General features: G+C 39.7%; 70 protein-coding genes and 1 other annotated feature (2 of these 71 running past the window's edge). Of the genes, 62 read left to right on the top strand and 8 right to left on the bottom strand.

The window, feature by feature from the left end; translation table 11 throughout:
• From rplK to rpsI, 49 genes are all read left to right on the top strand, one after another.
• Window positions 1–173, top strand: partial view of a 50S ribosomal protein L11 gene (rplK, locus tag KFQ09_RS09025; RefSeq protein ID WP_003216956.1) — the end only. The gene continues 253 nt to the left of window position 1, outside the view; only the last 173 of its 426 coding nucleotides appear in the window; its start codon lies off the left edge, out of view; it ends in the stop codon at window positions 171–173.
• A 99-nt stretch (window positions 174–272) separates the two neighbouring features.
• The gene (gene rplA / locus KFQ09_RS09020; protein WP_007496292.1) at window positions 273–971 is read left to right on the top strand and encodes a 50S ribosomal protein L1; all 699 of its coding nucleotides are present in this window, start codon (window positions 273–275) and stop codon (window positions 969–971) included.
• 46 nt (window positions 972–1,017) lie between these two features.
• Window positions 1,018–1,158 (top strand) — a sequence feature (ribosomal protein L10 leader region).
• Window positions 1,159–1,227: 69 nt separating this feature from the next.
• The gene (gene rplJ / locus KFQ09_RS09015) at window positions 1,228–1,728 is read left to right on the top strand and encodes a 50S ribosomal protein L10 (protein WP_003217048.1); all 501 of its coding nucleotides are present in this window, start codon (window positions 1,228–1,230) and stop codon (window positions 1,726–1,728) included.
• 42 nt (window positions 1,729–1,770) lie between these two features.
• Window positions 1,771–2,136, top strand: coding sequence for a 50S ribosomal protein L7/L12 (gene rplL / locus KFQ09_RS09010; protein WP_008345418.1), 366 nt, complete (start codon window positions 1,771–1,773; stop codon window positions 2,134–2,136).
• Between the two features lie 96 nt (window positions 2,137–2,232).
• A complete protein-coding gene (locus tag KFQ09_RS09005) occupies window positions 2,233–2,838 on the top strand; it encodes a class I SAM-dependent methyltransferase (RefSeq protein ID WP_007496296.1) in 606 nt (201 codons plus the stop codon).
• A 255-nt stretch (window positions 2,839–3,093) separates the two neighbouring features.
• Window positions 3,094–6,675: a DNA-directed RNA polymerase subunit beta gene (gene rpoB / locus KFQ09_RS09000; protein WP_024425866.1), complete on the top strand. Its 3,582-nt coding sequence runs from the start codon at window positions 3,094–3,096 to the stop codon at window positions 6,673–6,675.
• A 61-nt stretch (window positions 6,676–6,736) separates the two neighbouring features.
• Window positions 6,737–10,336, top strand: a complete 3,600-nt coding sequence (gene rpoC, locus KFQ09_RS08995) for a DNA-directed RNA polymerase subunit beta' (RefSeq protein ID WP_007496298.1) — start codon at window positions 6,737–6,739, stop codon at window positions 10,334–10,336.
• A 146-nt stretch (window positions 10,337–10,482) separates the two neighbouring features.
• The gene (locus KFQ09_RS08990; RefSeq protein ID WP_008345416.1) at window positions 10,483–10,731 is read left to right on the top strand and encodes a 50S ribosomal protein L7ae-like protein; all 249 of its coding nucleotides are present in this window, start codon (window positions 10,483–10,485) and stop codon (window positions 10,729–10,731) included.
• Window positions 10,732–10,844: 113 nt separating this feature from the next.
• Window positions 10,845–11,264 (top strand): 30S ribosomal protein S12, encoded by a 420-nt coding sequence (rpsL, locus tag KFQ09_RS08985; RefSeq protein WP_003216962.1) that lies wholly within the window; start codon window positions 10,845–10,847, stop codon window positions 11,262–11,264.
• A gap of 121 nt (window positions 11,265–11,385) precedes the next feature.
• On the top strand, window positions 11,386–11,856 hold the full coding sequence (rpsG, locus tag KFQ09_RS08980) for a 30S ribosomal protein S7 (protein WP_003216884.1): 471 nt from the start codon (window positions 11,386–11,388) through the stop codon (window positions 11,854–11,856).
• A gap of 54 nt (window positions 11,857–11,910) precedes the next feature.
• A complete protein-coding gene (fusA, locus tag KFQ09_RS08975) occupies window positions 11,911–13,989 on the top strand; it encodes an elongation factor G (RefSeq protein WP_007496301.1) in 2,079 nt (692 codons plus the stop codon).
• A gap of 117 nt (window positions 13,990–14,106) precedes the next feature.
• Window positions 14,107–15,297, top strand: coding sequence for an elongation factor Tu (tuf, locus tag KFQ09_RS08970; protein ID WP_007496302.1), 1,191 nt, complete (start codon window positions 14,107–14,109; stop codon window positions 15,295–15,297).
• A gap of 108 nt (window positions 15,298–15,405) precedes the next feature.
• The gene (locus KFQ09_RS08965; protein WP_008345410.1) at window positions 15,406–16,365 is read left to right on the top strand and encodes an alpha/beta fold hydrolase; all 960 of its coding nucleotides are present in this window, start codon (window positions 15,406–15,408) and stop codon (window positions 16,363–16,365) included.
• 218 nt (window positions 16,366–16,583) lie between these two features.
• The gene (gene rpsJ / locus KFQ09_RS08960) at window positions 16,584–16,892 is read left to right on the top strand and encodes a 30S ribosomal protein S10 (RefSeq protein ID WP_003156464.1); all 309 of its coding nucleotides are present in this window, start codon (window positions 16,584–16,586) and stop codon (window positions 16,890–16,892) included.
• Window positions 16,893–16,929: 37 nt separating this feature from the next.
• Complete coding sequence (gene rplC / locus KFQ09_RS08955) at window positions 16,930–17,559, top strand: 50S ribosomal protein L3 (RefSeq protein WP_007496311.1); 630 nt, start codon at window positions 16,930–16,932, stop codon at window positions 17,557–17,559.
• Window positions 17,560–17,586: 27 nt separating this feature from the next.
• Window positions 17,587–18,210 (top strand): 50S ribosomal protein L4, encoded by a 624-nt coding sequence (gene rplD, locus KFQ09_RS08950; protein ID WP_007496312.1) that lies wholly within the window; start codon window positions 17,587–17,589, stop codon window positions 18,208–18,210.
• Window positions 18,210–18,497: a 50S ribosomal protein L23 gene (gene rplW, locus KFQ09_RS08945; RefSeq protein ID WP_003217016.1), complete on the top strand. Its 288-nt coding sequence runs from the start codon at window positions 18,210–18,212 to the stop codon at window positions 18,495–18,497. The genes rplD and rplW overlap by 1 nt, the downstream gene beginning before the upstream one ends.
• Before the next feature lie 28 nt (window positions 18,498–18,525).
• Window positions 18,526–19,359: a 50S ribosomal protein L2 gene (rplB, locus tag KFQ09_RS08940; RefSeq protein ID WP_007496314.1), complete on the top strand. Its 834-nt coding sequence runs from the start codon at window positions 18,526–18,528 to the stop codon at window positions 19,357–19,359.
• A 57-nt stretch (window positions 19,360–19,416) separates the two neighbouring features.
• Window positions 19,417–19,695: a 30S ribosomal protein S19 gene (rpsS, locus tag KFQ09_RS08935; protein WP_003216920.1), complete on the top strand. Its 279-nt coding sequence runs from the start codon at window positions 19,417–19,419 to the stop codon at window positions 19,693–19,695.
• 17 nt (window positions 19,696–19,712) lie between these two features.
• Window positions 19,713–20,054, top strand: a complete 342-nt coding sequence (gene rplV, locus KFQ09_RS08930; RefSeq protein WP_007496316.1) for a 50S ribosomal protein L22 — start codon at window positions 19,713–19,715, stop codon at window positions 20,052–20,054.
• 3 nt (window positions 20,055–20,057) lie between these two features.
• Window positions 20,058–20,714: a 30S ribosomal protein S3 gene (gene rpsC / locus KFQ09_RS08925; protein WP_003217241.1), complete on the top strand. Its 657-nt coding sequence runs from the start codon at window positions 20,058–20,060 to the stop codon at window positions 20,712–20,714.
• Between the two features lies 1 nt (window position 20,715).
• Window positions 20,716–21,150: a 50S ribosomal protein L16 gene (gene rplP / locus KFQ09_RS08920; RefSeq protein WP_003225801.1), complete on the top strand. Its 435-nt coding sequence runs from the start codon at window positions 20,716–20,718 to the stop codon at window positions 21,148–21,150.
• Window positions 21,140–21,340 (top strand): 50S ribosomal protein L29, encoded by a 201-nt coding sequence (rpmC, locus tag KFQ09_RS08915; RefSeq protein ID WP_003217155.1) that lies wholly within the window; start codon window positions 21,140–21,142, stop codon window positions 21,338–21,340. The genes rplP and rpmC overlap by 11 nt, the downstream gene beginning before the upstream one ends.
• A gap of 25 nt (window positions 21,341–21,365) precedes the next feature.
• The gene (rpsQ, locus tag KFQ09_RS08910; RefSeq protein WP_003216906.1) at window positions 21,366–21,629 is read left to right on the top strand and encodes a 30S ribosomal protein S17; all 264 of its coding nucleotides are present in this window, start codon (window positions 21,366–21,368) and stop codon (window positions 21,627–21,629) included.
• A 39-nt stretch (window positions 21,630–21,668) separates the two neighbouring features.
• Window positions 21,669–22,037 (top strand): 50S ribosomal protein L14, encoded by a 369-nt coding sequence (gene rplN / locus KFQ09_RS08905; protein ID WP_003216882.1) that lies wholly within the window; start codon window positions 21,669–21,671, stop codon window positions 22,035–22,037.
• Between the two features lie 35 nt (window positions 22,038–22,072).
• Window positions 22,073–22,384 (top strand): 50S ribosomal protein L24, encoded by a 312-nt coding sequence (gene rplX / locus KFQ09_RS08900; RefSeq protein ID WP_007496325.1) that lies wholly within the window; start codon window positions 22,073–22,075, stop codon window positions 22,382–22,384.
• A gap of 25 nt (window positions 22,385–22,409) precedes the next feature.
• Window positions 22,410–22,949, top strand: coding sequence for a 50S ribosomal protein L5 (rplE, locus tag KFQ09_RS08895; RefSeq protein WP_003217159.1), 540 nt, complete (start codon window positions 22,410–22,412; stop codon window positions 22,947–22,949).
• A gap of 22 nt (window positions 22,950–22,971) precedes the next feature.
• On the top strand, window positions 22,972–23,157 hold the full coding sequence (rpsN, locus tag KFQ09_RS08890; RefSeq protein ID WP_008356542.1) for a 30S ribosomal protein S14: 186 nt from the start codon (window positions 22,972–22,974) through the stop codon (window positions 23,155–23,157).
• 31 nt (window positions 23,158–23,188) lie between these two features.
• Complete coding sequence (gene rpsH, locus KFQ09_RS08885; protein ID WP_007496327.1) at window positions 23,189–23,587, top strand: 30S ribosomal protein S8; 399 nt, start codon at window positions 23,189–23,191, stop codon at window positions 23,585–23,587.
• A gap of 31 nt (window positions 23,588–23,618) precedes the next feature.
• A complete protein-coding gene (rplF, locus tag KFQ09_RS08880; RefSeq protein WP_008345395.1) occupies window positions 23,619–24,155 on the top strand; it encodes a 50S ribosomal protein L6 in 537 nt (178 codons plus the stop codon).
• A 32-nt stretch (window positions 24,156–24,187) separates the two neighbouring features.
• Window positions 24,188–24,550 carry a 50S ribosomal protein L18 gene (gene rplR / locus KFQ09_RS08875; RefSeq protein ID WP_003216951.1) on the top strand — a complete coding sequence of 121 codons (363 nt, stop codon included), beginning with the start codon at window positions 24,188–24,190 and terminating at the stop codon, window positions 24,548–24,550.
• Window positions 24,551–24,574: 24 nt separating this feature from the next.
• Window positions 24,575–25,075: a 30S ribosomal protein S5 gene (gene rpsE / locus KFQ09_RS08870; protein ID WP_007496332.1), complete on the top strand. Its 501-nt coding sequence runs from the start codon at window positions 24,575–24,577 to the stop codon at window positions 25,073–25,075.
• Between the two features lie 13 nt (window positions 25,076–25,088).
• Window positions 25,089–25,271, top strand: coding sequence for a 50S ribosomal protein L30 (gene rpmD / locus KFQ09_RS08865; protein WP_003217067.1), 183 nt, complete (start codon window positions 25,089–25,091; stop codon window positions 25,269–25,271).
• A 30-nt stretch (window positions 25,272–25,301) separates the two neighbouring features.
• Window positions 25,302–25,742, top strand: a complete 441-nt coding sequence (gene rplO, locus KFQ09_RS08860) for a 50S ribosomal protein L15 (RefSeq protein WP_003216888.1) — start codon at window positions 25,302–25,304, stop codon at window positions 25,740–25,742.
• Window position 25,743: 1 nt separating this feature from the next.
• Window positions 25,744–27,036, top strand: a complete 1,293-nt coding sequence (gene secY / locus KFQ09_RS08855) for a preprotein translocase subunit SecY (RefSeq protein WP_007496334.1) — start codon at window positions 25,744–25,746, stop codon at window positions 27,034–27,036.
• 55 nt (window positions 27,037–27,091) lie between these two features.
• On the top strand, window positions 27,092–27,745 hold the full coding sequence (locus KFQ09_RS08850) for an adenylate kinase (RefSeq protein WP_007496336.1): 654 nt from the start codon (window positions 27,092–27,094) through the stop codon (window positions 27,743–27,745).
• Window positions 27,742–28,488: a type I methionyl aminopeptidase gene (gene map, locus KFQ09_RS08845; RefSeq protein WP_007496338.1), complete on the top strand. Its 747-nt coding sequence runs from the start codon at window positions 27,742–27,744 to the stop codon at window positions 28,486–28,488. Before KFQ09_RS08850 ends, map begins: the two co-directional genes overlap by 4 nt.
• Window positions 28,489–28,798: 310 nt before the next feature.
• Window positions 28,799–29,017 (top strand): translation initiation factor IF-1, encoded by a 219-nt coding sequence (gene infA / locus KFQ09_RS08835; protein ID WP_003217190.1) that lies wholly within the window; start codon window positions 28,799–28,801, stop codon window positions 29,015–29,017.
• 31 nt (window positions 29,018–29,048) lie between these two features.
• Window positions 29,049–29,162, top strand: a complete 114-nt coding sequence (gene rpmJ / locus KFQ09_RS08830; RefSeq protein WP_003156543.1) for a 50S ribosomal protein L36 — start codon at window positions 29,049–29,051, stop codon at window positions 29,160–29,162.
• A gap of 21 nt (window positions 29,163–29,183) precedes the next feature.
• Window positions 29,184–29,549: a 30S ribosomal protein S13 gene (gene rpsM, locus KFQ09_RS08825; protein ID WP_003217023.1), complete on the top strand. Its 366-nt coding sequence runs from the start codon at window positions 29,184–29,186 to the stop codon at window positions 29,547–29,549.
• 20 nt (window positions 29,550–29,569) lie between these two features.
• On the top strand, window positions 29,570–29,965 hold the full coding sequence (gene rpsK / locus KFQ09_RS08820; RefSeq protein WP_003217231.1) for a 30S ribosomal protein S11: 396 nt from the start codon (window positions 29,570–29,572) through the stop codon (window positions 29,963–29,965).
• Window positions 29,966–30,140: 175 nt separating this feature from the next.
• Window positions 30,141–31,085, top strand: a complete 945-nt coding sequence (locus tag KFQ09_RS08815) for a DNA-directed RNA polymerase subunit alpha (RefSeq protein ID WP_003217009.1) — start codon at window positions 30,141–30,143, stop codon at window positions 31,083–31,085.
• A 75-nt stretch (window positions 31,086–31,160) separates the two neighbouring features.
• Complete coding sequence (gene rplQ / locus KFQ09_RS08810; RefSeq protein ID WP_003216944.1) at window positions 31,161–31,523, top strand: 50S ribosomal protein L17; 363 nt, start codon at window positions 31,161–31,163, stop codon at window positions 31,521–31,523.
• 124 nt (window positions 31,524–31,647) lie between these two features.
• Window positions 31,648–32,490 (top strand): energy-coupling factor ABC transporter ATP-binding protein, encoded by an 843-nt coding sequence (locus tag KFQ09_RS08805; protein WP_008345218.1) that lies wholly within the window; start codon window positions 31,648–31,650, stop codon window positions 32,488–32,490.
• Entirely contained in the window at window positions 32,466–33,341 is an 876-nt protein-coding gene (locus tag KFQ09_RS08800; RefSeq protein ID WP_079919457.1) for an energy-coupling factor ABC transporter ATP-binding protein, read from the top strand. The genes KFQ09_RS08805 and KFQ09_RS08800 overlap by 25 nt, the downstream gene beginning before the upstream one ends.
• On the top strand, window positions 33,331–34,128 hold the full coding sequence (locus tag KFQ09_RS08795) for an energy-coupling factor transporter transmembrane component T family protein (protein ID WP_008345215.1): 798 nt from the start codon (window positions 33,331–33,333) through the stop codon (window positions 34,126–34,128). Before KFQ09_RS08800 ends, KFQ09_RS08795 begins: the two co-directional genes overlap by 11 nt.
• Before the next feature lie 11 nt (window positions 34,129–34,139).
• Entirely contained in the window at window positions 34,140–34,883 is a 744-nt protein-coding gene (gene truA, locus KFQ09_RS08790) for a tRNA pseudouridine(38-40) synthase TruA (protein ID WP_255836225.1), read from the top strand.
• 164 nt (window positions 34,884–35,047) lie between these two features.
• Window positions 35,048–35,485, top strand: a complete 438-nt coding sequence (gene rplM / locus KFQ09_RS08785) for a 50S ribosomal protein L13 (RefSeq protein ID WP_003217042.1) — start codon at window positions 35,048–35,050, stop codon at window positions 35,483–35,485.
• A 20-nt stretch (window positions 35,486–35,505) separates the two neighbouring features.
• Window positions 35,506–35,898 (top strand): 30S ribosomal protein S9, encoded by a 393-nt coding sequence (gene rpsI, locus KFQ09_RS08780; RefSeq protein WP_007496354.1) that lies wholly within the window; start codon window positions 35,506–35,508, stop codon window positions 35,896–35,898.
• Between the two features lie 70 nt (window positions 35,899–35,968).
• On the opposite strand, the gene KFQ09_RS08775 is transcribed toward rpsI, so the two are convergent.
• From KFQ09_RS08775 to KFQ09_RS08745, 7 genes are all read right to left on the bottom strand, one after another.
• Window positions 35,969–37,009, bottom strand: a complete 1,041-nt coding sequence (locus tag KFQ09_RS08775) for a tyrosine-type recombinase/integrase (protein ID WP_255836224.1) — start codon at window positions 37,007–37,009, stop codon at window positions 35,969–35,971.
• A gap of 318 nt (window positions 37,010–37,327) precedes the next feature.
• A complete protein-coding gene (locus KFQ09_RS08770) occupies window positions 37,328–37,810 on the bottom strand; it encodes a hypothetical protein (RefSeq protein ID WP_255836223.1) in 483 nt (160 codons plus the stop codon).
• 3 nt (window positions 37,811–37,813) lie between these two features.
• Window positions 37,814–38,434, bottom strand: coding sequence for a replication initiation factor domain-containing protein (locus tag KFQ09_RS08765; RefSeq protein WP_255836222.1), 621 nt, complete (start codon window positions 38,432–38,434; stop codon window positions 37,814–37,816).
• Between the two features lie 79 nt (window positions 38,435–38,513).
• Complete coding sequence (locus KFQ09_RS08760; protein ID WP_255836221.1) at window positions 38,514–38,867, bottom strand: hypothetical protein; 354 nt, start codon at window positions 38,865–38,867, stop codon at window positions 38,514–38,516.
• The gene (locus KFQ09_RS08755) at window positions 38,837–39,838 is read right to left on the bottom strand and encodes an FtsK/SpoIIIE domain-containing protein (RefSeq protein ID WP_255836220.1); all 1,002 of its coding nucleotides are present in this window, start codon (window positions 39,836–39,838) and stop codon (window positions 38,837–38,839) included. The genes KFQ09_RS08760 and KFQ09_RS08755 overlap by 31 nt, the downstream gene beginning before the upstream one ends.
• Entirely contained in the window at window positions 39,822–40,208 is a 387-nt protein-coding gene (locus tag KFQ09_RS08750; RefSeq protein WP_255836219.1) for a hypothetical protein, read from the bottom strand. The genes KFQ09_RS08755 and KFQ09_RS08750 overlap by 17 nt, the downstream gene beginning before the upstream one ends.
• A gap of 60 nt (window positions 40,209–40,268) precedes the next feature.
• Window positions 40,269–40,535: a hypothetical protein gene (locus KFQ09_RS08745; protein WP_255836218.1), complete on the bottom strand. Its 267-nt coding sequence runs from the start codon at window positions 40,533–40,535 to the stop codon at window positions 40,269–40,271.
• A 118-nt stretch (window positions 40,536–40,653) separates the two neighbouring features.
• On the opposite strand from KFQ09_RS08745, the gene KFQ09_RS08740 reads away from it, so the two are divergent.
• The 10 genes from KFQ09_RS08740 (at window position 40,654) to KFQ09_RS08695 (ending at window position 52,275) form a co-directional block, all read left to right on the top strand.
• The gene (locus tag KFQ09_RS08740; protein ID WP_255836217.1) at window positions 40,654–40,875 is read left to right on the top strand and encodes a hypothetical protein; all 222 of its coding nucleotides are present in this window, start codon (window positions 40,654–40,656) and stop codon (window positions 40,873–40,875) included.
• 24 nt (window positions 40,876–40,899) lie between these two features.
• Window positions 40,900–41,892 carry a hypothetical protein gene (locus KFQ09_RS08735; protein WP_255836216.1) on the top strand — a complete coding sequence of 331 codons (993 nt, stop codon included), beginning with the start codon at window positions 40,900–40,902 and terminating at the stop codon, window positions 41,890–41,892.
• Window positions 41,893–42,231: 339 nt separating this feature from the next.
• Window positions 42,232–42,480 carry a JAB domain-containing protein gene (locus KFQ09_RS08730; RefSeq protein WP_255836215.1) on the top strand — a complete coding sequence of 83 codons (249 nt, stop codon included), beginning with the start codon at window positions 42,232–42,234 and terminating at the stop codon, window positions 42,478–42,480.
• 289 nt (window positions 42,481–42,769) lie between these two features.
• A complete protein-coding gene (locus KFQ09_RS08725) occupies window positions 42,770–44,461 on the top strand; it encodes a type I restriction-modification system subunit M (RefSeq protein ID WP_255836214.1) in 1,692 nt (563 codons plus the stop codon).
• The gene (locus KFQ09_RS08720) at window positions 44,454–45,659 is read left to right on the top strand and encodes a restriction endonuclease subunit S (RefSeq protein WP_255836213.1); all 1,206 of its coding nucleotides are present in this window, start codon (window positions 44,454–44,456) and stop codon (window positions 45,657–45,659) included. Before KFQ09_RS08725 ends, KFQ09_RS08720 begins: the two co-directional genes overlap by 8 nt.
• Window positions 45,660–45,671: 12 nt before the next feature.
• Window positions 45,672–48,890, top strand: coding sequence for a type I restriction endonuclease subunit R (locus tag KFQ09_RS08715; protein ID WP_255836211.1), 3,219 nt, complete (start codon window positions 45,672–45,674; stop codon window positions 48,888–48,890).
• Window positions 48,891–49,287: 397 nt separating this feature from the next.
• Window positions 49,288–49,812, top strand: coding sequence for a GNAT family N-acetyltransferase (locus KFQ09_RS08710; RefSeq protein ID WP_255836210.1), 525 nt, complete (start codon window positions 49,288–49,290; stop codon window positions 49,810–49,812).
• 97 nt (window positions 49,813–49,909) lie between these two features.
• Window positions 49,910–50,656, top strand: coding sequence for an amidohydrolase family protein (locus KFQ09_RS08705; RefSeq protein WP_255836208.1), 747 nt, complete (start codon window positions 49,910–49,912; stop codon window positions 50,654–50,656).
• Between the two features lie 36 nt (window positions 50,657–50,692).
• Entirely contained in the window at window positions 50,693–51,166 is a 474-nt protein-coding gene (locus KFQ09_RS08700; RefSeq protein ID WP_255836207.1) for a GNAT family N-acetyltransferase, read from the top strand.
• A gap of 110 nt (window positions 51,167–51,276) precedes the next feature.
• Window positions 51,277–52,275: a class A beta-lactamase-related serine hydrolase gene (locus KFQ09_RS08695; protein WP_255836206.1), complete on the top strand. Its 999-nt coding sequence runs from the start codon at window positions 51,277–51,279 to the stop codon at window positions 52,273–52,275.
• 36 nt (window positions 52,276–52,311) lie between these two features.
• On the opposite strand, the gene KFQ09_RS08690 is transcribed toward KFQ09_RS08695, so the two are convergent.
• Window positions 52,312–52,881 (bottom strand): DUF4825 domain-containing protein, encoded by a 570-nt coding sequence (locus KFQ09_RS08690; protein ID WP_255836205.1) that lies wholly within the window; start codon window positions 52,879–52,881, stop codon window positions 52,312–52,314.
• Between the two features lie 147 nt (window positions 52,882–53,028).
• On the opposite strand from KFQ09_RS08690, the gene KFQ09_RS08685 reads away from it, so the two are divergent.
• The 3 genes from KFQ09_RS08685 to KFQ09_RS08675 form a co-directional block, all read left to right on the top strand.
• Window positions 53,029–53,472: a YbaK family protein gene (locus KFQ09_RS08685; RefSeq protein WP_255836204.1), complete on the top strand. Its 444-nt coding sequence runs from the start codon at window positions 53,029–53,031 to the stop codon at window positions 53,470–53,472.
• Window positions 53,473–53,530: 58 nt separating this feature from the next.
• On the top strand, window positions 53,531–54,244 hold the full coding sequence (cwlD, locus tag KFQ09_RS08680) for an N-acetylmuramoyl-L-alanine amidase CwlD (RefSeq protein ID WP_017359175.1): 714 nt from the start codon (window positions 53,531–53,533) through the stop codon (window positions 54,242–54,244).
• Between the two features lie 103 nt (window positions 54,245–54,347).
• On the top strand, window positions 54,348–55,204 hold the 5' portion of the coding sequence (locus tag KFQ09_RS08675) for an Mrp/NBP35 family ATP-binding protein (protein WP_017366467.1). 202 nt of this gene lie beyond the right edge of the window; the window shows 857 of its 1,059 coding nt (coding positions 1–857); the start codon lies at window positions 54,348–54,350; its stop codon lies off the right edge, out of view.

The following is a 55,204-nucleotide window of genomic DNA, read 5'->3' as shown; positions in this document are numbered from 1 at the left end:
TTGAGTCTGGTTCTGGTGAACCTAACCGTAATAAAGTGGCAACTGTTAAGCGTGATAAAGTACGCGAAATCGCGGAAACAAAAATGCCTGACTTAAACGCTGCTAGCGTTGAATCAGCTATGCGCATGGTTGAAGGTACTGCACGCAGTATGGGTATTGTCATCGAAGATTAATTTTTTGTCTTGTTGGGTTGCGAGTTTGGTTTTGACAAGTTCGCAACCCTTATTCGTGGGAGGTTATTCCGCTAAAACCACATAAGGAGGATTTTTATAATGGCTAAAAAAGGTAAAAAGTATGTAGAAGCTGCTAAGCTAATCGAACGTACTAAAGCGTATGATGTAGCTGAAGCTGTTTCTCTTACAAAAAAAGCAAATACAGCGAAATTTGATGCGACTGTAGAAGTTGCTTTTCGTTTGGGCGTAGACCCTCGTAAAAACGATCAACAAATCCGCGGTGCAGTTGTACTTCCTAACGGAACTGGTAAAACTCAACGCGTTCTTGTGTTCGCTAAAGGCGAAAAAGCAAAAGAAGCAGAAGCTGCTGGAGCAGACTACGTTGGAGATTCTGATTACATCACTAAAATCCAACAAGGCTGGTTCGAATTCGATGTAATCGTTGCGACACCTGACATGATGGGTGAAGTTGGTAAGATCGGTCGTGTACTTGGACCAAAAGGTCTTATGCCAAACCCTAAAACAGGAACTGTAACTTTCGAAGTAGAAAAAGCAATCAATGAAATCAAAGCTGGTAAAGTAGAATACCGCGTTGATAAAGCTGGTAACATCCACGCGCCAATCGGAAAGGTTTCTTTCGAGGACGAAAAGCTTGTTGAGAACTTTGCAACAATCTATGACACAATCCTTAAAGCAAAACCTGCAGCGGCTAAAGGTGTATACGTGAAAAACGTTTCTGTTACATCTACTATGGGCCCTGGCGTGAAAGTGGACCCATCTTCTTTCTCTGCAAAATAATTCTTGACTTGTCACAACCGTTTTGATAATATCAAAATGTTGTAAAATAGAATAATCATTTATACCGTAGACAGCAGGGGCCTTATGGCTTAATTAACCCGCCGAGGTGTATATGTCACAGTCTTACGTTAACGTATGCTTGTATATACAGCCTCCATGTCTTAATGGAGGCTTTTTATATGGAGAACCGTTCGTTAGGAACGTGATGGCCTGATCGGTATAAGTGTTACACAAAGAATGTACAGGAGGTGTAACCATGAGCAATGCAATCGATACTAAAAAAGTTGTCGTTGATGAAATTACTTCTAAATTTAAAGACAGTATGTCTACTGTAATCGTAGATTACCGCGGTCTTTCAGTTTCTGAAGTGACTGAACTTCGTAAACAGCTTCGTGATGCTGGCGTAGAATTCAAAGTTTACAAAAATACTTTGACTCGCCGTGCAGTTGAACAAGTTGAACTAACGGGTTTAAACGATTTCTTAACAGGTCCAAACGCTATCGCATTCAGTAACGAAGATGTAATCGCACCTGCGAAAATCATCAACGAATTTGCGAAAAGCCACGAAGCTTTAGAAATCAAAGCTGGTGTTATCGAAGGAAACGTAGCGACTGTAGAAGAAGTGAAGGCTCTTGCGGAACTTCCGTCTCGCGAAGGCTTACTTTCTATGTTGCTTAGCGTTCTTCAAGCTCCAGTTCGTAACCTTGCTCTTGCTACTAAAGCAGTTGCAGATCAAAAAGAAGAACAAGGCGCTTAATGCGTACTTGACGTAAAAAAACTTAAAATGGAGGAATTACAAATGGCTTTAAATATCGAAGAAATCATTGCTTCAGTTAAAGAAGCAACTGTACTTGAGTTAAACGACTTAGTAAAAGCAATCGAAGAAGAATTTGGCGTAACTGCTGCTGCTCCTGTAGCTGTAGCTGCTGGTGGCGGTGCTGCTGCTGAAGAAAAAACTGATTTTGATCTAGTACTTGCTGGTGCTGGAGACCAAAAAATCAAAGTTATCAAAGTGGTTCGTGAAATCACTGGTCTTGGCTTGAAAGAAGCTAAAGAACTTGTTGACAACACTCCAAAACCACTTAAAGAAGGTATTGCTAAAGAAGAAGCTGAAGAACTTAAAGCTAAGCTTGAAGAAGTTGGCGCTTCTGTAGAAGTTAAGTAATCTTCGCCTAATCTTTTGGGAAAGCTCGCTTTTACTGGCGGGCTTTTTCTTTTCTTATCTCCTGAAACGATTGAATCCAGAGGAGGTCCATTCACCATGAGTGACCACTATTATACGGAAAAGCCATCAGTGAAAAGCAATAAACAGACATGGGACTTCACCTTGAGAAACCGTAGCTTTACTTTTACAAGTGACAGTGGAGTGTTTTCTAAGAAAGAAGTCGACTATGGTTCGAGGCTTTTAATTGAAGCTTTTGAAGAACCTGACTTGGATGGCGACGTCTTAGATGTCGGTTGCGGTTATGGACCGATCGGCTTATCGTTAGCAAACGAAATGACAGGCCGCACCATTCATATGATTGATGTGAACGAAAGAGCAGTCGAACTTTCAAAGGAAAACGCTAAGCATAATCGCATTGATAATGTCCGCATCTATCAAAGTGATTTGTTCTCGAATGTTCATTCATCAGCTGCTTTTGCCTCTATACTGACCAATCCCCCAATACGGGCAGGGAAGAAAGTAGTACATGCGATCTTTGAAAAAAGTGCTGATCATTTATTGCCGGAAGGTGAGTTGTGGGTGGTTATTCAGAAAAAACAAGGTGGACCATCTGCGATTGAGAAATTAGAGCAGCTTTTTGGAGAAGTGACGGTCGTTATGAAAAAAAAGGGCTACTATATTATCAAAGCTAAAAAAGTTTGACGCAGTTTCCTAGCTGTGTTAACATTATAAAATGCCAATGTGTATATTTTGCTTGATAGGCTTAAAAAACAACTATTTTGTATAAATTATGCATACTTGGGAAAACTAATAAAATCGGTATTTGTTTTTGGATGTGGTTTTCTTATTTTAGAAACCCTTTTTTCTTTTGTCTTGTAAAAGTATTTCTTTACTGACATTTGAAAGACAGAAATACTTTTTACACATATAATACGCATGATTTGAGGGGTGAATCAGTTGACAGGTCAACTAGTTCAGTATGGACGACACCGCCAGCGCAGAAGCTACGCACGCATAAGCGAAGTGTTAGAATTACCAAATCTCATTGAAATTCAAACCTCTTCTTATCAGTGGTTTCTTGATGAGGGTCTTAGAGAGATGTTTCAAGATATATCCCCAATTGAGGATTTTACTGGTAACCTTTCTCTTGAATTCATTGATTACAGCCTAGGGGATCCTAAGTATCCTGTAGCAGAATCAAAAGAACGTGATGTAACTTACTCTGCTCCACTAAGAGTAAAAGTTCGTTTAATTAACAAAGAAACTGGAGAAGTAAAAGACCAAGATGTGTTTATGGGTGATTTCCCAATCATGACAGACACAGGTACTTTTATCATTAATGGTGCGGAACGTGTAATCGTTTCTCAGTTAGTACGTTCTCCAAGTGTATATTTCAGTGGTAAAGTAGACAAAAACGGTAAAAAAGGTTTTACTGCGACTGTCATTCCAAACCGTGGCGCATGGTTAGAATACGAAACTGATGCGAAGGATGTAGTCTATGTACGCATCGATCGCACACGTAAGTTGCCGGTTACGGTTCTTTTGCGTGCTCTCGGCTTCAGCTCTGATCAAGAGATTCTTGACCTCATTGGCGAGAATGAATACTTACGCAACACGTTGGAAAAAGACAATACAGAGAATGCCGATAAAGCACTTCTCGAAATCTACGAGCGTCTTCGTCCTGGAGAGCCGCCAACTGTTGAAAATGCGAAAAGCTTGCTAGACTCTCGCTTCTTTGATCCGAAGAGATATGACTTAGCAAATGTTGGACGCTACAAGATTAATAAGAAGCTTCATATTAAAAATAGACTATTCAATCAAAAATTGGCTGAAACGCTAGTTGATCCTGAAACAGGTGAAATCCTAGCAGAAAAAGGTCAAATTTTAGATAGAAGAGTGCTTGATAAAGTTCTTCCATACTTAGAAAACGGCATCGGATTTAGAAAGCTTTATCCAAATGGTGGCGTAGTAGAGGATGAAGTAGAACTTCAATCTATCAAGATTTATGCACCAACTGATCAAGAAGGCGAGCAAGTGATCAACGTGATTGGTAATGCATATGTAGAGGAAGCTGTGAAGAACATCACGCCTTCTGACATCATTGCTTCAATCAGTTACTTCTTTAACCTGCTTCATGGAGTAGGTGACACAGATGATATCGATCATCTTGGTAACCGTCGTCTGCGTTCTGTAGGTGAACTTCTGCAAAACCAATTCCGTATTGGTTTAAGCAGAATGGAGCGTGTTGTTCGTGAAAGAATGTCGATTCAAGACACGAACACGATCACACCTCAGCAGCTGATCAACATCCGTCCTGTGATCGCTTCTATCAAAGAGTTCTTTGGTAGCTCTCAGCTTTCTCAGTTCATGGATCAAACAAACCCGCTTGCTGAATTGACACACAAACGTCGTCTATCAGCGCTTGGACCGGGTGGTTTGACACGTGAGCGTGCAGGAATGGAAGTTCGTGACGTTCACTATTCTCACTATGGTCGTATGTGTCCGATTGAAACACCAGAGGGTCCAAACATTGGTTTGATCAACTCTCTATCTTCATTTGCGAAAGTGAACCGCTTCGGATTTATCGAAACACCTTACCGTCGGGTTGATCCTGAAACAGGTAAAGTGACGCCGAGAATCGATTACTTAACCGCTGATGAAGAGGATAACTACGTTGTAGCACAAGCGAACGCTCAGCTAGCTGATGATGGTTCGTTTATCGATGATAACATTATCGCTCGTTTCAGAGGGGAAAACACCGTTGTTCCTCGAAACCGCGTTGACTACATGGACGTTTCGCCGAAGCAGGTTGTTTCTGCAGCGACAGCATGTATCCCATTCTTAGAAAACGATGACTCTAACCGTGCTCTAATGGGAGCGAACATGCAACGTCAGGCTGTGCCTTTGATGCAGCCGGAATCACCGATTGTTGGTACAGGTATGGAGTATGTATCAGGTAAAGACTCTGGAGCTGCTGTGATCTGTCGTTACCCAGGTGTTGTAGAACGTGTTGAAGCGAAGAATATTTGGGTTCGCCGTTATGAAGACGTTGACGGACAACAAGTCAAAGGAAACCTAGACAAATACAGCTTGCTGAAATTTGTCCGCTCTAACCAAGGGACTTGCTACAACCAGCGCCCAATTGTAAGTGTTGGAGATGAAGTCGTCAAAGGAGAAATCCTTGCAGACGGTCCTTCTATGGAAAAAGGTGAATTGGCTCTAGGACGTAACGTCATGGTCGGCTTCATGACTTGGGACGGTTACAACTATGAGGATGCGATCATTATGAGTGAGCGCCTTGTAAAAGATGACGTCTACACTTCTATTCATATTGAAGAATATGAATCAGAAGCTCGTGATACAAAGCTTGGACCAGAAGAAATTACGCGTGATATTCCAAACGTTGGGGAAGATGCTTTACGCAACCTTGACGAGCGTGGAATCATCCGTATTGGTGCAGAAGTAAAAGACGGAGATCTTCTTGTCGGGAAAGTAACGCCTAAAGGTGTAACAGAACTAACAGCTGAAGAACGTCTATTACATGCAATCTTCGGTGAAAAGGCTCGTGAAGTACGTGATACGTCTCTACGTGTACCACACGGCGGCGGCGGAATCATCCACGATGTCAAAGTCTTTAACCGTGAAGATGGAGATGAATTACCACCAGGTGTTAACCAGTTAGTCCGTGTATACATCGTTCAGAAGCGTAAAATTTCTGAAGGTGACAAAATGGCTGGACGACATGGTAACAAAGGGGTTATCTCTAAAATCCTTCCAGAAGAAGATATGCCGTATCTTCCAGATGGAACACCGATTGATATCATGTTAAACCCTCTAGGGGTACCATCTCGTATGAATATCGGTCAGGTACTTGAGCTTCATATGGGTATGGCTGCACGTTACCTAGGCATCCACATTGCGTCACCAGTATTTGATGGTGCTCGTGAGGAAGATGTTTGGGAAACGCTTGAAGAAGCAGGTATGTCCCGTGATGCGAAAACAGTCCTTTATGACGGTCGAACTGGTGAACCATTCGATAACCGTGTATCAGTCGGAATCATGTACATGATCAAACTGGCTCACATGGTTGACGATAAACTTCACGCTCGTTCAACTGGACCATACTCACTTGTTACGCAGCAGCCACTGGGCGGTAAAGCACAGTTTGGTGGACAGCGTTTCGGAGAGATGGAAGTATGGGCACTTGAAGCTTACGGTGCAGCATATACACTTCAAGAAATCTTAACTGTAAAATCGGATGACGTTGTGGGTCGTGTGAAAACATACGAAGCGATCGTCAAAGGGGATAACGTACCTGAACCAGGTGTCCCTGAATCATTCAAAGTATTAATTAAAGAACTTCAAAGTTTAGGTATGGATGTGAAAATCCTATCTGGCGATGAAGAAGAGATAGAAATGAGAGATTTAGAAGACGATGAGGAAACGAAGAAAGCAGACGGATTAGCGTTATCTAATGACGAAGATGCTGCAGACCTCGCACCTGTCGATCTTGAACGTGACGCAGTCACAAAAGAATAGCAGAAACGATTAGAGCAAGTGACTAGGGTATAACCCGAAGATTAAAAGGGAGGTAGGCCCCTTGCTAGATGTGAACAATTTTGAGTATATGAACATCGGTCTCGCATCACCTGATAAAATCCGTTCTTGGTCTTTTGGTGAAGTGAAAAAGCCTGAAACGATTAACTATCGTACACTGAAACCGGAAAAAGATGGTCTCTTTTGTGAACGTATCTTCGGACCGCAAAAAGACTGGGAATGTCATTGTGGAAAGTATAAACGCGTTCGTTATAAGGGTGTTGTATGTGACCGTTGTGGTGTAGAAGTAACACGGGCAAAAGTCCGTCGTGAGAGAATGGGGCATATCGAACTGGCTGCCCCAGTTTCCCACATTTGGTATTTCAAAGGTATCCCAAGCCGTATGGGTCTTGTTCTAGATATGTCACCACGTGCGTTAGAAGAAGTGATTTACTTCGCTTCTTACGTCGTGACTGATCCGGGCAACACACCGCTTGAGAAGAAACAACTTCTTTCTGAGAAAGAATTCCGTGCTTATTTAGATAAATACGGTAACACCTTCCAAGCAGCTATGGGTGCAGAAGCAATTAACAAACTTCTTCAAGATATCGATCTTGTGAAAGAAGTAGATACACTCAAAGAAGAGCTAAAAACAGCTCAAGGACAGCGTCGTACACGTGCGATCAAACGCCTTGAAGTGTTGGAAGCTTTCCGTAACTCAGGAAACAAACCGTCTTGGATGATCCTTGATGTACTTCCGGTTATTCCACCAGAATTACGTCCAATGGTTCAGCTTGATGGCGGACGTTTTGCTACTTCTGACTTGAACGACCTTTATCGTCGTGTCATCAACCGTAACAATCGTCTGAAACGTTTATTAGATCTTGGCGCGCCAAGCATCATCGTTCAGAACGAGAAGCGTATGCTTCAAGAAGCTGTCGATGCCTTGATTGATAATGGACGTAGAGGCCGACCAGTAACAGGACCAGGAAATAGACCATTGAAATCTCTTTCTCACATGCTGAAAGGGAAACAAGGGCGTTTCCGTCAAAACTTGCTTGGTAAACGTGTTGACTATTCTGGACGTTCCGTTATCGTCGTTGGACCACATTTGAAAATGTATCAGTGTGGACTTCCGAAAGAAATGGCTCTTGAACTATTCAAACCATTCGTGATGAAGGAGCTTGTTGAAAAAGGATTAGCTCACAACATTAAGAGCGCGAAACGTAAGATTGAGCGCGTGCAGCCGGAAGTTTGGGATGTTTTAGAATCAGTGATTCGTGAGCATCCAGTCTTACTAAACCGTGCACCAACTCTTCACAGACTTGGTATTCAAGCGTTTGAACCTACACTTGTGGAAGGACGCGCAATTCGTCTGCATCCACTTGTATGTACTGCCTACAACGCTGACTTTGATGGTGACCAAATGGCGGTTCACGTACCATTATCTGCTGAAGCTCAAGCTGAAGCTCGTATCTTAATGCTTGCTGCTCAAAACATTTTGAACCCGAAAGATGGAAAACCTGTTGTTACGCCATCTCAGGATATGGTGCTAGGTAACTACTACCTTACACTTGAGCGTAAAGGTGCTATCGGAGAAGGTATGGTCTTCAAAGATACGAACGAAGCCCTTCTAGCTTATCAAAATGGATATGTGCATCTTCATACACGTGTAGCTGTCGCAGCTAACTCGTTGAAGAATGTGACATTTACTGATGAACAGCGTTCTAAATTGTTGATTACAACAGTTGGAAAACTAATCTTTAACGAAATCTTACCGGAATCATTCCCTTACATGAATGAGCCGACAAAGAGCAATATTGAAGAAAAAACGCCTGACCGCTTCTTCCTTGAAAAAGGAGAAGATGTCAAAGCTGCGATCGAGAAACAAGAAATCAATGCGCCGTTCAAAAAAGGTATTTTAGGTAAAATCATTGCGGAAATCTTTAAGAGATTCCATATCACTGAGACATCTAAAATGCTTGACCGCATGAAAAATCTTGGTTTCAAATACTCTACTAAAGCGGGTATTACGGTTGGGGTGTCTGATATCGTCGTATTAGATGATAAACAGAAGATCCTCGAAGAAGCGCAAGCAAAAGTAGATAACGTCATGAAGCAATTCAGACGTGGTTTGATTACTGAAGAAGAGCGTTACGAGAGAGTCATTTCGATCTGGAGTTCTTCTAAAGATGTCATCCAAGGTAAACTGATGAAGTCCCTTGATGAAGTCAACCCAATCTACATGATGAGTGACTCTGGAGCGCGTGGTAACGCATCTAACTTCACTCAGCTGGCTGGTATGCGTGGTCTGATGGCCAACCCGGCTGGACGTATCATTGAACTTCCGATTAAATCTAGTTTCCGTGAAGGTTTAACCGTATTGGAATACTTTATTTCCACTCACGGAGCGCGTAAAGGTCTTGCCGATACAGCTCTTAAAACAGCTGACTCTGGTTACCTCACGCGTCGTCTCGTTGACGTTGCGCAGGATGTTATCATCCGTGAAACAGATTGCGGTACAGACCGTGGAATCTTGGCGAAGTCCATTAAAGAAGGAAATGAAATTATTGAGAAACTTGAAGAACGTCTGATCGGACGTTTTGCAAGAAAACCAATTGTTCATCCTGAAACGGGCGAAGTCATTGTTGGCGAAAACGAACTAATTGATGAAGATAAAGCACTTGAAGTAGTTGAAGCAGGAATCGAGGAAGTATGGATCCGTTCTGCATTTACATGTAACACGCCTCATGGTGTATGTAAACGATGCTACGGCCGTAACCTTGCAACTGGTACTGACGTTGAAGTCGGTGAAGCAGTTGGAATCATCGCTGCACAATCGATCGGTGAGCCAGGAACACAGCTTACAATGCGTACGTTCCACACCGGTGGGGTAGCAGGAGACGATATCACTCAAGGTTTACCTCGTATCCAAGAGTTATTTGAAGCGCGTAATCCGAAAGGGCAGGCAACCATTTCTGAAATTGATGGTGTCGTTGCTGAAATTAACGATGTTCGTGACAAGCAACAGGAAATTGTGGTTCAAGGCGAAGTTGAAACTCGCTCTTACACAGCTCCTTACAATGCACGTCTGAAAGTTGTTGAAGGTGACAAAGTCACTCGTGGTCAAGTACTGACAGAAGGTTCAATCGATCCGAAAGAACTTCTTAAAGTGACTGATATGACAGCTGTTCAAGAATATCTGCTTCATGAAGTACAAAAAGTATACCGTATGCAAGGGGTGGAAATCGGAGATAAGCACGTAGAAGTAATGGTTCGCCAAATGCTTCGTAAAGTGCGTGTCGCTGATGCAGGGGATACAGATGTATTACCAGGCACACTTCTTGATGTACACCAATTCACAGAAGCGAACAAAAAAGTACTATTCGAAGGCAAACGCCCTGCAACAGGCCGTCCAGTTCTTCTTGGTATTACAAAAGCATCGCTTGAAACAGACTCATTCTTGTCTGCAGCATCCTTCCAAGAAACGACTCGTGTCCTAACAGATGCGGCGATCAAAGGAAAACGTGATGAACTGCTTGGCTTGAAAGAGAATGTCATCATCGGTAAACTTGTTCCTGCTGGAACTGGAATGCCAAACTACCGTAAAGTTAAGCCGGTTTCACAAGTGCAGCCGTCTGACGATATGGTTCCTGTAGAGTAATCTTTCTCTTAAGATTTCTATAAAAATCATCAAAAAATGGTGAAGGATGTCAAGATTATCTGTCAAACGATATTGACATCCTTCTGCCATGATGATAATATAACCAAGGTGCTCAAAATAAAACCTGTTACTTTGGAGGATATTCGATGTCTTATGATAAAGTATCACAGGCTCAATCCATTATTATTGGTACGAAGCAAACAGTAAAAGCTCTGAAACGAGATTCAGTGAAGGAAATCGTCGTAGCGAAAGATGCTGATCCTGCTTTAACCGCTAGTGTAATGAAACTAGCGCAAGAGAAGGGTGTAGACATTTTAGTGGTAGATTCCATGAAAAAGCTCGGCAAGGCCTGCGGAATTGAAGTTGGGGCAGCAGCTGTTGCCATTATGTTATAGCGTACTTGTTTTGTTTTTGCATGCTTAAAATGCAAAAGCATTGTTTTTTGCCTTTTGATGAACCACCTGGGTATGTGGGTTATAAAAAAAGTAATGAAGGGAGGAATAACAACATGCCTACAATTAATCAGCTAATACGCAAAGGACGCGTGAGTAAAGTTGAAAACTCAAAGTCTCCTGCACTTAACAAAGGATACAACAGTTTCAAAAAAGAGCACACTAACGTAACATCTCCACAGAAGCGCGGGGTTTGTACTCGTGTCGGTACAATGACACCGAAAAAACCAAACTCAGCACTACGTAAATATGCTCGTGTACGTTTGTCTAACCTGATTGAGGTAACAGCTTACATTCCTGGTATCGGACATAACCTACAAGAGCACAGTGTAGTACTTATCCGTGGCGGACGTGTAAAAGACTTACCGGGTGTACGTTACCACATCGTTCGTGGTGCGCTTGATACTGCCGGAGTTGACGGTCGTATGCAAGGACGTTCTAAATACGGAACAAAACGCCCTAAACAAAGCAAATAATATAAACAAACATAAGGGTTTTTAGAAGTTGAGTTCAGTTCAGTGGAGTCAGGCAGCTGACAATGAAATTGAGATGAAAGACAGATAGAAATCCTTTTAAAAGAGAAGGGAGGCTATTCAGATGCCACGTAAAGGTCCTGTAGCAAAAAGAGACGTTTTGCCAGATCCAATTTACAATTCTAAACTTGTATCTCGTTTGATCAACAAAATGATGATCGACGGTAAAAGAGGAAAGTCACAAACTATTCTCTACAAGTCATTTGATATCATCAAAGAACGTACTGGTAATGAAGCGATGGAGGTTTTCGAACAAGCCTTGAAAAACATCATGCCAGTTCTTGAAGTTAAAGCACGTCGTGTAGGTGGAGCTAACTACCAAGTTCCTGTAGAAGTTCGCCCAGATCGTCGTACGACTTTAGGTCTTCGCTGGTTAGTAAACTACGCTCGTCTTCGTGGAGAAAAAACGATGGAAGAGCGTCTTGCTAACGAAATCCTTGACGCAGCTAACAACACTGGTGCTGCTGTTAAGAAACGTGAAGATACACACAAAATGGCAGAAGCGAACAAAGCATTCGCTCACTACCGCTGGTAGGATTTATACCAAACTAAAAAAACTATTCCCTAATAAGGAAGGAGAAATTACCCAATGGCAAGAGAGTTCTCCTTAGACAAAACTCGTAATATTGGTATCATGGCTCACATCGATGCCGGTAAAACGACAACGACTGAGCGTATCTTGTACTACACTGGTCGTATCCATAAAATTGGTGAAACTCACGAAGGAGCTTCACAAATGGACTGGATGGAGCAGGAGCAAGAACGTGGTATTACAATCACTTCTGCTGCTACTACAGCACAATGGAAAGGTTACCGTGTAAACATCATTGATACACCAGGACACGTAGACTTCACTGTTGAAGTTGAACGTTCTTTGCGTGTACTTGATGGTGCGGTTGCTGTTCTTGATGCACAATCAGGTGTAGAGCCTCAAACTGAAACAGTTTGGCGCCAAGCAACAACTTACGGAGTACCTCGTATCGTATTCGTTAACAAAATGGATAAAACCGGTGCGGACTTCCTTTACTCTGTAAGCACATTAAGAGATCGTCTTCAAGCGAACGCTCATGCAATTCAATTGCCGATCGGCGCTGAAGATCAATTCGAAGGAATCATCGACCTTGTAGAAAACGTAGCATACTTCTACGAAGATGACCTTGGAACTCGCTCTGATGCACAAGAAATCCCTGCTGAGTATAAAGACAAAGCTGAAGAGCTTCGCAGCAGCTTGATTGAAGCTGTCGCTGAGCTTGATGAAGAGCTTATGGAAAAATACCTTGAGGGTGAAGAAATCACAATTCCTGAATTGAAAGCTGCAATCCGTAAAGGAACTTTGAATGTTGAATTCTACCCAGTTCTTGTTGGATCTGCTTTCAAAAACAAAGGTGTTCAGCTTGTACTTGACGCTGTGCTTGACTACCTTCCTGCACCAACTGATGTTGCTGCAATCAAAGGTACATTGCCAGATACAAATGAAGAGGTTGTACGTGAGTCTACTGATGACGCACCATTCGCAGCTCTTGCATTTAAAGTTATGACTGACCCTTATGTTGGGAAACTAACTTTCTTCCGCGTATACTCTGGAACACTTGATTCTGGTTCTTACGTGAAGAACTCTTCTAAGAACAAGCGTGAGCGTGTTGGACGTATCCTTCAAATGCACGCAAACAGTCGTGAAGAAATCTCTACTGTATATGCAGGGGATATCGCAGCAGCTGTTGGTCTTAAAGATACATCTACTGGTGATACTCTTTGTGACGAGAAAAATCTTGTTATCCTTGAGTCTATGGAATTCCCAGAGCCAGTTATCGATGTAGCAATCGAGCCTAAATCTAAGGCTGACCAAGATAAAATGGGTATTGCTTTAGCTAAACTAGCTGAAGAGGATCCAACATTCCGTACACAAACAAACACTGAAACTGGTCAAACGATCATCTCTGGTATGGGTGAGCTTCACCTTGATATCATTGTTGACCGTATGAAGCGTGAGTTCAAGGTTGAAGCTAACGTAGGAGCTCCTCAAGTTGCGTACCGTGAAACATTCCGTTCTAGTGCAAAAGTTGAAGGTAAATTCGTACGTCAGTCTGGTGGACGCGGTCAGTTCGGACACGTTTGGATCGAATTCGAACCAAACGAAGAAGGCGCAGGCTTCGAATTCACAAATGCAATCGTCGGTGGGGTTGTTCCACGTGAATACATTCCAGCAATTCAAGCAGGTCTTGAAGATTCACTAGAAAATGGTGTATTAGCTGGATTCCCATTAATCGACATCAAAGCAAAATTATTCGATGGATCTTACCACGATGTTGACTCTAACGAAATGGCGTTTAAAATTGCTGCATCTATGGCATTGAAAAATGCTGTCAGCAAATGTAACCCAGTTCTACTTGAGCCAATGATGAAAGTAGAAGTCGTTATCCCAGAAGAATACATGGGAGACATCATGGGTGATATCACATCTCGTCGTGGACGTGTAGAAGGTATGGAAGCTCGCGGTAACGCTCAAGTTGTTCGCGCTATGGTTCCACTTTCTGAAATGTTCGGATATGCAACTGCACTCCGTTCTAACACACAAGGACGCGGTACTTTCACTATGCACATGGATCACTACGAAGAAGTGCCTAAGAGCATCAGTGAAGAAATCATCAAAAAAAATAAAGGTGAATAATTGATTTTGCCTTTAAACTAAAGTATAACTACTATTGAAGATCAGAAAGTGAGAGGTAACTCTTCACTTTCTATCACTCATACCAAATACAATGAACCTTTAAGGAGGATTTTTAGAATGGCTAAAGAAAAATTCGACCGTTCCAAATCGCATGCTAACATTGGTACAATTGGACACGTTGACCATGGTAAAACAACTCTAACTGCTGCTATCTCAACAGTTCTTCATAAGAAATCTGGTAAAGGTACAGCTATGGCTTATGACCAAATCGATGGTGCTCCAGAAGAGCGCGAGCGTGGAATCACAATCTCAACTGCACACGTTGAGTATGAAACTGAAACTCGTCACTATGCACACGTAGACTGCCCAGGACACGCTGACTATGTTAAAAACATGATCACTGGTGCTGCTCAAATGGACGGCGCGATCTTAGTAGTATCTGCTGCTGATGGTCCAATGCCACAAACACGTGAGCACATCCTACTTTCTCGTAACGTAGGTGTTCCTTACATCGTAGTATTCCTTAACAAATGTGACATGGTTGACGATGAAGAGTTACTTGAACTTGTTGAAATGGAAGTTCGTGACCTTCTTTCTGACTATGACTTCCCTGGTGACGATGTACCAGTTATCAAAGGTTCTGCTCTTAAAGCTCTTGAAGGTGATGCTGATTACGAAGCAAAAATCTTCGAACTTATGGATGCGGTTGATGAGTACATCCCAACTCCAGAGCGTGACACTGAGAAGCCATTCATGATGCCAGTTGAGGACGTATTCTCAATCACTGGTCGTGGAACAGTTGCTACTGGTCGTGTTGAGCGTGGACAAGTTAAAGTCGGTGACGAAGTTGAAATCATCGGTCTTCAAGAAGAAAACGGTAAAACAACTGTTACAGGTGTTGAAATGTTCCGTAAACTTCTTGACTATGCTGAAGCTGGTGACAACATCGGTGCACTACTTCGTGGTGTATCTCGTGAAGATATCCAACGTGGTCAAGTACTTGCTAAACCAGGTACAATCACTCCACATAGCCGTTTCAAAGCTGAAGTTTATGTACTTTCTAAAGAAGAGGGTGGACGTCATACTCCATTCTTCACTAACTACCGTCCACAGTTCTACTTCCGTACAACTGACGTAACTGGTATCGTACATCTTCCAGAAGGTACTGAAATGGTAATGCCTGGCGATAACACTGAGATGGAAGTTGAACTTATCTCTACTATCGCTATCGAAGAAGGAACTCGTTTCTCTATCCGTGAGGGTGGACGTACTGTAGGTTCTGGCGTCGTTTCTACTATCATTAAGTAATAACAGTTAAAAGAGACTCCTTGCAAAAGGGTCTCTTTTTTTGCTTTTCCAGTGCATAACGGCTACTATAAGCTATAGAATCTAAATGGAACCGAGAGGATCACTGGAATGACGAAGACAATGTTGAAAAAGTGGCCGATTGGCGGGCTTGATCAATGGATTATGATAAAAGAAGATCAAGCAGAAAAAACAAAACCCGTTTTATTATTTTTACACGGTGGCCCAGGGTCAGCTCAAATGAGTTATATCGATTCCTTTCATAAGGAACTTGATCAAGACTTCACTGTTGTTCATTGGGACCAGCGCGGTGCAGGATTGTCTTATCAAAAAAACATTCCTGAGTCTTCTATGACCATTGGGCAATTCGTAGAGGATACGATTGAGCTTACAGAAAAACTGCTTTCTTATAATGATCAAACGAAAATATACATTGCAGGTTATTCATGGGGATCATTAATAGCGATACAAGCTGTACATAAACGACCAGATTTGTATCATGCCTATTATGGAATTAGTCAGGTGGTTGATGTATTAAAAGAGGATATTGTATCGTACGAACTTCTTCTAAAAAAATATCAAGGAAAGCATTTCATTACTAGATGTCTAAAATTGCTGACACCACCCCCTTGGAAACGCACCTTTGCTCATGCTTTGTTCTCTGTATACAAAGAGTTCGCAAAAGTAGGGCTCACGCATAGGTGGAAGCCACTTTTTCAAATGCTGTATGCATTTCTCGTTAGTAAGCATTATCAGCTAAAAGATAAGTGGAAATTCCTTATGGGACAGAAGTATAGCCAGGAATTGCTGTGGGACGAGCTGATGAACGAAAGCATTCAATACCGAGTTTCTTCTATATTAATACCCTGCTACTTTATCATCGGGGAACATGACATGATTACACCAGCTGCTGTATCAAAACCATATGTTGATCAACTTACAGCACCAATAAAAGAGTGGTTTACTTTTAAAGAATCTGCGCATTCTCCGCATATTGAAGAGCCAGAAGAATTTATTCGTATCGTCAGGAAGACAGCTACACATCATCTTCAGGGAAAGCTTGATTTATAGGCTGAACCCCTGTATAATATGAAAAGTGTGCAAATCATAAATTTATCCGATTTATTATTGCAACACGCAGGCCAATTTGGTACAATAGTGCATGTTGGTCTTTGACTGCGATGAAGTGAGAGGTTGCTGACACACCCGGCCGCTTTGCCATGGCAAGGTGATCAGGTTTTTCTCACGGAGAACTGTCTAACGTAAGTAGGCGAAAAGGAGGGAAAATAATGGCAAAACAAAAAATTCGTATTCGTTTAAAAGCATATGATCATAGAATTCTTGATCAATCTGCTGAGAAGATTGTTGAAACGGCTAAGCGTTCTGGTGCTAGTGTATCTGGTCCAATCCCGCTTCCAACTGAAAAATCAGTTTACACAATCCTTCGTGCGGTGCATAAGTACAAAGATTCTCGTGAGCAATTCGAGATGCGTACTCACAAACGTCTAATCGACATCGTGAATCCAACTCCGCAAACAGTTGATGCACTTATGCGTTTAGATTTACCATCCGGTGTAGATATCGAAATCAAACTTTAATTCAAATAGAAAACACATATTATAGGAGGTGTGACGAATGACCAAAGGAATCTTAGGTAGAAAAATTGGTATGACGCAAGTATTCGCAGAAAACGGTGATCTTATCCCTGTAACTGTTGTTGAGGCTGCTGCTAACGTTGTTCTTCAGAAGAAGACTACTGACACGGATGGCTATGAAGCAATCCAAATCGGTTTTGACGACAAACGTGAGAAGCTTTCTAACAAACCAGAGAAAGGCCACGTTGCTAAAGCGGAAACTGCTCCTAAGCGCTTCGTAAAAGAATTACGCGGTGTGGAGTTAGATGCGTATGAAGTTGGTCAGGAAGTCAAAGTTGATATTTTCGCAAATGGAGATATCGTAGATGTAACAGGAACATCAAAAGGTAAAGGATTCCAAGGGGCTATCAAACGCCACGGACAATCACGCGGACCAATGACTCACGGTTCACGTTACCACCGTCGTCCTGGTTCAATGGGACCTGTTGATCCAAACCGAGTATTCAAAGGTAAACTTCTTCCAGGACGTATGGGCGGAGAGCAAATCACTGTCCAAAATCTTGAGATCGTTAAAGTTGATGCAGAACGCAATCTTCTTTTGATCAAAGGTAACGTACCAGGAGCTAAAAAATCTCTAGTAACTGTAAAGAGTGCAGTTAAAACTAAATAACTCTCTTAGGAAAGGAGGAAACAAGTCATGCCAAAAGTAGCATTATTTAACCAAAACGGTTCTACTAACGGTGAAATTGAATTAAACGCTTCTGTGTTTGGAATTGAGCCAAACGAAAGCGTAGTATTCGATGCTATTCTTATGCAAAGAGCTTCCTTACGTCAAGGAACTCACAAAGTAAAAACTCGTTCTGAAGTACGTGGCGGAGGTCGTAAACCTTGGAGACAGAAGGGTACAGGTCGTGCTCGTCAAGGTTCTATCCGTTCACCACAATGGCGCGGAGGCGGTATCGTATTCGGTCCAACACCACGCAGCTATTCTTATAAATTACCTAAAAAAGTTCGCCGCTTGGCTATCAAGTCAGTATTGTCTTCTAAAGTAATCGACAACAACATCATCGTTCTTGAAGATCTTACTCTTGATGCAGTGAAAACGAAAGAATTCGCAGGCATCCTTAAAGGGTTATCTGTTGAGAAGAAAGCGTTGATCGTCACTGCGGATGCAAACGAAACAGTTGCTTTATCTGCTCGTAACATCCCTGGAGTAACAGTTGTTGAAGCTAACGGTATCAACGTTCTTGACGTTGTCAACCACGACAAACTTCTGATCACTAAAGCAGCGGTTGAAAAAGTAGAGGAGGGACTTGCATAATGAAAGATCCTCGTGATGTTCTAAAGCGCCCTATCATTACTGAACGTTCTGCTGATCTAATGACAGAGAAGAAGTACACGTTCGAAGTTGATGTCAGAGCTAACAAGACAGAAGTGAAAGACGCTGTTGAAGAGATCTTTGGAGTGAAAGTTGAGAAAGTCAACGTTCAAAACTACAAAGGTAAATCAAAACGCGTTGGACGCTACACTGGTATGACTAGCCGTCGCAGAAAAGCGATCGTGAAATTAACTGCTGACAGCAAAGAAATCGAAATTTTTGAAGCGTAAATCTTAAAAAGAAGGAGGGAAATTCAAAATGGCGATTAAAAAGTATAAACCAACCAGTAATGGTCGTCGTGGCATGACTACTTCAGATTTTGCTGAAATCACGACTGACAAACCAGAAAAATCGTTGCTTGCACCGCTTCACAGAAAAGGCGGACGTAACAACCAAGGTAGATTGACTGTTCGTCATCAAGGTGGCGGTCACAAACGTCAATACCGTATCATCGACTTTAAGCGTGATAAAGACGGTATACCTGGACGCGTTGCTACAATCGAGTATGATCCAAACCGTTCAGCGAACATCGCTCTTGTAAACTATGCAGATGGTGAGAAGCGTTACATTCTTGCTCCGAAAGGAATCCAAGTTGGTACTGAAGTTACTTCTGGACCAGAAGCTGACATCAAACCAGGTAATGCTCTTCCACTTATCAACATCCCAGTTGGTACAGTTGTGCATAACATTGAATTAAAACCAGGTAAAGGTGGACAATTAGTTCGTTCTGCTGGTACTTCTGCTCAAGTTCTAGGTAAAGAAGGTAAATACGTTCTTGTACGTTTGAACTCTGGTGAAGTACGCATGATCCTTTCTGCTTGCCGTGCGACTATCGGTCAAGTTGGAAACGAACAACACGAACTAATCAACATCGGTAAAGCTGGACGTTCTCGCTGGAAAGGCGTACGCCCAACAGTTCGTGGTTCTGTAATGAACCCTAACGATCACCCACACGGCGGTGGTGAAGGACGCGCTCCAATCGGACGTAAATCACCAATGTCTCCATGGGGTAAACCGACTCTTGGATTCAAGACTCGTAAGAAAACCAACAAGTCTGATAAATTCATTGTACGTCGTCGTAAAAACAAGTAACGGGGTTGTCTACGGTTCATTTAGGACCGTAGTTCAATCACGAAGGGAGGTTCCACAATGGCTCGCAGCTTAAAAAAAGGACCATTTGTTGATGATCATTTGATGGCTAAAGTCGAGAAATTGAATGAAACTGACAAAAAGCAAGTCGTAAAAACTTGGTCTCGTCGTTCTACAATTTTCCCACAATTCATCGGTCACACAATCGCTGTCTATGACGGACGCAAACATGTACCTGTTTTCATTTCTGAAGATATGGTAGGTCACAAATTGGGCGAATTCGCACCAAGCCGTACTTACAAAGGTCATGCTAGTGACGATAAAAAAACAAGACGCTAATGAGAGGAGGCTTTTAAATGCAAGCTAAAGCTGTCGCAAGAACAGTCCGTATTGCTCCTCGTAAAGCACGTCTAGTAATGGACCTGATCCGAGGTAAGCAAGTAGGAGAAGCAGTTTCTATCTTAAACCTTACACCTAAGGCTGCTTCACCAATTATTGAAAAAGTATTAAAATCTGCTATCGCAAATGCTGAGCACAACTACGAGTTGGACGCTAACAGCCTAGTGATTACTCAAGCATTCGTTGACGAAGGTCCAACACTTAAGAGATTCCGTCCACGTGCTATGGGTCGTGCGAGCGCAATTAACAAACGTACTAGCCACATTACAATCGTTGTATCAGAAAAGAAGGAGGGATAATCCGTGGGTCAAAAGGTAAATCCAGTAGGTCTTCGTATTGGCGTCATTCGTGATTGGGAATCTAAATGGTTCGCAGGAAAAGATTACGCTGACTTCTTACATGAAGACTTGAAAATCCGTGAATTCATCAGCAAGCGTTTGTCTGACGCGTCTGTTTCTAAAGTAGAAATCGAACGTGCTGCAAACCGCGTAAATATCACAATCCACACGGCTAAACCAGGTATGGTAATTGGTAAAGGCGGATCTGAAGTTGAAGCACTTCGTAAAGCTCTTAACAGCCTAACTGGCAAACGTGTACACATCAACATTCTTGAAATCAAGAGAGCAGATCTTGATGCTCAGCTAGTTGCTGAAAACATCGCTCGTCAACTTGAAAATCGTATTTCATTCCGTCGTGCACAAAAACAAACAATCCAACGCACAATGCGTGCTGGAGCACAAGGAATCAAAACAATGGTTTCTGGTCGTCTTGGCGGTGCAGATATTGCTCGTTCTGAATATTACAGTGAAGGTACTGTTCCATTGCACACACTTCGTGCTGACATCGACTATGCTACTGCTGAAGCTGATACTACTTATGGTAAGCTTGGCGTAAAAGTATGGATCTATCGTGGAGAAGTCCTTCCAACTAAGAAGAATACTGCGGAAGGAGGAAAATAATATGTTATTGCCAAAACGCGTGAAGTATCGCAGAGAACATCGTGGAAAAATGCGTGGTCGTGCAAAAGGCGGCACTGAAGTACATTTCGGTGAGTTCGGTATCCAAGCTCTTGAAGCTTCTTGGATCACTAACCGTCAAATCGAAGCTGCTCGTATTGCTATGACTCGTTACATGAAACGTGGCGGTAAAGTTTGGATCAAAATTTTCCCTTCTAAGCCATACACAGCTAAACCTCTAGAGGTCCGCATGGGTTCCGGTAAAGGTGCTCCAGAAGGCTGGGTAGCTGTAGTAAAACCGGGCAAAGTTTTATTTGAAATTTCTGGTGTGTCTGAAGAAGTTGCTCGTGAAGCTCTTCGTCTTGCATCTCACAAATTGCCAATTAAAACGAAGTTCGTAAAACGTGAAGAAATTGGTGGTGAATCAAATGAAAGCTAATGAAATTCGTGACCTTACCACTGCTGAAATTGAACAAAAAGTAAAGTCTCTTAAAGAAGAACTTTTCAATCTTCGTTTCCAATTAGCGACTGGGCAGCTTGAAAACACTGCTCGCATTCGTGAAGTGCGTAAATCAATCGCACGCATGAAAACTGTGATTCGTCAAAGAGAAATCGCTGCTAATAAATAATAATTAGAGGGGAGGCCCCGCAAACATGAGCGAACGTAACCAACGTAAAGTGTATCAAGGTCGTGTTGTTTCTGACAAAATGGATAAAACCATCACTGTTGTAGTTGAAACATACAAAAAGCATTCACTTTATGGCAAACGTGTAAGATACTCTAAAAAGTTCAAAGCACATGATGAAAACAACCAAGCAAAAATCGGAGACATCGTAAAGGTCATGGAAACTCGTCCATTATCTGCGACTAAACGCTTTCGTCTAGTTGAAGTTGTCGAAGAAGCTGTTATTATCTAATAAAGTTCGGATTTCTTTTTCCGAAGGGAGGTAACATTAATGATTCAACAGGAGACTCGTTTAAAAGTAGCTGACAACTCTGGCGCACGCGAAGTACTAACGATTAAAGTTCTTGGTGGCTCTGGACGTAAGACGGCTAACATCGGTGATGTCATTGTTTGTACGGTTAAACAAGCAACACCAGGAGGCGTTGTCAAAAAAGGTGAAGTTGTGAAAGCAGTTATCGTTCGTACTAAGAGCGGAGCTCGCAGAAACGATGGATCTTACATCAGTTTTGATGAAAATGCATGTGTCATCATCCGTGACGACAAGAGCCCACGTGGAACTCGTATCTTCGGACCAGTAGCACGTGAACTTCGTGAAAACAACTATATGAAAATTGTTTCTTTAGCACCAGAAGTACTTTAATGAATACAATCCGCGACTCAAGGAGGTGCGATTAAATGCATGTTAAAAAGGGCGATAAAGTAGTGGTTATCTCTGGTAAAGATAAAGGTAAACAAGGTGTCATCCTTGCTGCTTTCCCTAAAAAGGACCGTGTTTTAGTAGAAGGTATTAACCTTGTGAAAAAACACTCTAAACCAACCCAAGCTAACCCTCAAGGCGGAATTTCTGAACAAGAAGCGCCGATCCACGTATCAAACGTAATGCCGCTTGATCCTAAAACGGGTGAAGTGACACGTATTGGATATAAAGTTGAGGACGGAAAGAAAGTCCGTGTAGCGAAAAAATCTGGGCAAGTTCTAGATAAATAGTAAATAAGGAAGGGAGGTCTTTCTCATGAACCGCCTTAAAGAAAAGTATGTAAAAGAAATTACACCTGCATTAGTTTCTAAGTTTGAATACAAATCAGTAATGCAAGTGCCAAAAATCGAAAAAATCGTGATCAACATGGGTGTTGGTGACGCCGTTCAAAACGCTAAAGCAATCGATACTGCTGTTGAAGAATTAACGTTTATCGCTGGTCAAAAACCTGTCGTTACTCGTGCGAAGAAGTCTATTGCTGGATTCCGTCTACGTGAAGGAATGCCAATCGGTGCGAAAGTAACACTTCGCGGAGAGCGCATGTACGATTTCCTTGATAAACTTATTTCTGTATCTTTACCACGTGTACGTGACTTCCGCGGGATTTCTAAGAAATCTTTCGACGGTCGTGGAAACTACACGCTTGGTATTAAAGAACAGTTAATCTTCCCAGAAATTGATTACGATAAAGTAACAAAAGTCCGCGGTATGGATATCGTTATCGTTACGACTGCCAACACGGACGAAGAAGCACGTGAGTTATTAACTCAAGTAGGTATGCCGTTCCAGAAATAATCAATGAAAGGGAGGCGAAATCGTGGCTAAAAAGTCTATGATTGCGAAACAACAACGCAAACAAAAGTTTAAAGTTCAAGAGTATACGCGCTGCGAACGTTGTGGACGTCCACATTCAGTAATTCGCAAGTTTAAACTTTGCCGTATTTGTTTCCGCGAACTTGCATATAAAGGACAAATTCCTGGCGTTAAAAAAGCCAGCTGGTAATCCCCATAAATGGGAAGGAGGTTATTAAATAATGGTTATGACAGATCCGATTGCAGATTTGCTGACTCGTATTCGCAATGCGAACATGGTACGTCATGAGAAGCTAGAAGTACCGGCTTCAAAAATCAAAAGAGAAATTGCTGAAATCTTAAAGCGTGAAGGTTTTATCCGTGACGTTGAGTACGTCGAAGACAGCAAACAAGGAATTATCCGTTTGTTCCTTAAATACGGCCAAAACAACGAACGTGTTATCACTGGTCTTAAAAGAATCAGTAAACCTGGTTTACGCGTATATGCGAAATCAAATGAAGTACCACGTGTACTTAACGGACTTGGAATCGCAATTATTTCTACATCACAAGGTGTTTTATCGGACAAAGAAGCCCGTGCTAAACAAGCTGGTGGAGAAGTACTTGCTTACGTATGGTAAAAAAAGTTTAAGATGAATGGAGGTGCTTGGTATGTCTCGTATAGGTAAAAAGCTAATCGAGATCCCTTCAGGAGTAACTGTGACAAACAACGATAACACAGTGACAGTAAAGGGACCAAAAGGTGAACTAACTCGTGCATTTCACCCTGATATGGAAATTAAAATTGAGGACAACGTCTTAACTGTAAGCCGTCCGTCTGAAAATAAAGAACACCGTGCATTACATGGTACAACACGTAGCTTAATTGCAAACATGGTTGAAGGTGTATCTAAAGGTTTCGAAAGAGGTTTAGAACTAATCGGTGTCGGTTACCGTGCAGCTAAATCTGGAAACAAACTTGTTCTTAACGTTGGATACTCTCACCCAGTTGAAATCGTTCCTGAGGCTGGAGTTGAAGTAGAAGTTCCATCTCAAACGAAAGTAATCGTTAAAGGTATCGATAAAGAGCGTGTAGGAGCTCTAGCTTCTAACATCCGCGCTGTCCGTGCTCCAGAGCCTTACAAAGGTAAAGGAATTCGTTACGAAGGTGAATTCGTTCGCCGTAAAGAAGGAAAAACTGGTAAGTAAGATCGCTTAATGTGAAGAAAGGAGTGACTCGGATGATTACGAAAACTAGCAAAAACGCTACTCGTCTTAAAAGACACGCTCGTGTTCGTGCGAAACTTTCAGGTACTGCTGAAAGACCTCGCCTTAACGTTTTCCGTTCTAACAAGAACATCTACGCTCAAGTAATTGATGATGTTAACGGTGTAACACTTGTAAGTGCTTCTACTCTTGATAAAGAGTTAAAGATCGAGAATAGTTCTGACGCTGCAGCTGCTACTAAAGTTGGCGAACTTGTTGCAAAACGTGCTGTTGAAAAAGGCATCTCTAACGTGGTATTTGACCGCGGAGGATACTTATATCATGGACGTGTAAAAGCTCTAGCTGAAGCTGCTCGTGAGGCTGGACTTAAATTTTAATAAAAGAAGGAGGGACACATCCGAATGAGTCGTATTGACCCAAGCAAATTAGAGTTAGAAGAACGCTTAGTTACGGTTAACCGGGTAGCGAAAGTTGTTAAAGGTGGACGTCGTTTCCGTTTTGCAGCTTTAGTTGTTGTCGGTGACAAAAACGGTCATGTAGGATTCGGTACTGGTAAAGCACAAGAAGTACCAGAAGCGATCCGCAAAGCTGTTGAAGACGCGAAAAAGAATTTAATTGAAGTACCAATGGTTGGAACTACAATTCCACATGAAATCATCGGTCGATTCGGTGCAGGAAACGTTCTATTGAAACCTGCTTCAGAAGGTACAGGAGTTATCGCTGGAGGCCCAGTGCGTGCGGTACTTGAGCTTGCTGGTCTAGCTGATATCCTTTCTAAATCTCTAGGTTCTAATACACCGATCAACATGATCCGCGCAACACTTCAAGGTTTAAGTGAACTTAAACGTGCTGAAGATGTAGCGAAGCTTCGTGGAAAATCTGTAGAAGACCTGTTAGGATAAGGAGGGAACAATAATGGCAAATAAATTAGAAATTACCCTCAAACGCAGTGTAATCGGTCGCCCGGAAGATCAGCGTGTCACTGTTCGTACTCTTGGTCTAAAGAAAACAAACCAAACAGTCGTACATGAAGACAATGCAGCGATCCGCGGCATGATTAACAAGGTGTCTCATTTAGTTTCTGTTAAAGAACAATAAAACATTTTTAATCGATAAGGAGGTGCCCAAATGAAACTTCATGAATTGAAGCCTTCAGAAGGTTCACGTAAAGTACGCAACCGTGTTGGTCGTGGTATTGGATCAGGTAACGGTAAAACTTCTGGTAAAGGTCATAAAGGTCAAAACGCTCGTTCTGGCGGCGGTGTACGCCCTGGATTCGAAGGTGGTCAAATGCCTTTATTCCAACGCCTTCCAAAACGTGGTTTTACAAACATCAACCGTAAAGATTACGCGGTAATCAACTTAGACAGATTAAACAGTTTTGACGAAGGAACGGAAGTCACTCCTGAACTTCTTCTAGAGACTGGTGCAATAAGCAAGTTAAAAGCAGGAGTAAAAATTCTTGGCAACGGTAAATTAGAAAAAAAATTAACTGTAAAAGCCAATAAATTCTCTGCTTCTGCTAAAGAAGCGATTGAAGCTGCTGGCGGTACAGCCGAGGTGATCTAACTTGTTTAAGACAATCTCCAATTTTATGCGTGTGAAAGATATACGGAATAAGATTATATTTACACTTTTAATGTTAGTCGTCTTTCGTATAGGTGCTTTCATCCCTGTGCCTAATGTGAACGCCGAAGTTCTCCAGGCACAGGATCAAATGAGTGTTTTCGGAATCCTCAACACGTTTGGGGGCGGGGCACTTTTCCAATTCTCCATTCTTGCAATGGGGATTATGCCGTATATCACTGCTTCGATCATCATCCAGCTCTTGCAGATGGATGTTGTACCGAAGTTTACTGAGTGGTCAAAGCAAGGAGAGGTTGGCCGCCGAAAATTAGCACAATTCACAAGGTATTTTACAATTGTTCTAGGATTTATCCAGGCGTTAGGAATGTCATATGGATTTAACAATATGGCAGGAGGCATGCTGATTGAAAACCCAGGTGTTTCAACGTATCTCTTAATTGCGGTCGTACTCACTGCGGGAACAGCATTTTTAATGTGGCTGGGAGAGCAGATTACTGCTCACGGTGTTGGTAACGGTATTTCGATTATTATCTTTGCCGGTATCATCGCAGGTATCCCTCAAACATTAAAGCAAGTGTACGCTCAGCAATTTGTAGGTGGAGATGGACAGCTGTTCATGCAAATCCTGAAAATTGCCCTTATTGTGATTGCTATTCTTGTCATTGTTATCGGTGTTATTTACATTCAAATGGCAGTGAGAAAGATTGCGATTCAATATTCAAAAGGAACTGGCCGTGCACAAATGTCTGCTAGTCAAGCAACGCACCTTCCATTGAAAGTGAATCCAGCAGGGGTGATTCCAGTCATCTTTGCCGTTTCGTTCATTATTACTCCGCAGACGATCGCATCGTTCTTCGGAACAAATAATGTGACAACCTGGATAACTAACAACTTTGACTATACTAAGCCAATCGGTATGACGATTTATGTAGCACTGATTGTTGCTTTCACATATTTTTATGCCTTTGTCCAAGTAAACCCTGAACAAATGGCTGAAAATCTGCAAAAGCAGGGTGGCTATATCCCGGGAGTTCGTCCAGGGAAAATGACTCAAGATAGAATTACGAGCATTTTGTACCGACTCACGTTTGTGGGCGCCATTTTCTTAGCCGTGATTTCAATACTTCCTATCTTTTTCATTCAATTCGCTGGATTACCTTCCGCTGCACAAATTGGCGGCACAAGTCTTCTCATTGTTGTAGGTGTTGCACTTGAAACAATGAAGCAGCTTGAAAGCCAATTAGTGAAACGAAACTACCGTGGATTTATGAAATAAAACAGAGGGCTGGGCTCCTGCCCAACCTCTCTAAGTAAGGAAGGGGAAATCCGAAATGAACTTAGTCTTAATGGGGCTTCCGGGTGCTGGTAAAGGCACTCAGGCAGAACGAATTGTTGATGATTATGGGATCCCTCATATCTCAACAGGAGATATGTTCCGTGCTGCTATGAAAGAGGAGACACAACTTGGGCTCGAAGCAAAATCCTTTATCGATAAAGGAGAGCTTGTTCCTGATGAGGTCACAATCGGTATTGTTAGAGAAAGACTTGGCAAGAATGATTGTGAACAAGGTTTTCTTCTGGACGGATTTCCGCGAACAGTCGCTCAGGCTGAAGCTTTAGAAGACATTCTAAAGGACCTTGGCAGAACGATTGATTATGTCATTAATATTAAAGTCGATAAAGATGCTTTGATGGAGCGTCTGACTGGCCGAAGAATTTGCAAAGATTGCGGAGCAACATATCATTTAGTATTCAATCCACCTGCGAAAGAAAATGTTTGTGACAAGTGTGGAGGCGAGCTTTATCAACGTGCAGATGATAATGCAGAAACCGTTTCGACAAGACTTGAAGTGAACTTAAAGCAGACTGAACCTTTACTGAACTTCTATTCAGAAAAAGGATATCTTGCAAACATTGATGGTGCGAAGCACATTAACGATGTTTACGCTGATATCAAGGACCTGCTTGGGGGATTAAATAAATGATTATCTGTAAAACTCCTCGCGAGCTTGAGATTATGAGAGAAGCTGGACGCATTGTCGCACTGACTCATGAAGAGCTGAAGAAACACATAAAACCAGGTATTTCGACAAAAGAATTGGATCAAATTGCCGAACGTTTTATTACAAAGCAGGGTGCAATCCCATCTTTTAAAGGGTATAATGGTTTTCGCGGGAGCATTTGCGTTTCGGTGAATGAAGAACTCGTTCACGGTATTCCTGGTAAACGGGTTTTACGTGATGGAGACATCATTAGTATCGATATCGGCGCAAAGTTAAATGGCTATCATGGTGACTCTGCTTGGACTTATCCAGTTGGGGTAATCAGTGATGAGGACCGCAAACTACTGGAAGTCACAGAGGAATCTCTATATAAGGGCTTACAGGAAGCAAAGCCAGGTGAACGTCTGTCAAACATTTCCCATGCCATACAAACGTATGTTGAAGGTGAGAATTTCTCAGTTGTTAGAGAATATGTTGGACATGGGGTCGGACAGGATCTTCATGAGGACCCTCAAATTCCTCATTATGGTCCGCCGAACAAAGGCCCACGGCTCAAACCTGGAATGGTGTTGGCCATCGAACCGATGGTGAACGCAGGCAGCCGATATGTGAAAACACTGGCTGATAACTGGACGGTTGTAACGGTTGATGGGAAAAAGTGTGCTCACTTTGAGCATACGATTGCGATTACAGATACAGGTTTTGATATACTGACTAAGATTTAGGTCTTCACTGAAGCCTTTCAGGCCCAAATCGGGCAGGTTGTCTGTATAGTCCAAGGAAAGAACAAGATCAGTATACAGTTGTCATCGGCGTGTTCGATGGCTGCCATGTACTAATCGCAGACGGAGAAAAGCGTAAATTCATTCTCCTAAGAAAAAATATCAATCATTTAACCTTTTATGATTGCGTATCTCCGGAAGTTCAGAACAGTATATTCAAAACAGGTCGGGTGATAGATGGACAATTGAGAACATCTCATTTGGACATTTATCAGAGAGCAAGTTACTGATTTGAAGAAGGGAGAACACTTGAATGGCGAAAGACGATGTAATTGAAGTGGAAGGTACTGTAGCAGAAACTTTGCCAAATGCAATGTTCAAAGTTGAACTAGAGAATGGTCATACAGTTTTGGCTCATGTATCAGGAAAAATCCGTATGCACTTCATTCGCATTTTACCTGGAGACAAAGTTACGGTAGAATTATCTCCATATGACTTAACTCGTGGTAGAATTACGTACCGTTACAAATAAAGCAACTCCGGAAGAAGGAGGTTGGAAACACATGAAAGTGAGACCATCTGTTAAACCTATCTGTGAAAAATGTAAAGTGATTCGCAGAAAAGGAAAAGTAATGGTGATCTGTGAAAACCCAAAACATAAACAAAAACAAGGCTAATAACAAGGAGGTGCCCAAATCATGGCTCGTATTGCTGGTGTAGATATTCCACGTGATAAGCGTGTTGTCATTTCTTTAACATATGTTTTTGGAATTGGTCGTACGACGGCTCAACAAGTCCTTAAAGAAGCAGGTGTTTCTGAAGACACTCGCGTTCGCGATCTAACTGAAGACGAACTAGGTAAAATCCGTGATATCATTGACAAACTTAAAGTAGAAGGTGACCTTCGTCGTGAAGTTTCACTTAACATTAAGCGTCTAATTGAAATCGGAAGCTACCGCGGAATCCGTCATCGTAGAGGACTTCCTGTTCGTGGACAAAACACAAAAAACAACGCGCGCACTCGTAAAGGTCCGCGTCGTACTGTAGCTAACAAGAAAAAATAAGTAAAGGAGGTAGTTAAAGAATGGCTGCTGCTCGTAAACAAAATACGCGTAAACGTCGCGTGAAAAAGAATATTGAAGCTGGAATCGCTCATATCCGTTCCACTTTCAACAACACGATTGTAACGATTACTGATGTTCATGGAAACGCAATTTCTTGGTCAAGTGCTGGTGCATTAGGATTCAGAGGTTCTCGTAAATCTACTCCTTTCGCTGCACAAATGGCTGCTGAAACTGCTGCTAAAGGTTCTATCGAACATGGTCTTAAAACACTTGAAGTAACTGTTAAAGGTCCTGGTTCTGGTCGTGAAGCTGCAATTCGTGCGCTTCAAGCTGCAGGTCTTGAAGTTACTGCAATCAGAGACGTAACTCCAGTTCCTCATAACGGATGCCGTCCACCAAAACGTCGCCGCGTGTAATTTGTTTGTATAGATTTTGTGTCCCTGTCAATAATGGGTTATGATACAGTTATTTATGAGACGAATACACGACTCGTTGCCTGAGCACATACGGGACTAAACAATGAGGAATTTCGGATGGAATCTCATATGATTCTATTCGAGGTTTCGACGTTTTGAAGGAGGGTTTTATTAGATGATCGAAATTGAAAAACCAAAAATCGAAACGGTTGAAATCAGCGACGATGCCAAGTATGGCAAGTTTGTCGTAGAGCCACTTGAGCGTGGATATGGTACCACTTTAGGGAACTCCCTTCGTCGTATCCTTTTATCCTCACTTCCTGGTGCAGCTGTAACATCGATCCAGATAGATGGTGTCTTACACGAATTCTCAACGATCGAAGGCGTGGTTGAAGATGTTACAACGATTATCTTAAACATTAAAAAGCTTGCACTCAAAATCTACTCTGAAGAAGAGAAGACGCTTGAAATTGATGTACAAGATGAAGGAACTGTAACAGCTGCTGATATTACACACGACAGCGATATTGAAATCTTAAATCCAGATCTTCACATCGCAACTCTTGGCAAAAATGCGAGCTTCCGTGTTCGTTTGACTGCACAAAGAGGTCGCGGGTATAATCCTGCTGATGCAAACAAAAGAGACGATCAGCCTATCGGCGTGATTCCGATCGACTCAATCTATACACCTGTATCTCGTGTAACTTATCAAGTGGAGAACACCCGTGTTGGGCAAATCACAAACTATGATAAATTAACACTAGATGTATGGACTGATGGAAGCACAGGACCGAAAGAAGCGATCGCTCTAGGTTCTAAGATTTTAACTGAACACCTAAATATTTTCGTTGGGTTAACTGACGAAGCTCAGCATGCAGAAATCATGGTTGAAAAAGAAGAAGACCAAAAAGAAAAAGTGCTTGAAATGACAATTGAAGAGCTTGATCTTTCTGTTCGTTCTTACAACTGTTTGAAGCGTGCGGGTATTAACACTGTTCAAGAGCTTGCTAACAAGACAGAAGAGGATATGATGAAAGTTCGTAACCTTGGACGTAAATCTCTTGAAGAAGTGAAAGCGAAACTAGAAGAACTTGGACTGGGTCTTCGTAAAGACGATTGACTAGTTTCATTGTGAACTAGGATTTTCGTGTGTTTTTTATTCATACAGCATCTCTAATTAAGGAGGGGACATCACATGGCATACAGAAAGCTAGGACGCACTAGTGCACAACGTAAAGCAATGCTTCGTGACCTAACGACTGATTTGATCATCAACGAACGCATCGAAACAACTGAAACACGTGCGAAAGAACTTCGCTCTGTAGTTGAAAAAATGATCACTCTTGGCAAACGCGGAGATCTTCATGCTCGCCGTCAAGCTGCAGCTTACATTCGTAACGAAGTAGCTAACGCTGAAACAAACCAAGATGCACTTCAAAAATTATTCGCTGACGTTGCAACTCGCTACGAAGATCGCCAAGGTGGATACACTCGTATCATGAAGCTTGGACCTCGTCGCGGCGATGGCGCACCAATGGCTGTCATTGAATTAGTTTAATCACATATCGTGTATCTAAGAAAGGGCGGGACAGTTCATAACTGGATCTATGCCCTTTTTTAGATACTACGGCTTTTTAGCAATAGGCAAAGTAGAGGTTGAGCTGAGAGGAGGTCCGGTAGAGATGGAGAAGACATTAATTGACGTAAAAGACATTGTATTTCGTTATCACAAAGATGCGGACAAGCCCGCTTTAGACCAAGTGTCATTGCATGTGAATCAAAATGAATGGCTTGCCATTGTTGGCCACAACGGTTCAGGTAAATCCACACTTGCCCGTGTACTGAATGGGCTCATTTTACCGGATGCAGGAACGGTCAAGGTTGGTGAGATTGAGCTGAAAGAAGAAAGTGTTTGGGATATTCGCAAAAAGGTCGGCATGGTCTTTCAAAACCCAGACAACCAATTTGTTGGCTCAACGGTTCGTGATGATGTGGCTTTTGGTTTAGAAAATAACGGGGTTGAGCGGGAATTGATGATAGAGCGTGTAGATTGGGCTGTCAAACAGGTCAATATGCAGGAGTTTCTTGATCAAGAGCCGCACCATCTATCAGGCGGGCAAAAGCAGAGAGTAGCGATCGCTGGTGTACTTGCCGCAAGCCCTGACATCATGATCTTGGATGAAGCAACATCAATGCTTGATCCGATTGGCCGTGAAGAAGTGTTAGAAACCGTCAGACTGCTGAAGGAACAAGGAACGGTCACGGTCATTTCCATCACACATGATTTAGACGAGGCTGCGAAGGCAGACCGCGTTATTGTGATGAATGGCGGGAAGAAATTTGCCGAGGGAACACCAGAGGAAGTATTTGAACTAGATGAACAGCTAGTTCAGATTGGACTTGATCTGCCATTTTCCTACCGGTTGAGTAAGCAATTGAAGCAGCAAGGTGTGCCGCTTGCAAATGCCCATTTGACACAAGAAGGATTGGTGAAAGAGCTATGGACATTACGATCAAAGAATTAGAGCATCGTTATCAAATGAAAACGCCGTTTGAGCGTCTCGCTTTGTATGATGTCAATGCTTCCATCAAAGAAGGCAGCTATGTTGCTGTCATCGGTCATACGGGTTCTGGTAAGTCGACATTGCTGCAACATTTAAATGGACTGCTCAAACCAACAAAGGGGAGCATTGCGCTTGGAGATACCGTCTTACAAGCCAATAAAAAGCAGAAGGAACTGAAATCTCTTCGAAAAAAAGTAGGTATCGTGTTTCAATTTCCTGAACATCAGCTCTTTGAGGAGACCATTCTGAAGGATATCTGCTTTGGTCCGATGAATTTCGGCGTTCCAAAAGAAAAGGCAGAAGCTAAGGCTAAAGAAATGCTGAAGCTTGTAGGCCTTCCTGAATCCTTGTTATCTCGATCACCCTTTGAATTAAGCGGTGGTCAAATGAGACGTGTGGCGATTGCAGGTGTTCTAGCGATGGAGCCAGAAGTGCTTGTGCTTGATGAGCCGACTGCGGGATTAGATCCACGCGGACGTAAAGAAATCATGGACATGTTCTATGAGCTTCATCAAAAAGCCAACCTGACGACGATCCTTGTGACACACAGTATGGAAGATGCCGCTCATTATGCGGATCAAATGATTGTGATGCACAAAGGAACAGTAAAGGCGACAGGTACGCCGAGGGAGCTATTTGCCAATCGTACCGACATGTCTTCTTTCGGACTGGACCTCCCGGAAACGATCAAATTCCAGCAGGCTGTCGAAGAAAAGCTGGGGATGACGTTTCCAAGACCGCTTCTGACCATGGATGAAATGGCAGAAGCCTTAACAGCTTTATATCAGGAGGACACGACTCATGATGGATAGTATGATTATCGGCAAATATGTGCCAGGTACATCCTTTGTCCATCGTCTTGATCCAAGGACAAAGCTGTTATCAATTTTCTTTTTTGTCTTTATTGTCTTTTTTGCGAATAACTACATCACTTACGGGCTTTTAGGGGTCTTTACCATCCTTGTGGTGATGGTGTCTCAGGTGCCGCTGTACTTTATTCTCAAAGGAATGAAACCCATCCTGTGGATTGTTCTGTTTACCTTTATACTGCATATCTTCATGACAAAGGATGGCGCTTTGCTCTTTCACTTTGGTTTTCTGAATATTTATGAAGAAGGTCTAAAACAGGGGATTTTCATTTCACTCCGTTTTGTCTATCTCATCATGATGACAACACTTCTGACGTTGACCACAACACCTATTGAAGTGACAGACGGTATGGAGAAGCTGCTGCATCCTTTCCGTAAAATCAAGCTACCTGTTCATGAACTTGCTCTTATGATGTCTATCTCTCTTCGATTTATTCCGACTTTACTCGAAGAAACAGACAAAATCATGAAAGCCCAAATGGCAAGAGGTGTGGATTTTACAAGCGGACCCGTGAAAGATCGTTTAAAAGCGATTGTTCCATTGCTTGTCCCGCTTTTCGTCAGTGCGTTTAAGCGTGCGGAGGAATTGGCGACCGCTATGGAAGCGAGAGGCTACCGCGGGGGAGAAGGGCGTACGAAATACCGTCAGCTTGTCTGGGGCATGAAAGACACGTTCACGCTGCTTTTATTCATCCTGTTAACAGCACTCCTTGTGCTTCTTAGAAATTAGGTGATGCCTAGATGAAAGTAAAATGTACCGTATCATACGATGGGACACATTTTAAAGGGTATCAAGTGCAACCAGGACAGCGAACCATTCAGACGGAGATTGAATCTGCCCTTGCTAGAATGCATAAACAAGACGAACTAATTCCGATTGTGGCTTCAGGCCGGACAGACAGTGGTGTTCATGCAAAGGGGCAGGTCATCCATTTCGACACCCCGCTTGCCATCCCGATGGAAAGATGGCCTTTTGCCCTTAATAGTCTCCTGCCTGATGACATCAGGGTTCTAAAGGCTGAGAAAGTGGATGAATCGTTTCATGCACGTTTTAGTGTCGTTTCGAAGGAGTACCGTTATAAGGTCTCAACGGAAACGCACCAAAATGTGTTCACGAGACAGTATGCCTGTCACTATCCTTACCGGCTGGATGCAGACAAAATGAGAGAAGCTGCTGGGCACCTCATTGGCACACACGATTTCACAAGCTTTTGTGCGGCCAATACAGAGGTTCAAGACAAGGTGAGGGAGATTTACGCCCTTGAGTGGAAAAACGTCTCAGACGGGCTTGAAATGCGTGTGAGAGGGAATGGCTTTTTATACAACATGGTGCGAATTATCGCTGGAACGTTACTTGACATTGGTTCTGGTAAATTTCACCCTGAGGAGATAAAAGCCATGCTTGCCGCCCGAAATCGCGAAGCGGCAGGCAAGACTGCGCCCAGTCACGGACTGTATTTATGGGAAGTTTTCTATGACAACTAAACCAGGTGTAACATGTTCTTGACACAGGAAGCAGAAAGTTATAAGATATCATATGGTATGTATTTCAACCCCACAAATAAGCCCCGGAAGACTTATCTGTGTTTTGAAATAGAACGTAGCATTTGATTCAGGAAAATTCATTGATTTATTTAGGAGGGAAACTCATGCGTACAACACCAATGGCGAACGCAAGCACAATTGAGCGCAAATGGCTAGTGGTTGATGCGGCAGGCAAGACTCTAGGTCGTCTTTCTACTGAAGTAGCATCACTTTTGCGCGGTAAGCACAAACCAACTTATACACCACACGTTGACACAGGTGATCACGTGATCATCATCAATGCTGAGAAAATCGAATTAACTGGTAAGAAATTGACGGACAAAATTTACTACCGTCATACGATGCACCCAGGTGGTTTGAAACAAAGAACTGCTCTTGAGATGCGTACAAACTACCCTGAAAAAATGTTGGAGCTTGCTATCAAAGGTATGCTTCCAAAGGGTCCACTAGGTCGTCAAATGTTCAAAAAATTAAATGTGTACCGTGGTTCTGAGCATCCACATCAAGCACAACAACCTGAAGTTTACGAACTTCGCGGTTAATTATAAGGGAGGTTAACAATTTGGCACAGGTTCAATATTACGGTACAGGTCGTCGTAAAAGTTCTGTAGCGCGCGTTCGCTTAGTTCCAGGTGAAGGCCGTATCGTCGTTAATAATCGTGAAATTACTGAATACATTCCATTCGCTGCTTTAATCGAAGACGTGAAACAGCCTTTGAACATCACAGAAACAGCTAACAGCTACGATGTTCTTGTAAATGTTCACGGTGGTGGATTCTCTGGTCAAGCTGGAGCAATTCGTCACGGTATCTCTCGTGCTCTTCTAGAAGTAGATCCTGAGTACCGTACACCACTTAAACGTGCTGGACTTCTTACTCGTGACTCTCGTATGAAAGAGCGTAAGAAATACGGTCTTAAAGGCGCACGTCGCGCACCTCAGTTCTCAAAACGTTAATAGGATTGTTGATATACCAACGTTTACAAAGGTTTTTTTGTTCAAGTTGGTTCAAATCAATAATAAAGTGCTACAAAGCATTTAACAGATATAAAGCATCGGCATCTTGCTGGTGCTTTTTTTCTGGCATTAATTCCAGATAATAATTTTGCGTTGTTTGAATGTTTATATGTCCTAATCGTTTTGATACATATGCAATATCTATATCTTGAGCAAACAAAAATGATGCGTGAGTATCTCTCAGACCGTGAAAAGTAGTTCTTTTAATGTTTAACTTCTTTAATAACTCAGCTAATTGTTCGGACTGTTTAAAACCGCCAAAGCCGAAAATATAGCCATTCTCTTTAACAGGAATTTTAAGAATGAGTTCATACACTTCTTTGTTAATAGAAACATCCCGTTTTGCATTTTGTGTCTTTAACGAAGTGTCATCTGAAGTAGGACTGATTGAATGTCTAACTTCTATTCCGTATTCATAAAGACTCTCTGGGCGTGTTGCTAGTAGTTCTCCACGTCGCATACCCGTTTCTAATGCAAGTAATACAAGTAGGTTAAACTCGTCTTCTGGATGCTGTAAAACGTAATTACGAAGCTTTCTAAAATCGGTGATAGATAATGCTTTATTACGTTTAGGTGGATTTTCTCCACGTGTTTTTACTAAACGAGCAAAATCATTTGCAATATAGCCACGAGCATATGCATCACGTAAAGATGTTTTTATTTTAAGAAGAACCTCATGTGTAGTTTTTCGAGAATGTGTCTTGGCATACTCATCAATCTTCTTCTGAACAACAATATCATTTAAATCTTTTAATTGGATATCCTGAAATAAATTTGTAATAACGCCAAAAGTACGAACGTAATTTTGGAATGTCGTTTCTTTAACATCATTAACCTTTACAAGATAAATCCAATTCTCGAAGAAGTCCGCAAATGTTGTTGTTCTGTAAGCAAGTTCTTTACCTTCTCCTTTCGCTAATTCCATTTCTAAAGCCCAAAGTTTCGCTTCATTCTTAGTCGCAAATGTTTTAGTAAGCTTTTTATTTCCGCCATATTTGTATAAAGAAACTTGTGCTCGATATGATTTTCCTCTTTTTACAATACTAGCCATCCTATCAATCCCTTTCAAAAATAAAGTTGATAGATGCTAGTTGAATACATCTGTATTGTATTCTGAAACTAGCATATTATCAATTAACAGTAAGTTAAACAGATTGTCTTTCGATAAATTTTATTAAAGATTTCATTGTGTATCGTTCTTGTCGACCGATCATGAAACGATCAAGTTCTCTATGTGGTCGTATATATTTATCAAATGATTTTGGGTCTATACCTAGAAAACGAGATGCTTGTTCTCTAGTTAAAAGATATGGGTAGTCTTTTGTAGTCATATTTATACTCATAAAGACATCGTCTCCTTTAAAATTTATTATTTGAAGGGATAACCTTGTTTTGTGTATAGTACAGAATACTTTTTTAGCCATAACAAGACATCATCATTCGGCTCATAATTTTCAAATTCATTATAAAGAAATGTTAAACACTTCTTTAACCCTTCATCACCCCATAAACGCCATACTTTATACAAATATGGAAATAAGCCAGAACCATTTAAAATATGCTTCTGTGATTGTTCTAAAAAGTTCGTTCGGTGTGAAGGAGAACTGAACATAAAACTTTTTCGATTAAGCAAATCAAGCATTTTCTTACTGTATGTCGTTAGTCTGTCAGATTTAGCATAATAAAATTGATAACGATCAGCTAAAGCTGATACGAGCAAATCCTTTAGTTCTGTATCATTATTTATAGTTTCTAATTCATCCGATAAATCATGAGCATAAGAACCTTTGTAAACTGCTTCAAAACGTACCCAATCATCGTATTGTAAAGCTTCTTCGTAGCGAATACCCATCGTTTAAAGTTGTTCCTTTTTCTTATCATAGACACGTAATAAAGCTTTAATATTTTTACCTTTTGAACCTAGGTAAAAAGTTGATGTAATATTGTTTTTTGTTATTGCCGATAAAATTGAGTGATTTCTTCTTCCTGATGCGGTTTTAACGATTTGATTTTTTTTAGAAAGTTGATTGTAAATCGTATTTACATAAACCTTTTCATTAATAAAATCAATTGCGATATCAATTCTCGAAAGTCTAGAAGTATATAAGGTATTGTTATTTATATTTGCAAAGAATTGATGTATCTGTATTGAATGACCATATAATGATTCGTATTGCTTCCTGTATTCCATCCAAGCATGTGCAGAGAACTTTATACAAATTCCCATTTGGATAAAATCGGTATGATAAGCAATTGCAAAATAATACGTGGCACCTTCACAACCAAACCCATTTGAATATCCCTGTGGCAATGACTGTGTCGCATCTTCTAACTTGCCTAATACTGTTTCAATCTTTGACAATCTAACAAATTCTTTAATGATGTTGATTGCCATACCTTCCCACTGTTCAATATAATTAGGCCTTTTTGTGGATTGTAGAACTAGTGTAAATTCATCGACTTGAACATCTAACAAATAATCACTCCTTTCAGGTCAATAAACACTGATATATCAATAACAGTTGTGATTTTCTTGTTCTAAGGGACGGGGGTTTTTACAAAACCCCCGTCTGTTTTAAGTGGTTCACAGCTTCCAATATGTCAAAATTCAAATAACTAAAATGACAAATTTTAGGTGTGTTCGCTACAATTGGACAAGTAAAGACACCTTGACCTAATTGAAAGTTTTTCTCTGGTATATCAACTCCAGTACCGAATGCAGTTGTATAAGTCTGTTTTTCAGCATTGCCGAGCACAAATTTTACTGGCAGATTTTCACGTAAATTAGTAGGTAATAGGGTAGCATCTGATTTTTGCATAACAATCCATAAGAAAAAGCCTAATTGTCTACCTTGTAAAACTACTTGAGATAACAAATTCATAACTTCATCACGTTTCTTCTTTTCCATTGTCTGTAATACAGTTTGAAAACTTGCAAATTCATCAAATATAAAGATATATGGTTCATACTGGAATCAGCATAAGTGCCTTCTAATTTCATGTTAAGTTTTTCTTTTATTTTCGCTTTTCTTTCTATCATAATTTCGTTAAATCTCTTTAGTAATTCAATAATATCTTCTATGTCAGTGGCAGTATTCTCTTTTGATATTTTCTCTCCAAGTACAGCTAGACTTGAATTTTTTGGATCGGCAAAGTAAATATTATAATGCACATTTTTAGTTAGCATTTGTAGGATAAGAGAATAAAGTGCGTATGTCTTTCCAGAACCAGTCTGACCAACAAGTAAAGTTCCATATAAGGAAATATTGATAGACTTATCAATAAGTAATGTGTAGTCACCGACTTGGGCTGACTGTTTTTTTAATTCGCCAAAACTATTAAATTTAAGTTGTTGGTCAATGTTACTATCGTATATTTCGAAAACGTGATAATTTTCATCGTTTGATAAATAGGCTCTATCAACTATGAAATTGTTCAATGCAAAAGAAATATTTACATTGCTGATATCTTTATTAATATTGATGTTTTCAATAAATAATTTAGCTTTTGAAAAATCATCAGAGAAATCAATTTTTATTTTCGGCAAGTTTGCTACTTCATTATTAAAATAAAATCTTTTATTATAATAGCTAGAATCTAGAAATGATTTTCTTAATTTTAATACAGTAAGATAATGATAAATAGCGAACTTTATACTTCTATAAGCTTTATTACGGATTAGCCATATAGTTATTTGAATCGAAAATATTGTGATCATAAAGCCGATAAATAAACTATTAAAGTATTTTGTGACTCCCAACTCTAGTTGGGAGTCAATATAATTCACTAGAATAGCTGTTGTAGACAATAGGAAGGCTATGCTGAATATCAACATTCCGTTTTGCTGTCTTTCAGTTCGTAATCTAGTTCTTTTTAACATTCACTTTGTCCGCATCTCTGAACCGTAAAATTAAGTCAAACCCTATAACAAAAGATTTTTCAGGGATGAAGTCTACCAAGCTGAGATATTCACCTTTTTGAATATCAAGACGTTCTTGATTATTAAGGACAGTTACATCAAAAGTGTTTAAGATGTTATTATCCCTTTTGAATCCAGTTTTTTTATCAACACCGTAATCGGTATTGTCCCTAGTGATTTGCAAAGTTAATGTAACTCCTTTTTCACCTGGATCTTTCTTACTCACATATGGTCGTTGTGAAACCAATCTGAAAATATTTCCTGTGTTATTTAAGAATTCTTCTGCTCTGAACTGTGTTTCTGTGAACGCCCATGCATTTGCAATCGGCATATTGCATAACCTCTTTCTTTTAATTTAGTATTTTCCATGGCACCCGTGTTGCTATTTATTTTAGAAGTTATTTTCTAAAACAAATATAAGACCTCGGATAGTATTATCCGCTTCATCAATCCCCTGGATTTCCAGCCTGCATTTTCCAAAAACGAGTGTAACAGTGTCTTCTCTGAGTTTCTCTCTGTAATCTTCAAGAAACTCAAGAGTATCCTCTACACTATTTTTGGTTAACTCGTTTTTGAAATCTTCCAAGAAATTATCAATGCTGATTATATTTGGATATGACCAGTGCATTGAAGACAAGTGATAACCTTTAGATAGCATTGGCGTTGCGCCTCCTTTCTTTAACTATCTCTATCATACTGGGAATAGTAAGCAGTTTATTGTAGAATATAATAGAAATGTGTTAATTTTTCTACATAGGTAAAAAGGAGTGTGTAATGTGATAAATTTTAAAAAATATATATATGAAAATATCGGAAGAAGGGTGAAAGAATTCAGATATAGAAAAAAGTATAATCGAATGGAATTTGTGTCATACTTTTTGGCTAATTTGGATGAGGAAGAAATAGGGTCTAGGCATCCGTTAAATGAGCAAAGTCTATCAAATATTGAAAATGTAAATGTATTAAAAGATAGAAATCCATATTTGCTGACAAAGTGACAATTAGACCTATTACCTGATTTTATGGGATGTTCTAAAAAGGAGTTAATATTTGGTGGTGATAAAGAAAGAGAGGATACTGTTAAGCTAATCATATTATCTATTATCATGAATGGAGCAACTTATAATAATAAGAAAAGTGGCAAAGAGGAATTTATTTATCCTCTAATTGATCTTAGAATTACACAAAAAGATTGCGACGAGGTATATAACGAACTAAAAAAACGGAAACCATTAGATAAAGCAAAGAAGGATGCCGAAGAATTAATAGAAAGGAATCTTGAAGAGTTCCGCCGACTGTCAGTGTATTTTGAGGGTTTCCTGGAACTTTTATTCAAAGACATTAATACGATAGAAGAAGAATCGAAACGATGGTTTGAAATAAATTATCCTTTTTTTGCAAATATAAAACACTTTAAAGGAATTCAGTATCTTATGAATGAAGCAGATCAAGAATTAGAATATCAATCTAATTTATTTATCAAATTACTAATAGGGAATAATAGATTTGCACAACTGTTTATGGAAGGGCTAACTAAAAGAGGTCACAATCAAATAACTGTTCCTGACTTTATTTTAAAAAAGGATAAAATAAATATTGATGATTTTATAAGCAACGCTGGTCAATTTGGTGGCTTAGCTGTAGATTTTAAAAATGCTGGATTTACTGTATTTGTAAAATCATTTACTGAAATGTGGGAAAGAAATAGTGCAATATTGATGGGTTATTTTAATAAAAAAATATTTAATATTGACTTGGGCAATCAGAATTTTAAAAATCTAGATGATGAATTTTTCCATGATATTATTACTTCAGATGAATTAAGCAAAATATTATATGACATTATAGAGATGGAAAAGTATGATATGGAAACAATGAAAGGGCACAATGCTTTTGAGCTCTATCTACAAGCGATAATAATTAAAAATGAAGTAGGCTTAGAAAAACTTCTTGTAAACAATCTATTTAAATATGTTACTAATATGCTAGAAATTCATAATAAATATAAAAAATGATGAATTTTTGTGAAGTTAAAATTTGAATGAATATGAAATAGTGCAAGTGCATAATACCCTTTTGAAATGGAAGTGGAATATTCGCAAGTTTTTTCCTTTTCAGCTCCCCTAATTATAATCTCCTATTTCGTCTGTAAAGCAGAGACGAATTATCGATTATGTAAAGGGTCTTCGTTCTTCGGGTGTTATGAGTCAGCCAAGTAGGATAAGGATTCGTAAGAAAGCAAATTTCGCTTTTAACGCACCCTAATTCATTGGGCTTCCCCAAAACATATACGAATCACTTGATAGCTTTGCTACTTACGCCACTTGACATTAATCGATGCGAAGATTCTCTATATGGAAACCATTTTAGAGGTTGTTCGCATTGAACAAATTATTCGAGAGGCAGAAGAAGGTGTTAATTACATTAATCGTAGTCCAGATGACGGAGCAAAGATAGCGTCTCGCTTTATTGGTCGTGATGATCGTGAAGTGTTTTTTGTTATTTATTTAAATACGGAAAATAATGTTATCGCAGTACTCGATCACTTAGTAGTAAATAGCGATAACAGTTTTACTAGCCTGAAAGAAAGAGGCTATATTTAAAAGAGAGAAACAACTCCCTTTTTTTCTTCAGGATATAATTGAGCAAGTCCTTTATATGATAGAATATAAATAGAAAGATAAGATATGGAATAATCAAAGGACCCAATGCTTTAGGGCTATATCTTCAAAACGTAGCAATTGTAAATCAAGTAGACCTTTTGGAGCTACAGGAAAATGATTTTGTTCATATAAATTAAAAGTTTTATACAAATAAATAATTCATTATGAACTATAAATTTTAGTAAGAATTGTTATTTGTATTGTTATTACCTTATAGGGGGAAATTGAATTGAAGCAAGATAGAATAAATGAGTTAAAGAAGAAACTGTGGGGTGTAGCAGATGAGCTTCGTGCTAATTCAGGTTTAAAAGCATCTGCATATTCTACACCGGTATTAGGACTAATCTTTCTAAAGTTCGCGGATAGTAAATTTGAACTATACAGAGAAGAAATTGAAGAAGAGTATGAAGCTTTAAAAGGCGGAAGACGTGAAAAGAATATAGAGGAAATTGCAATTGAGAAATGTGGATTTTATTTACCTGATCATTCGCGTTACGAGTATCTACTAAATCTTAGTGAAGAAGAAGACATTGCAAATAAAATAAAAGCAGCGATGGAAGGTATAGAAAAATATTCACCCGATTTTGTAGGCGTATTACCGAAAGACAGTTACCATGACTTGAGTTCAGATGATAATAACAAAATTTTAAACCGTTTATTAAGAAACTTCCATGACATTCCAACAGATGTCGATAATGATATATTCGGTGAAGTATACGAATACTTTCTAGGTGAATTTGCACTGGCAGAAGGTCAAGGTGGAGGAGAGTTCTATACACCAAGAAGCGTTGTTCGTTATATGGTAGAGGTATTACAACCATCGGAAGGGAAAGTTTTAGACCCTGCATGTGGTTCAGGTGGGATGTTTGTACAAACAGCACATTATGCAAATGAACATAAAGAAAAAAATGGTGGGACACCTTTAAATTTAAGGGCGTATGGTGTGGAACGAACAGGGGAAACAGTTAAGTTAGCAAAAATGAACTTATTTTTAAACAATATTCGTGGGGAAATAACAGAAGCGAACTCTTATTATGCAGATCCCTACGATTCTTTTGAAAACTTTGATTATGTGTTAGCTAATCCTCCGTTTAACGTAGATAATGTTGAATTAGACCTAGTAAAAGACCAAAAGAGGTTTAATACCTATGGTGTTCCTCAAACGAAGGGAAAGAAGCCAACAGTACCTAATGCAAACTATCTATGGATTAACCAGTTTGCGACTGCATTAAATGAAACAGGAAGAGCGGGACTTGTTATGGCAAACTCAGCTTCAGATGCAGGACATAGTGAAAGAGAAATTCGAAAGAGTTTAATAGAAGATGGTGTAATCTCGCAGATGGTTACCCTCCCTTCGAATATGTTTAGTACGGTAACGTTACCTGCTACATTATGGTTCTTTGATAAACAACAAAAAAAGAAAGATGAAATACTATTTATAGATGCTCGAAATATATTTACACAAATAAATCGAACTTTTAGAGAGTTCTCCGATGAACAAATAAAGAATCTATCTATTATTACGCGCTTATATGAAGGAGATTCTGCAAGCTTTTATGAATTAATAAAAGAGTATGAAGATAGTAGGGATCAATCAGAAGCAGGAGAAGAAAAAGAGTATTTCCAAAAGCAAATTGATTGGTTACTAGAACGATTTCCTAATGGAAAGTATCAAGATGTTATCGGCCTATGCAAAGTAGCAAACCTAGAAGGAGAAGACGGGATTATCGACCAAGATTATTCGCTTAACCCGGGAAGGTATGTAGGGGTTGTTATTGAAGATGATGGAATGACAGCCGAGGAGTTTAAAGCAAATTTAGCGGGATTAAATGATGAGTTGAAACTACTGAATGATGAAGCAAAAGTATTAGAAAAGAAAATTGAACGTAATTTAGATAGCTTGGTGATTGAATATGAGTGAGTGGAGAGAGGTTAGGTTTCAGGATGTAATTGAGTTTAACCCAAAAGTGAAATTAGAAAAAAACAAAGAATATCCCTATATCGGGATAGCTGATATAGACGAAAGTTCTTTCAATGTATTTGAAAAAAATAGGGAAGAATATATGGGACAGAGTTCTAGTAAATTTAAGTCTGGAGATGTGTTATTCTCTAGGATAACTCCTTGTTTGGAAAATAGAAAAATAGCGAGAGGTTTTTTGGGAAATTCAGACAAGGGATTTGGGTCTACAGAATTTTTCGTTTTTAGAGGAAAACAAAACAAAACATTAACTGAGTTTGTTAGTTATTTAGCTCAAACCGATAGTATTGTGTTACCGGCAATTAATAGTATGAGTGGGGCGAGTGGACGACAGAGAGCAGATAGTAATTTTATTAAAAAACTAAAAATAAATATTCCTGATTTGGAAGTTCAAGAAAAAATAGCAAACTTCCTTTCTACTTACGATGAACTAATTGAAAATAATAATCGTAGAATAGAAACCTTAGAGAAATTAGCCGAAGAAGTTTATAAAGAATGGTTTGTTCGAATGAGATTTCCTGGTTATGAAAATACTAAACTTGAAAAAGGTATTCCTGCAGGTTGGGAAGTAAAGAGAGTGAAAAGCCTTGGAGAAGTCATTACTGGGAAAACTCCTTCAACAAAAGTACTAGAATATTATGGTGGAGAGATAATGTTTATTAAAACACCTGATATGCACGGAAATGTATTTACAGCACAAACAGAAAGTTATTTGAGTAATGTAGGAAGTGAAAGCCAGGTTAATAAATTACTTCCCGAAGATTCTATAATGGTAAGTTGTATAGGTACTGGCGGGGTAGTTTCACTAAATATGTTTCCTGCTCACACCAATCAACAGATCAATTCTATAATACTAAAAGATTCTGTATTAAGAGAATGGGTTTTCTTTACTTTAAAGTCTATGAAAAAAACCATTGAACTGTTTGGGGCAACTGGAGCTACGATGACTAACTTAAGTAAGGGTAAATTTGAAGGGTTAAAAATATTATATCCGAGTAATAAATTATTAGTAGAATTTAATACGATAACAAAACCATTTTTGGAAAAAATAAAAATGATAATGTTATCTAACCAGAACTTAAAAAAACAAAGAGATCTCCTGTTACCGCGTTTGATGAACGGTACAATTGAGGTGAAGTAGAGGAGGGGTAGTATGCGGAAGATTATTACGGAAGATATGATTGAAAAGGCGTGTATTCAATCTTTAACGGATAAGGGTCAATATAAATGGATAGACGCAAATATTAATTCTACAAAAGTTTTTTCTTCTTTGAACGTATTAGAATATGAGGAAGACGGGACTGGTCGCTCTAATATTCAGGAAGTGGTCCTACCAGGAATTTTATATCAGAGTCTAAAGGATTTAAACCCCAATATTCCAGAGTATTTTCTGAGACAAGTTGTAGAAGAGTTCAGGATACCATTTTCGGATAAAGAGTTAGAAGTAATCAATTATGATAACTATAAAAAGTTAAAAAACGGTATTAGTGTACGGTTTGAAAAGAATGGTAAGAAGAAACACGAAACAATCCGAATACTGGATTATAATACTGTAACAAATAATACTTTTACAGTTGTCTCACAAATGTGGATTAAGGGAGAAACACAACACCGTAGACCAGATTTACTTCTATTTGTGAACGGACTACCATTAGTCTTTATCGAACTAAAGAATTCGGATATAAAGTTACGAACAGCTTATGAAAAGAACCTGAAAGATTATATTCGTGATATTCCGCAACTATTCCACTTTAACCAGTTTTGTGTACTGTCGAATGGAACAGAAACAAGAATTGGTAGTTATACAGCACACTATAATCACTTCTTTGAATGGTTAAGAGCTACAGAAGAGGATAAAGTAGATCGTAAGTTAATTCGGTCAGATGGAACAAGTATTGAATACCTTTTAGATAGTTTATTGCAACGTGGAACGTTACTAGACTATGTGGAAAACTTTATTTTATATGAGAACAAAAGAATGAAAATCCTAGCTAAAAACCATCAGTTCCTAGGTGTTAATAAAGCCATTAAACCATTTAAGAATCGTGAGAAATTGAATGGTAAACTAGGTGTATTTTGGCATACGCAAGGTAGTGGAAAATCTTATTCAATGGCGATGTTTATTAATAAGATTAATAGAAAAATGACAGGTAACTTCACATTTTTAATTGTTACTGACCGTCAAGATTTAGATGATCAACTTTATAAAAACTTTCTAAGAACGGAGACAGTCACTGAAGAAGAATCGGCTAAACCCAAAAATGGCGCTGCTTTAAGAAGCGATTTGCAAACGAACAAGCCGTTTTTATTTACACTAATACAAAAATTCCGCTATGACAAAGGGAAGAAATATCCATTATTATCAGATCGTGATGATATTGTTGTTATTGTAGATGAAGCACACCGTACGCAATACAAATCATTAGCAGAAAACATGAGGACGGCTTTACCTAATGCTCAATATATTGCTTTTACAGGGACCCCCTTGTTAGGTTCTAAACGTCTTACGAATCAATGGTTCGGAGATTATGTTAGTGAATATAACTTTGCCCAATCGATTGAAGATGGATCAACTGTACCTTTATATTACTCAAGAAGAGTGCCTGAAGTATGGTTAACAAATGACTTTTTGGAAGATGATTATTTAGAAATCATTGAAGATGAAAACCTGACTCCTGAAGAAGAGGAAAAGCTATCTAACTACTATTCGAAAACGAATGAAGTGTTAAAACGGGATGACCGATTAAATATAGTTGCAAAAGACATTGTTGAACATTTCCCTAACAGAGGATATTTAGGTAAAGCGATGGTTATATCGGTAGACAAATTCACTACTGTACGAATGTATGACAAAGTAAAGTATTACTGGAATGAAAAGTTAAAAGAATTATATCAAAAGCGTTCCATTGCTTCATCAAGAGAAGAACGAGAAAAACTTAATAATCAAATTAAATATATGCAACAATTAGAGATGGCTGTTGTTGTTAGTGAAGATGGCGATGATGATGAAAGGTTTAAAAATGAGGGTCTAGATTTTAAGAAACATCGTGAACGAATGAATCACATTGATGAAAATGGGCATGACATAGAAGACAATTTTAAAGATCCTAACCATCCATTATCACTTGTATTTGTTTGTGCCATGTGGTTAACAGGATTTGACGCACCAAATACCTCAATCATTTATTTAGATAAGCCGATGAAAAGTCATACGTTAATGCAAACAATTGCACGGATTAATAGAGTGTTTCCAGGAAAGAATTCTGGGTTAATTGTTGACTATCTAAACTTATTTAAATATATGAAGCAAGCTCTTGGTGATTATGCAAATCCTGATAATGATGATAACATGCCTGTGAAAAATATTGAGGAGCAAATAAAATTATTAGAAAATGTTATCCAAGAAACAATGGGATTTTGTAAACAGCTAAATATAAATTTAGATGCAATACTTCAAAGGAATGAAACGTTTGATCAGATTGATCTCTTTCAACAGTACACGAATATTTTATTGGATAAAGATGAATATCATGAGGAATTTAAGATATATGTAAATTTATGTAAGAACATATATGAAGCTTGTAAACCAGAAATTTTTGAATTCGATTGGAAAAATAATTATCTTCCGATTATATTTTATCTAGGTGATATGATTAAAGCATCTGTTAGAGATGAAAATATAGAGAGCGCAAAAATAGCACTTAGTAGAACGCTAGATTTAAGTGTACAATCAAGCTATGTTAATGAAGATGCTGGCGAAAATAAATACGAAATTACAACAATGAAAACATTAAATTTATCAGAAATAAATACAGATGATATTCGTCAAACAATAAAAGAGTCCCCTTATAAAAACATAGAGATTCAAGAGCTGAGATCATTTATTGAAGATAAATTGGATAAACTTTTAGAAGATAATAAAACTCGTACTAATTTTGTAGAGCGATATAAAGAATTAATCAATCGCTACAATGCTGGCAACTCGACAAATGAAGATTATTATGAAGACTTAGTTGATTTTGTAGATAATCTGAAGAAAGAAGACGAACGTCACGTAAGAGAAGGATTAACTGAGAAAGAACTAGAAATATATGACCTGTTAAAAAAGGATAAACTAACGAAAAAAGAAGAAGAAAAAGTAAAGTTATCTGCAAAGAGAATATACAAGTCTATTAAAAATGACCAAAGTAAAACGAATGTCATTGATTGGTATAAAGATGAACAACCAAGACAAGCGGTTAAATTTGAAGTTGAAGAAATCTTAGATGATACATTACCAGATAGCTACGATAAAGAAATGTTTAATTTAAAAACAGAAGTTATTATGACTCATTTAATGGAAGAAGCTATGATGGGAAGTGCCGTCTCTTAGTTAGTATTTAAAGTGAAATTAGTAAAGCGAGAATTCAATAATATAATTTAACAATGTATTCAACTAGCATCATTTTGGTTCAAATTGGTTCAAGTAATATCATTTTCAATCCTATTTCATACTCTTTTATCCAAATAACAATTCCCAAAACGTTGATATAAATGGATTTAAGTGGATTCAATATACTTGAAATTGATAAGTATATTTCTCAAAACGTTAATCAATTTTATATTGTATGGACGTTTTACAAAGGTTTGTACAGACAAACCCTATATGAAAAGCATCAGCATCTTGCTGGTGCTTTTTTTATTTGTGTTTTTTTCTGTCTGGAAACATATAAAATAGGATCATAGTCAGGTTTTTGTTTAAAAAATGATGTTAAAGGGGGATGGCATTTATGAATCTAACGACAGAAAGATGTCTCATTCGACCGTTTATTGAGGATGATTGGCAGGATGTCTATACATATACATCTGATCTAGCGGTGATGAAGTATATGCCAGAAGGTGTTTTTTCTAAAGAAGAGGCGCGGGATTTTGTCAAAAATAATCGTCTTGAGACGGCCAAGAATTTTGCTGTTCTATTAAAAGAAGATCATACATGCATCGGGCATATCGTGTTTCATCCTTACTTTGGTGAGCACACATATGAAATTGGCTGGGTCTTCAATTCTGCATATCAAAACAAAGGCTATGCTTCTGAAGCGGCGTATGCTGTCCTACATCATGGTTTTCACACAATAAATTTACATCGAATCATTGCCACTTGTCAGCCTGAAAATGTGCCATCGTGGAGAGTGATGGAGAAAATGGGGATGAGGAGAGAGGGATATTTTAAAAAATGTATACCACAAGGAAATGAGTGGTGGGATGAGTTTTATTATGCCATCTTACAAGAGGAATGGTTTGTAAAGAAGGATTAATAAGTTTTTATAATATGAAGTGATTCATCATCACGAATATTCTCTGGCTTTTTTAATTGATATAATCAGGTCAAATAAGCAGAAGAGGGGCGTGGGCATGAGGATCTTTGATGCACATTTTCATATCATTGATTTTGATTTTCCTATTCAAGAAAACCAAGGATATACACCGCCGATTTATGTGGTGAATGATTATAGGAGAGAGACGGCTGATTTGGGGATTGTAGGTGGAGCGATTGTGTCAGGGTCATTTCAGGGTTTTGATCAAGGCTATTTGTTGAAAGCACTAGATGAAATGGGACCGGCTTTTTGCGGTGTGACACAATTACCTTTTACAGCAACTGACGATGAGATTGTTCATTTGGATCAACATGGGGTCAAGGCTTTACGTTTTAATGTGAAGCGGGGCGGTTCGGAGGATATTTCGAAGCTCGATTATTTTGCGAGAAGGGTGTATGAGCTGGCTGGGTGGCATAGTGAGATTTACATAGACGCTAAGTATCTCCCTGACATCTCATCAACGCTTGAACAGCTGCCGGCCGTTTCCATTGATCATCTAGGCTTATCTGAAGAAGGTTTGCCGCATTTGCTCAAGCTGGTTGAAAAAGGGGTTCGAGTGAAAGCAACAGGTTTTGGACGCGTTGATTTAAACGTGGAACATGCGTTGACATCAATTTATCAAACGAATCCTGATGCACTGATGTTTGGTACAGACCTTCCATCTACAAGAGCGAAACGTCCATTTGAATACGGTGATATTGAATTGATTCAACATCTTTTTGATGAGGAAGCAGCGGATAAAATTTTATATGAAAACGCTGTTAATTGGTATTTTGGCGAATGAATAAAAGTTTCCATTCCATTATAGGGGGTGTGTTCATTGAATCTGAATCAATTGACATTTAGAGAAGCCGTCCAAGGAGACCTCGACAAAATCGTTTTGATGCTTTCAGATGACAAATTAGGCCAAAACAGAGAACGCTACACTCGTCCATTATTAGAAAGCTACCTCAATGCCTTTCATTCGATCGAAGCGGATCCCAATAATGAATTAATCGTCGCTTGTGATCGGGAAGAGGTAGTCGGTGTTCTCCAATTAACAATGATTCCATTTCTAACGTATCAAGGTGGATGGAGAGCTTCAATAGAAGGAGTTCGTACAGCCATGACTCATAGAGGAAGAGGAATTGGCACATTGTTGATCAAACGGGCTATTCAACGCGCAAGTGACCGCGGTTGTCATATGATTCAGCTGACAACAGACAAACAGAGGCCAGAAGCACGCCGTTTTTACGAAAAGTTGGGATTTGAAGCTACGCATGATGGGATGAAACTGCATCTTCTTCGTAAATAAACACACCAAGAAGCAAAGGTATTCACAACCCTTTGCTTTTTTGTGCCTTTGTTTCAAATTTTTGTTATATTGGAGACGAGAATCTATAGTGGTTTGGAAAGGAGAAACATTTGAAGAAAACAAAAGAGGATCTTTTGATATTTGTCAGGAAAAACAAAAAGAACGTATCAGTAACAATTATTGAAAATGAAGATGTGGTATTAGAATGGAATGGTAATCAAAAAACACCACTTGCAAGTACGATGAAATTAATGGTTTTGTTTCATTTTGTTAAAGCTGTATCCAGCGGTGACATCAAGCTAAATGAAAAAGTGGCATTGTCTGATATAGAGCGGTTTTATATTGATAGAACCGATGGCGGTGCTCACACATACTGGCTAGAGGTCAACGATTTTTCTGAGCATGCAACTTTATTAGATGTTGCCAAAGGGATGATGCAATTCAGTTCGAATGCTTGTACTGATTATTTGATTGACCTGCTGGGCTTAGAGAAGATCAATAATCAGATGAAACAAGCAGGTCTTACAGAACATGATGAACTCATGCCGCTGACACCCAAGGTGTTGTGGCCAGCCTATGTATCTGATCATGAGCAGGATGCATTAAAGCAAATAAGCGATGTAACTGATGAACAATACAAATCTCTGATGTTTGAGATTTTTCATATCATGAAGAATGACCCGGAGCATAAAAAGGCGTTAGAAGAAAAATTGATGAAAAAGAACTTGTTAAGCTTGCGTATTCAATCTTTACTGACGCAAAAGATGACAAGGTCTACAACGAATCAATATGCACATTTTATGAAACGTCTACAGGATGAGCTGTTAACAACAGAAGAAAAGCGTCTTTTTAGCCAAATTGTGCTGGGAGAAATATTGAAGACGGAAACAGATCAATATATTTGGTATAAAGGTGGATCGACGTTGTTTGTTGTCACTGCTGCTTTATATCGAAAAACGGATACATCAACTATATCGATTTCTCTATTCATCAATGACCTGAAAGCGGAGAATTCTCACTGGATGGGGGAAGTGTTCGATGAATTTATACTTACCATAGTAGCAGATCAAAACTTTCGACAACGATTGATTCAAGCTTTTACTACATAATTATCAAAAAACAGAGGGTGACGCCCTCTGTTTTTATTATTTCTTGATGGGAAACGCTTTGTATACATCTTGACGTTTACCTTTTGACTGCACAACTCCATCAACCAGTTCTTTTTGCCAAAGCGCTGTATCGTCTTTGTATACTTTAAAAGAATGAGGCAGCTTTTTCTCTAGCTGTTTTCTTTTAAACGTGACGGATGGCTCGTCTTTAGCGTTCATCTGGAGTGTCACTTGCTCCACGTTATCGATAAGAATAAAAAGTGCCAATGCATTATATAAGTAGTTTTTTTCAATCGTATCCTTCTTATCAAACCAAAATGAATCAAATTGTTCTTCTGTATCATTGGTATTTTCTTTCACGCCGTATGTCACTTTTAGCGCTTTTTTATCTACAATTTCATACTCGCGAATCACGTTACCTGGAAGATCTGATAAAATAGCGCCGACTGCTCCATTGTCTCCAATATAAGAATTTTTGTGTTTGGAGAGCTGTTTTAATGATATGTCTTCTATTCCTTTTATGTCACTCTTCTGCTCGTTCGCTTGACTGCCGCATCCAGATAAGACGACTGTTAGTAGCAACAGGATATACATCCACTTCTTCATGAATTTTGCCCCTTTTCTATTCTTTCTATATATAAATGTTCATTTTATCACAATTTCCCAATCCGTTAGCGCATTGATTTCCATTTACTGAACTGCATGTTTTGTTCAAACCAACGAACAATACAAAGAAAAAAAGGAGTTCAGTCCATGGCAGAAGTTCTTTCATTTTATCAATTGAAAACAAAACGAGATGTCACGCTTGAAAAGAAACTGTTGCGTACATTGTCTCTTCAACAGGTGACGGTCGCTTCCGAGAAATTCACGAGGAAGTTGTTCCCATTTGCAGATGATCCAGCTGGGATTATGAGTGATGGCTGTATCGATTTCGCCATTGAGGCTTTTTTAGCAGGTGGGAGATACGGTGAGTCGAGTAAGTATGGTGAATCTTTCGATGATATAAAAAAGCGGTCAGTTCATGAAGAAGATGAGCTGGTTGAGGAGCTAGCAGGGTGTTTGCAATCGTGGGGGAATATGTTCCGAATGGAGCGTAAGATGTCGTGTATGTATCCATTTGCGAAGGAATTTTTAAGTAAGTGGTGGCAGGAAGGCTTTCGGGAATCAGAAAAAAGGCATAAGCTTCGACTGCACTAAGCATATTTCCAGCCCTTGTCCCATATCTATAAAATAATGGTGTATGGGAGGGACAGGGATGAAAAGAAAGCTGAAATGGACAGGGTTTTTAATCGGGTTTATTGTCCTCTTATTCTTATTCAGATTTCAGTTTCTAAATGATGATTCGTGGAAATCGTGGAACTTGCCTTTGAGCGGCAAGATCATCTATTTAGATCCGGGTCACGGCGGTCCAGATGGCGGTGCTGTTGGCGGCGAGTTGCTCGAAAAAGAGATTGCACTGGATGTGTCCATGAAGATAAGAGACTATTTGCAGGAGCAGGGAGCGCTTGTTCTCATGACCCGGGAGGATGACTCTGATTTATCATCAAAGAATACAAAGGGTTATGCCCGAAAGAAAGCGGAGGATTTGAGAAACCGTGTGAAAGTCATCAATGAATCTGAAGCGGATCTCTATTTAAGCATTCATTTAAATGCGATCCCATCGAACAAATGGAGCGGGGCACAGACGTTCTTTTACGGAAAGTATGAAGAGAATGAAAAAGCAGCGAAGTTCATTCAAGATGAATTGCGCAACAACCTTGAAAACACAGATCGCAAGGCGAAGCGAATCAACGGGATTTATTTAATGCAAAATGTGACGAAGCCAGGAGCGCTTGTCGAAATCGGATTTTTATCGAATCCAAAAGAGGCTGGTCAGCTGGCGACTCCTAAATATCAGGATCAAATTGCTGCTTCGATTTATAAAGGCATTCTCAGATATTTAACAGAGCAAAAAGAGCCGCCTGAATAAGGGGCTTTTTCCTGTTTATCGCAGGCAAAGAGGACAGACATTGTAAGGATATGTATGATATACTTGGATTGTAAACGAATTCAATAAAGGGTGAGGTTCTGCTATGATCGGACAAGATGATGTGAGAAAACTAGTTGGGAAGATGGACGAACCTTTCCTTCATATACCGCTTGGTGAGCTGGATGCCATCAAGGAAATCAGCCTAAAGCCTGAAAAAGAACATGTGAGCTTAAAAGTGGCGATTGCCAAGACAGGCACTGCTGAGCAGATGAAGCTGCAGCAAGACATCGTACAAGCTTTAAAAGCAGCGGGCGCGAACACTGTAGGACTTCGTTTTGAAGAACTGCCTCAAGAAACGCTTGAAAAGTTTATGCCGTCACAGGATGAGGAAGAAAATTTGCTCAACTCTAAAAATCCGCCTGTGTTCTTAGCGATTGCGAGTGGAAAAGGCGGCGTTGGGAAATCAACTGTTTCCGTTAACCTGGCTGTGGCACTGGCTCGTCTAGGGAAAAAAGTGGGACTGATCGATGCTGATATTTACGGCTTTAGTGTACCGGATATGATGGGAATCACCGTCAGACCGACAGTTAAAGGGGAAAAGATTATTCCTGTGGAACGCTTTGGCGTCAAAGTGATTTCAATGGGCTTTTTTGTTGAAGAAAACGCACCGGTCATTTGGAGAGGACCGATGCTTGGTAAAATGCTAAATAACTTCTTCCACGAAGTAGAGTGGGGAGAATTAGATTACTTACTATTAGACCTTCCGCCTGGAACAGGTGATGTGGCACTTGATATTCATACGATGCTTCCGAGCTGTAAAGAAATCATTGTGACGACACCGCATCCAACAGCGGCTTTCGTTGCTGCTAGAGCAGGCGCAATGGCACTGCAAACAGATCACGAGGTGCTAGGGGTCGTTGAGAATATGAGTTACTATGAAAGCAAAAAAACAGGTGAGAA

It is taken from the genome of Bacillus sp. FS02, from assembly GCF_024398395.1.
In the GTDB taxonomy this organism is placed as follows: domain Bacteria; phylum Bacillota; class Bacilli; order Bacillales; family Bacillaceae; genus Bacillus; species Bacillus altitudinis.
The sequence above is the reverse complement of the archived record's forward strand: the minus strand, read 5'-3'. Positions and strand labels throughout refer to the sequence as shown.

What these genes read in the sequence shown, in the direction of transcription:
- map (WP_007496338.1), top strand. Translation starts at nt 27,742, where the DNA reads ATGATTATCTGTAAAACTCCTCGCGAGCTTGAGATTATGAGAGAAGCT.
- KFQ09_RS08705 (WP_255836208.1), top strand. Translation starts at nt 49,910, where the DNA reads ATGAGGATCTTTGATGCACATTTTCATATCATTGATTTTGATTTTCCT.
- rpsE (WP_007496332.1), top strand. Translation starts at nt 24,575, where the DNA reads ATGAGTCGTATTGACCCAAGCAAATTAGAGTTAGAAGAACGCTTAGTT.
- rplB (WP_007496314.1), top strand. Translation starts at nt 18,526, where the DNA reads ATGGCGATTAAAAAGTATAAACCAACCAGTAATGGTCGTCGTGGCATG.
- rpsQ (WP_003216906.1), top strand. Translation starts at nt 21,366, where the DNA reads ATGAGCGAACGTAACCAACGTAAAGTGTATCAAGGTCGTGTTGTTTCT.
- fusA (WP_007496301.1), top strand. Translation starts at nt 11,911, where the DNA reads ATGGCAAGAGAGTTCTCCTTAGACAAAACTCGTAATATTGGTATCATG.
- KFQ09_RS08815 (WP_003217009.1), top strand. Translation starts at nt 30,141, where the DNA reads ATGATCGAAATTGAAAAACCAAAAATCGAAACGGTTGAAATCAGCGAC.
- rplN (WP_003216882.1), top strand. Translation starts at nt 21,669, where the DNA reads ATGATTCAACAGGAGACTCGTTTAAAAGTAGCTGACAACTCTGGCGCA.
- infA (WP_003217190.1), top strand. Translation starts at nt 28,799, where the DNA reads ATGGCGAAAGACGATGTAATTGAAGTGGAAGGTACTGTAGCAGAAACT.
- KFQ09_RS08720 (WP_255836213.1), top strand. Translation starts at nt 44,454, where the DNA reads ATGAGTGAGTGGAGAGAGGTTAGGTTTCAGGATGTAATTGAGTTTAAC.
- rplC (WP_007496311.1), top strand. Translation starts at nt 16,930, where the DNA reads ATGACCAAAGGAATCTTAGGTAGAAAAATTGGTATGACGCAAGTATTC.
- rpmD (WP_003217067.1), top strand. Translation starts at nt 25,089, where the DNA reads ATGGCAAATAAATTAGAAATTACCCTCAAACGCAGTGTAATCGGTCGC.
- KFQ09_RS08800 (WP_079919457.1), top strand. Translation starts at nt 32,466, where the DNA reads ATGGACATTACGATCAAAGAATTAGAGCATCGTTATCAAATGAAAACG.
- rplF (WP_008345395.1), top strand. Translation starts at nt 23,619, where the DNA reads ATGTCTCGTATAGGTAAAAAGCTAATCGAGATCCCTTCAGGAGTAACT.
- rplL (WP_008345418.1), top strand. Translation starts at nt 1,771, where the DNA reads ATGGCTTTAAATATCGAAGAAATCATTGCTTCAGTTAAAGAAGCAACT.
- rpmC (WP_003217155.1), top strand. Translation starts at nt 21,140, where the DNA reads ATGAAAGCTAATGAAATTCGTGACCTTACCACTGCTGAAATTGAACAA.
- KFQ09_RS08770 (WP_255836223.1), bottom strand. Translation starts at nt 37,810, where the DNA reads ATGGGTATTCGCTACGAAGAAGCTTTACAATACGATGATTGGGTACGT.
- KFQ09_RS08755 (WP_255836220.1), bottom strand. Translation starts at nt 39,838, where the DNA reads ATGTTAAAAAGAACTAGATTACGAACTGAAAGACAGCAAAACGGAATG.
- cwlD (WP_017359175.1), top strand. Translation starts at nt 53,531, where the DNA reads ATGAAAAGAAAGCTGAAATGGACAGGGTTTTTAATCGGGTTTATTGTC.
- truA (WP_255836225.1), top strand. Translation starts at nt 34,140, where the DNA reads ATGAAAGTAAAATGTACCGTATCATACGATGGGACACATTTTAAAGGG.
- rplR (WP_003216951.1), top strand. Translation starts at nt 24,188, where the DNA reads ATGATTACGAAAACTAGCAAAAACGCTACTCGTCTTAAAAGACACGCT.
- rpsG (WP_003216884.1), top strand. Translation starts at nt 11,386, where the DNA reads ATGCCACGTAAAGGTCCTGTAGCAAAAAGAGACGTTTTGCCAGATCCA.
- KFQ09_RS08965 (WP_008345410.1), top strand. Translation starts at nt 15,406, where the DNA reads ATGACGAAGACAATGTTGAAAAAGTGGCCGATTGGCGGGCTTGATCAA.
- rplV (WP_007496316.1), top strand. Translation starts at nt 19,713, where the DNA reads ATGCAAGCTAAAGCTGTCGCAAGAACAGTCCGTATTGCTCCTCGTAAA.
- KFQ09_RS08690 (WP_255836205.1), bottom strand. Translation starts at nt 52,881, where the DNA reads ATGAAGAAGTGGATGTATATCCTGTTGCTACTAACAGTCGTCTTATCT.
- tuf (WP_007496302.1), top strand. Translation starts at nt 14,107, where the DNA reads ATGGCTAAAGAAAAATTCGACCGTTCCAAATCGCATGCTAACATTGGT.
- rpsS (WP_003216920.1), top strand. Translation starts at nt 19,417, where the DNA reads ATGGCTCGCAGCTTAAAAAAAGGACCATTTGTTGATGATCATTTGATG.
- KFQ09_RS08795 (WP_008345215.1), top strand. Translation starts at nt 33,331, where the DNA reads ATGATGGATAGTATGATTATCGGCAAATATGTGCCAGGTACATCCTTT.
- KFQ09_RS08710 (WP_255836210.1), top strand. Translation starts at nt 49,288, where the DNA reads ATGAATCTAACGACAGAAAGATGTCTCATTCGACCGTTTATTGAGGAT.
- rplJ (WP_003217048.1), top strand. Translation starts at nt 1,228, where the DNA reads ATGAGCAATGCAATCGATACTAAAAAAGTTGTCGTTGATGAAATTACT.
- KFQ09_RS08685 (WP_255836204.1), top strand. Translation starts at nt 53,029, where the DNA reads ATGGCAGAAGTTCTTTCATTTTATCAATTGAAAACAAAACGAGATGTC.
- rpsH (WP_007496327.1), top strand. Translation starts at nt 23,189, where the DNA reads ATGGTTATGACAGATCCGATTGCAGATTTGCTGACTCGTATTCGCAAT.
- KFQ09_RS08990 (WP_008345416.1), top strand. Translation starts at nt 10,483, where the DNA reads ATGTCTTATGATAAAGTATCACAGGCTCAATCCATTATTATTGGTACG.
- rplE (WP_003217159.1), top strand. Translation starts at nt 22,410, where the DNA reads ATGAACCGCCTTAAAGAAAAGTATGTAAAAGAAATTACACCTGCATTA.
- KFQ09_RS08805 (WP_008345218.1), top strand. Translation starts at nt 31,648, where the DNA reads ATGGAGAAGACATTAATTGACGTAAAAGACATTGTATTTCGTTATCAC.
- rplO (WP_003216888.1), top strand. Translation starts at nt 25,302, where the DNA reads ATGAAACTTCATGAATTGAAGCCTTCAGAAGGTTCACGTAAAGTACGC.
- rpsK (WP_003217231.1), top strand. Translation starts at nt 29,570, where the DNA reads ATGGCTGCTGCTCGTAAACAAAATACGCGTAAACGTCGCGTGAAAAAG.
- rpsJ (WP_003156464.1), top strand. Translation starts at nt 16,584, where the DNA reads ATGGCAAAACAAAAAATTCGTATTCGTTTAAAAGCATATGATCATAGA.
- rpsM (WP_003217023.1), top strand. Translation starts at nt 29,184, where the DNA reads ATGGCTCGTATTGCTGGTGTAGATATTCCACGTGATAAGCGTGTTGTC.
- rplP (WP_003225801.1), top strand. Translation starts at nt 20,716, where the DNA reads ATGTTATTGCCAAAACGCGTGAAGTATCGCAGAGAACATCGTGGAAAA.
- KFQ09_RS08775 (WP_255836224.1), bottom strand. Translation starts at nt 37,009, where the DNA reads ATGGCTAGTATTGTAAAAAGAGGAAAATCATATCGAGCACAAGTTTCT.
- rplX (WP_007496325.1), top strand. Translation starts at nt 22,073, where the DNA reads ATGCATGTTAAAAAGGGCGATAAAGTAGTGGTTATCTCTGGTAAAGAT.
- rpmJ (WP_003156543.1), top strand. Translation starts at nt 29,049, where the DNA reads ATGAAAGTGAGACCATCTGTTAAACCTATCTGTGAAAAATGTAAAGTG.
- rplQ (WP_003216944.1), top strand. Translation starts at nt 31,161, where the DNA reads ATGGCATACAGAAAGCTAGGACGCACTAGTGCACAACGTAAAGCAATG.
- KFQ09_RS08730 (WP_255836215.1), top strand. Translation starts at nt 42,232, where the DNA reads ATGGAAACCATTTTAGAGGTTGTTCGCATTGAACAAATTATTCGAGAG.
- KFQ09_RS08715 (WP_255836211.1), top strand. Translation starts at nt 45,672, where the DNA reads ATGCGGAAGATTATTACGGAAGATATGATTGAAAAGGCGTGTATTCAA.
- KFQ09_RS08735 (WP_255836216.1), top strand. Translation starts at nt 40,900, where the DNA reads ATGGGATGTTCTAAAAAGGAGTTAATATTTGGTGGTGATAAAGAAAGA.
- rplM (WP_003217042.1), top strand. Translation starts at nt 35,048, where the DNA reads ATGCGTACAACACCAATGGCGAACGCAAGCACAATTGAGCGCAAATGG.
- KFQ09_RS09005 (WP_007496296.1), top strand. Translation starts at nt 2,233, where the DNA reads ATGAGTGACCACTATTATACGGAAAAGCCATCAGTGAAAAGCAATAAA.
- KFQ09_RS08850 (WP_007496336.1), top strand. Translation starts at nt 27,092, where the DNA reads ATGAACTTAGTCTTAATGGGGCTTCCGGGTGCTGGTAAAGGCACTCAG.
- rplD (WP_007496312.1), top strand. Translation starts at nt 17,587, where the DNA reads ATGCCAAAAGTAGCATTATTTAACCAAAACGGTTCTACTAACGGTGAA.
- KFQ09_RS08750 (WP_255836219.1), bottom strand. Translation starts at nt 40,208, where the DNA reads ATGCCGATTGCAAATGCATGGGCGTTCACAGAAACACAGTTCAGAGCA.
- rplA (WP_007496292.1), top strand. Translation starts at nt 273, where the DNA reads ATGGCTAAAAAAGGTAAAAAGTATGTAGAAGCTGCTAAGCTAATCGAA.
- rpsL (WP_003216962.1), top strand. Translation starts at nt 10,845, where the DNA reads ATGCCTACAATTAATCAGCTAATACGCAAAGGACGCGTGAGTAAAGTT.
- rplW (WP_003217016.1), top strand. Translation starts at nt 18,210, where the DNA reads ATGAAAGATCCTCGTGATGTTCTAAAGCGCCCTATCATTACTGAACGT.
- KFQ09_RS08745 (WP_255836218.1), bottom strand. Translation starts at nt 40,535, where the DNA reads ATGCTATCTAAAGGTTATCACTTGTCTTCAATGCACTGGTCATATCCA.
- KFQ09_RS08760 (WP_255836221.1), bottom strand. Translation starts at nt 38,867, where the DNA reads ATGGAAAAGAAGAAACGTGATGAAGTTATGAATTTGTTATCTCAAGTA.